51 protein-coding genes, 17 tRNA genes, 2 rRNA genes, 1 pseudogene, 2 riboswitches and 1 other annotated feature (1 of these 74 running past the window's edge) are annotated in these 57,671 nt (G+C 37.8%); of the genes and pseudogenes, 6 read left to right on the top strand and 65 right to left on the bottom strand.

Going from position 1 to position 57,671, the window contains the following annotated elements:
- From A2U94_RS07305 to A2U94_RS07275, 7 genes are all read right to left on the bottom strand, one after another.
- Window positions 1–1,531, bottom strand: the 5' portion of a protein-coding gene (locus A2U94_RS07305; RefSeq protein ID WP_025907827.1) for a phospho-sugar mutase. The gene continues 221 nt to the left of window position 1, outside the view; only the first 1,531 of its 1,752 coding nucleotides appear in the window; it begins with the start codon at window positions 1,529–1,531; its stop codon lies beyond the left edge, outside the window.
- 192 nt (window positions 1,532–1,723) lie between these two features.
- Window positions 1,724–3,403, bottom strand: a complete 1,680-nt coding sequence (locus A2U94_RS07300; RefSeq protein ID WP_061784702.1) for a glycerol-3-phosphate dehydrogenase/oxidase — start codon at window positions 3,401–3,403, stop codon at window positions 1,724–1,726.
- Window positions 3,404–3,629: 226 nt separating this feature from the next.
- A complete protein-coding gene (gene glpK / locus A2U94_RS07295) occupies window positions 3,630–5,120 on the bottom strand; it encodes a glycerol kinase GlpK (protein ID WP_025907829.1) in 1,491 nt (496 codons plus the stop codon).
- Between the two features lie 65 nt (window positions 5,121–5,185).
- Entirely contained in the window at window positions 5,186–6,013 is an 828-nt protein-coding gene (locus A2U94_RS07290) for an MIP/aquaporin family protein (protein ID WP_025907830.1), read from the bottom strand.
- A 217-nt stretch (window positions 6,014–6,230) separates the two neighbouring features.
- A complete protein-coding gene (locus A2U94_RS07285) occupies window positions 6,231–6,785 on the bottom strand; it encodes a glycerol-3-phosphate responsive antiterminator (RefSeq protein WP_025907831.1) in 555 nt (184 codons plus the stop codon).
- A 90-nt stretch (window positions 6,786–6,875) separates the two neighbouring features.
- The gene (locus tag A2U94_RS07280) at window positions 6,876–8,414 is read right to left on the bottom strand and encodes a bifunctional GNAT family N-acetyltransferase/carbon-nitrogen hydrolase family protein (RefSeq protein WP_025907832.1); all 1,539 of its coding nucleotides are present in this window, start codon (window positions 8,412–8,414) and stop codon (window positions 6,876–6,878) included.
- A 125-nt stretch (window positions 8,415–8,539) separates the two neighbouring features.
- Window positions 8,540–8,941, bottom strand: a complete 402-nt coding sequence (locus A2U94_RS07275; RefSeq protein WP_025908490.1) for a DUF5365 family protein — start codon at window positions 8,939–8,941, stop codon at window positions 8,540–8,542.
- A gap of 151 nt (window positions 8,942–9,092) precedes the next feature.
- Here A2U94_RS07275 and A2U94_RS07270 point away from each other — a divergent pair, with 151 nt between their 5' ends.
- Together A2U94_RS07270 and A2U94_RS07265 are read left to right on the top strand one after the other, a co-directional pair.
- A complete protein-coding gene (locus tag A2U94_RS07270) occupies window positions 9,093–9,998 on the top strand; it encodes an RluA family pseudouridine synthase (RefSeq protein WP_062686556.1) in 906 nt (301 codons plus the stop codon).
- A gap of 143 nt (window positions 9,999–10,141) precedes the next feature.
- Window positions 10,142–11,332 (top strand): dicarboxylate/amino acid:cation symporter, encoded by a 1,191-nt coding sequence (locus A2U94_RS07265; protein ID WP_025908488.1) that lies wholly within the window; start codon window positions 10,142–10,144, stop codon window positions 11,330–11,332.
- Window positions 11,333–11,379: 47 nt separating this feature from the next.
- Here A2U94_RS07265 and A2U94_RS22295 read toward each other — a convergent pair whose 3' ends face one another.
- From A2U94_RS22295 to A2U94_RS07210, 11 genes and pseudogenes are all read right to left on the bottom strand, one after another.
- Window positions 11,380–12,348 (bottom strand): methyl-accepting chemotaxis protein, encoded by a 969-nt coding sequence (locus tag A2U94_RS22295; protein WP_502686066.1) that lies wholly within the window; start codon window positions 12,346–12,348, stop codon window positions 11,380–11,382.
- Window positions 12,343–13,380: pseudogene (locus tag A2U94_RS22290) on the bottom strand (cache domain-containing protein); the annotation flags it as partial. The gene A2U94_RS22295 and the pseudogene A2U94_RS22290, both read right to left, overlap by 6 nt.
- Window positions 13,381–13,555: 175 nt before the next feature.
- Complete coding sequence (locus A2U94_RS07255) at window positions 13,556–14,431, bottom strand: cation diffusion facilitator family transporter (protein WP_025908484.1); 876 nt, start codon at window positions 14,429–14,431, stop codon at window positions 13,556–13,558.
- Window positions 14,432–14,825: 394 nt separating this feature from the next.
- Window positions 14,826–15,554 (bottom strand): glycerophosphodiester phosphodiesterase, encoded by a 729-nt coding sequence (locus A2U94_RS07250; RefSeq protein ID WP_061784705.1) that lies wholly within the window; start codon window positions 15,552–15,554, stop codon window positions 14,826–14,828.
- Between the two features lie 68 nt (window positions 15,555–15,622).
- Window positions 15,623–16,963: an ABC transporter substrate-binding protein gene (locus tag A2U94_RS07245; protein ID WP_062686553.1), complete on the bottom strand. Its 1,341-nt coding sequence runs from the start codon at window positions 16,961–16,963 to the stop codon at window positions 15,623–15,625.
- A 13-nt stretch (window positions 16,964–16,976) separates the two neighbouring features.
- Window positions 16,977–17,789, bottom strand: coding sequence for a carbohydrate ABC transporter permease (locus A2U94_RS07240; protein ID WP_061784707.1), 813 nt, complete (start codon window positions 17,787–17,789; stop codon window positions 16,977–16,979).
- Entirely contained in the window at window positions 17,786–18,715 is a 930-nt protein-coding gene (locus tag A2U94_RS07235) for a carbohydrate ABC transporter permease (protein WP_025908480.1), read from the bottom strand. The genes A2U94_RS07240 and A2U94_RS07235 overlap by 4 nt, the downstream gene beginning before the upstream one ends.
- The gene (locus tag A2U94_RS07230) at window positions 18,712–19,833 is read right to left on the bottom strand and encodes an ABC transporter ATP-binding protein (protein ID WP_025908479.1); all 1,122 of its coding nucleotides are present in this window, start codon (window positions 19,831–19,833) and stop codon (window positions 18,712–18,714) included. The genes A2U94_RS07235 and A2U94_RS07230 overlap by 4 nt, the downstream gene beginning before the upstream one ends.
- Window positions 19,834–19,870: 37 nt before the next feature.
- On the bottom strand, window positions 19,871–20,458 hold the full coding sequence (locus A2U94_RS07225; protein ID WP_025908478.1) for a glycerol-3-phosphate responsive antiterminator: 588 nt from the start codon (window positions 20,456–20,458) through the stop codon (window positions 19,871–19,873).
- Between the two features lie 535 nt (window positions 20,459–20,993).
- Window positions 20,994–21,992 carry a biotin synthase BioB gene (gene bioB / locus A2U94_RS07220; protein ID WP_062686551.1) on the bottom strand — a complete coding sequence of 333 codons (999 nt, stop codon included), beginning with the start codon at window positions 21,990–21,992 and terminating at the stop codon, window positions 20,994–20,996.
- A 412-nt stretch (window positions 21,993–22,404) separates the two neighbouring features.
- Window positions 22,405–23,817, bottom strand: a complete 1,413-nt coding sequence (locus tag A2U94_RS07210) for a sigma-54 interaction domain-containing protein (protein WP_025908475.1) — start codon at window positions 23,815–23,817, stop codon at window positions 22,405–22,407.
- Between the two features lie 319 nt (window positions 23,818–24,136).
- On the opposite strand from A2U94_RS07210, the gene A2U94_RS07205 reads away from it, so the two are divergent.
- Window positions 24,137–25,585 carry a GntP family permease gene (locus A2U94_RS07205; RefSeq protein WP_062954497.1) on the top strand — a complete coding sequence of 483 codons (1,449 nt, stop codon included), beginning with the start codon at window positions 24,137–24,139 and terminating at the stop codon, window positions 25,583–25,585.
- Between the two features lie 87 nt (window positions 25,586–25,672).
- On the opposite strand, the gene A2U94_RS07200 is transcribed toward A2U94_RS07205, so the two are convergent.
- The 6 genes from A2U94_RS07200 to brnQ form a co-directional block, all read right to left on the bottom strand.
- Entirely contained in the window at window positions 25,673–26,473 is an 801-nt protein-coding gene (locus A2U94_RS07200) for an EcsC family protein (RefSeq protein WP_025908473.1), read from the bottom strand.
- Window positions 26,474–26,544: 71 nt separating this feature from the next.
- Window positions 26,545–27,135: a DedA family protein gene (locus A2U94_RS07195; protein ID WP_062686546.1), complete on the bottom strand. Its 591-nt coding sequence runs from the start codon at window positions 27,133–27,135 to the stop codon at window positions 26,545–26,547.
- 242 nt (window positions 27,136–27,377) lie between these two features.
- The gene (gene ytvI, locus A2U94_RS07190) at window positions 27,378–28,409 is read right to left on the bottom strand and encodes a sporulation integral membrane protein YtvI (RefSeq protein ID WP_025908472.1); all 1,032 of its coding nucleotides are present in this window, start codon (window positions 28,407–28,409) and stop codon (window positions 27,378–27,380) included.
- A 236-nt stretch (window positions 28,410–28,645) separates the two neighbouring features.
- Entirely contained in the window at window positions 28,646–29,926 is a 1,281-nt protein-coding gene (gene gltT, locus A2U94_RS07185; protein WP_062954495.1) for a glutamate/proton symporter GltT, read from the bottom strand.
- A 96-nt stretch (window positions 29,927–30,022) separates the two neighbouring features.
- Window positions 30,023–30,169: riboswitch (cyclic di-AMP (ydaO/yuaA leader) on the bottom strand.
- A 171-nt stretch (window positions 30,170–30,340) separates the two neighbouring features.
- Complete coding sequence (locus A2U94_RS07180; RefSeq protein WP_025908470.1) at window positions 30,341–31,165, bottom strand: undecaprenyl-diphosphate phosphatase; 825 nt, start codon at window positions 31,163–31,165, stop codon at window positions 30,341–30,343.
- Between the two features lie 148 nt (window positions 31,166–31,313).
- Entirely contained in the window at window positions 31,314–32,654 is a 1,341-nt protein-coding gene (brnQ, locus tag A2U94_RS07175; protein ID WP_025908469.1) for a branched-chain amino acid transport system II carrier protein, read from the bottom strand.
- A 105-nt stretch (window positions 32,655–32,759) separates the two neighbouring features.
- Window positions 32,760–33,002: a binding site (T-box leader), on the bottom strand.
- Between the two features lie 173 nt (window positions 33,003–33,175).
- On the opposite strand from brnQ, the gene A2U94_RS07170 reads away from it, so the two are divergent.
- A complete protein-coding gene (locus tag A2U94_RS07170) occupies window positions 33,176–33,463 on the top strand; it encodes a hypothetical protein (protein ID WP_025908468.1) in 288 nt (95 codons plus the stop codon).
- Between the two features lie 54 nt (window positions 33,464–33,517).
- Window positions 33,518–33,630, top strand: a riboswitch (TPP riboswitch).
- A 117-nt stretch (window positions 33,631–33,747) separates the two neighbouring features.
- Window positions 33,748–35,514, top strand: coding sequence for a phosphomethylpyrimidine synthase ThiC (gene thiC, locus A2U94_RS07165; protein WP_025908467.1), 1,767 nt, complete (start codon window positions 33,748–33,750; stop codon window positions 35,512–35,514).
- 38 nt (window positions 35,515–35,552) lie between these two features.
- Here thiC and A2U94_RS07160 read toward each other — a convergent pair whose 3' ends face one another.
- From A2U94_RS07160 to queG, 11 genes are all read right to left on the bottom strand, one after another.
- Complete coding sequence (locus A2U94_RS07160) at window positions 35,553–35,996, bottom strand: VanZ family protein (protein ID WP_025908466.1); 444 nt, start codon at window positions 35,994–35,996, stop codon at window positions 35,553–35,555.
- A gap of 386 nt (window positions 35,997–36,382) precedes the next feature.
- A complete protein-coding gene (locus A2U94_RS07155) occupies window positions 36,383–36,628 on the bottom strand; it encodes a hypothetical protein (RefSeq protein WP_025908465.1) in 246 nt (81 codons plus the stop codon).
- 23 nt (window positions 36,629–36,651) lie between these two features.
- Window positions 36,652–37,680: a spore germination protein gene (locus tag A2U94_RS07150; protein ID WP_025908464.1), complete on the bottom strand. Its 1,029-nt coding sequence runs from the start codon at window positions 37,678–37,680 to the stop codon at window positions 36,652–36,654.
- A gap of 92 nt (window positions 37,681–37,772) precedes the next feature.
- On the bottom strand, window positions 37,773–38,621 hold the full coding sequence (gene asd / locus A2U94_RS07145; RefSeq protein WP_025908463.1) for an archaetidylserine decarboxylase: 849 nt from the start codon (window positions 38,619–38,621) through the stop codon (window positions 37,773–37,775).
- A gap of 17 nt (window positions 38,622–38,638) precedes the next feature.
- Window positions 38,639–39,196: a TVP38/TMEM64 family protein gene (locus A2U94_RS07140; RefSeq protein ID WP_025908462.1), complete on the bottom strand. Its 558-nt coding sequence runs from the start codon at window positions 39,194–39,196 to the stop codon at window positions 38,639–38,641.
- Between the two features lie 8 nt (window positions 39,197–39,204).
- A complete protein-coding gene (locus tag A2U94_RS07135; protein WP_025908461.1) occupies window positions 39,205–39,648 on the bottom strand; it encodes a MarR family winged helix-turn-helix transcriptional regulator in 444 nt (147 codons plus the stop codon).
- Between the two features lie 120 nt (window positions 39,649–39,768).
- Window positions 39,769–40,947: a sporulation protein YhbH gene (gene yhbH, locus A2U94_RS07130; protein WP_025908460.1), complete on the bottom strand. Its 1,179-nt coding sequence runs from the start codon at window positions 40,945–40,947 to the stop codon at window positions 39,769–39,771.
- A 226-nt stretch (window positions 40,948–41,173) separates the two neighbouring features.
- Complete coding sequence (locus A2U94_RS07125; protein WP_025908459.1) at window positions 41,174–43,069, bottom strand: PrkA family serine protein kinase; 1,896 nt, start codon at window positions 43,067–43,069, stop codon at window positions 41,174–41,176.
- A gap of 334 nt (window positions 43,070–43,403) precedes the next feature.
- Window positions 43,404–43,904: a tRNA (uridine(34)/cytosine(34)/5-carboxymethylaminomethyluridine(34)-2'-O)-methyltransferase TrmL gene (gene trmL, locus A2U94_RS07120; RefSeq protein ID WP_090752733.1), complete on the bottom strand. Its 501-nt coding sequence runs from the start codon at window positions 43,902–43,904 to the stop codon at window positions 43,404–43,406.
- A gap of 58 nt (window positions 43,905–43,962) precedes the next feature.
- Complete coding sequence (locus tag A2U94_RS07115; protein WP_025908457.1) at window positions 43,963–44,853, bottom strand: amidase domain-containing protein; 891 nt, start codon at window positions 44,851–44,853, stop codon at window positions 43,963–43,965.
- A 75-nt stretch (window positions 44,854–44,928) separates the two neighbouring features.
- Window positions 44,929–46,065 (bottom strand): tRNA epoxyqueuosine(34) reductase QueG, encoded by a 1,137-nt coding sequence (queG, locus tag A2U94_RS07110; protein WP_025908456.1) that lies wholly within the window; start codon window positions 46,063–46,065, stop codon window positions 44,929–44,931.
- A gap of 109 nt (window positions 46,066–46,174) precedes the next feature.
- Between queG and A2U94_RS07105 the strand changes: the two genes are divergently transcribed.
- Window positions 46,175–46,840: a B3/B4 domain-containing protein gene (locus A2U94_RS07105; RefSeq protein ID WP_025908455.1), complete on the top strand. Its 666-nt coding sequence runs from the start codon at window positions 46,175–46,177 to the stop codon at window positions 46,838–46,840.
- 122 nt (window positions 46,841–46,962) lie between these two features.
- On the opposite strand, the gene A2U94_RS07100 is transcribed toward A2U94_RS07105, so the two are convergent.
- The 30 genes from A2U94_RS07100 to A2U94_RS06955 all read right to left on the bottom strand — a co-directional run.
- A tRNA-Gly gene (locus tag A2U94_RS07100) sits at window positions 46,963–47,036 on the bottom strand.
- Between the two features lie 152 nt (window positions 47,037–47,188).
- Window positions 47,189–49,117: a fructose-1,6-bisphosphatase gene (locus A2U94_RS07095; RefSeq protein ID WP_025908454.1), complete on the bottom strand. Its 1,929-nt coding sequence runs from the start codon at window positions 49,115–49,117 to the stop codon at window positions 47,189–47,191.
- A gap of 499 nt (window positions 49,118–49,616) precedes the next feature.
- Entirely contained in the window at window positions 49,617–49,943 is a 327-nt protein-coding gene (locus A2U94_RS07090) for an Imm8 family immunity protein (RefSeq protein WP_025911199.1), read from the bottom strand.
- A gap of 14 nt (window positions 49,944–49,957) precedes the next feature.
- Complete coding sequence (locus tag A2U94_RS07085; RefSeq protein ID WP_152545200.1) at window positions 49,958–50,260, bottom strand: hypothetical protein; 303 nt, start codon at window positions 50,258–50,260, stop codon at window positions 49,958–49,960.
- Window positions 50,261–50,533: 273 nt separating this feature from the next.
- Entirely contained in the window at window positions 50,534–50,983 is a 450-nt protein-coding gene (locus A2U94_RS07080; RefSeq protein ID WP_035321231.1) for an SMI1/KNR4 family protein, read from the bottom strand.
- 20 nt (window positions 50,984–51,003) lie between these two features.
- Window positions 51,004–51,852 (bottom strand): HNH endonuclease, encoded by an 849-nt coding sequence (locus tag A2U94_RS07075; protein WP_025911195.1) that lies wholly within the window; start codon window positions 51,850–51,852, stop codon window positions 51,004–51,006.
- Window positions 51,853–52,265: 413 nt separating this feature from the next.
- On the bottom strand, window positions 52,266–52,469 hold the full coding sequence (locus A2U94_RS07070; protein WP_025911192.1) for a hypothetical protein: 204 nt from the start codon (window positions 52,467–52,469) through the stop codon (window positions 52,266–52,268).
- Between the two features lie 13 nt (window positions 52,470–52,482).
- Window positions 52,483–52,857, bottom strand: coding sequence for a UCP019853 family protein (locus A2U94_RS07065; protein WP_025911191.1), 375 nt, complete (start codon window positions 52,855–52,857; stop codon window positions 52,483–52,485).
- 13 nt (window positions 52,858–52,870) lie between these two features.
- The gene (locus A2U94_RS07060) at window positions 52,871–53,107 is read right to left on the bottom strand and encodes a hypothetical protein (protein WP_025911189.1); all 237 of its coding nucleotides are present in this window, start codon (window positions 53,105–53,107) and stop codon (window positions 52,871–52,873) included.
- A 98-nt stretch (window positions 53,108–53,205) separates the two neighbouring features.
- The gene (locus A2U94_RS07055; RefSeq protein ID WP_025911188.1) at window positions 53,206–53,457 is read right to left on the bottom strand and encodes a hypothetical protein; all 252 of its coding nucleotides are present in this window, start codon (window positions 53,455–53,457) and stop codon (window positions 53,206–53,208) included.
- The gene (locus A2U94_RS07050; RefSeq protein ID WP_152545199.1) at window positions 53,441–53,794 is read right to left on the bottom strand and encodes a hypothetical protein; all 354 of its coding nucleotides are present in this window, start codon (window positions 53,792–53,794) and stop codon (window positions 53,441–53,443) included. Before A2U94_RS07050 ends, A2U94_RS07055 begins: the two co-directional genes overlap by 17 nt.
- 187 nt (window positions 53,795–53,981) lie before the next feature.
- Window positions 53,982–54,395, bottom strand: a complete 414-nt coding sequence (locus A2U94_RS07045; protein WP_025911186.1) for a phage integrase N-terminal SAM-like domain-containing protein — start codon at window positions 54,393–54,395, stop codon at window positions 53,982–53,984.
- Between the two features lie 131 nt (window positions 54,396–54,526).
- Window positions 54,527–54,608: transfer RNA gene (locus tag A2U94_RS07040), tRNA-Leu, on the bottom strand.
- A gap of 28 nt (window positions 54,609–54,636) precedes the next feature.
- Window positions 54,637–54,725: transfer RNA gene (locus tag A2U94_RS07035), tRNA-Leu, on the bottom strand.
- Window positions 54,726–54,743: 18 nt separating this feature from the next.
- Window positions 54,744–54,817, bottom strand: a tRNA-Cys gene (locus A2U94_RS07030).
- A gap of 15 nt (window positions 54,818–54,832) precedes the next feature.
- Window positions 54,833–54,907: transfer RNA gene (locus tag A2U94_RS07025), tRNA-Gly, on the bottom strand.
- 8 nt (window positions 54,908–54,915) lie between these two features.
- Window positions 54,916–54,990, bottom strand: a tRNA-Gln gene (locus A2U94_RS07020).
- Window positions 54,991–54,997: 7 nt separating this feature from the next.
- Window positions 54,998–55,073: transfer RNA gene (locus A2U94_RS07015), tRNA-His, on the bottom strand.
- Window positions 55,074–55,082: 9 nt separating this feature from the next.
- Window positions 55,083–55,156 (bottom strand) — tRNA-Trp (locus tag A2U94_RS07010).
- A gap of 6 nt (window positions 55,157–55,162) precedes the next feature.
- Window positions 55,163–55,246: transfer RNA gene (locus tag A2U94_RS07005), tRNA-Tyr, on the bottom strand.
- 9 nt (window positions 55,247–55,255) lie between these two features.
- Window positions 55,256–55,331 (bottom strand) — tRNA-Thr (locus tag A2U94_RS07000).
- 14 nt (window positions 55,332–55,345) lie between these two features.
- Window positions 55,346–55,421 (bottom strand) — tRNA-Phe (locus tag A2U94_RS06995).
- Between the two features lie 9 nt (window positions 55,422–55,430).
- A tRNA-Asp gene (locus A2U94_RS06990) sits at window positions 55,431–55,506 on the bottom strand.
- Window positions 55,507–55,510: 4 nt separating this feature from the next.
- Window positions 55,511–55,587: transfer RNA gene (locus A2U94_RS06985), tRNA-Met, on the bottom strand.
- 16 nt (window positions 55,588–55,603) lie between these two features.
- Window positions 55,604–55,679 (bottom strand) — tRNA-Val (locus tag A2U94_RS06980).
- An 18-nt stretch (window positions 55,680–55,697) separates the two neighbouring features.
- A tRNA-Glu gene (locus tag A2U94_RS06975) sits at window positions 55,698–55,772 on the bottom strand.
- Window positions 55,773–55,786: 14 nt separating this feature from the next.
- Window positions 55,787–55,878, bottom strand: a tRNA-Ser gene (locus tag A2U94_RS06970).
- Between the two features lie 3 nt (window positions 55,879–55,881).
- Window positions 55,882–55,956, bottom strand: a tRNA-Asn gene (locus A2U94_RS06965).
- A gap of 10 nt (window positions 55,957–55,966) precedes the next feature.
- Window positions 55,967–56,082: ribosomal RNA gene (gene rrf, locus A2U94_RS06960) — 5S ribosomal RNA — on the bottom strand.
- Between the two features lie 103 nt (window positions 56,083–56,185).
- A 23S ribosomal RNA gene (locus A2U94_RS06955) occupies window positions 56,186–57,671 on the bottom strand; the annotation flags it as partial.

Here is a 57,671-nt window from a genome sequence, read left to right as displayed (position 1 = left end):
CACTTTCAACAAACTGACGAGTTCCTAGCGTATAGTCTTCAAGAACAGATACTTTAAGACCTGCAATCTCTTTTGGTGGCTCATTTCTAAACGTCGCAAGAATATGTTGAATTTGTTCAGATCCTTCTTTTCCTTTTAACGTTAATGACTTTAATCCTTCTTGATAGAAACCGTATGTTTCAAAAATTTGATGAAGTGCTTCGTAAAGCGTCATACCTTGCTTTTTGTAATACGCGCATACTTCAACTGCTAACACAGCAGCTTGCACCGCATCTTTATCACGTGCAAAGCTACCAATTAAATAACCATAGCTTTCTTCATAACCAAATTGGAATTCGTATTCCCCTGTTTGCTCGTATTGCTTGATTTTTTCTCCAATAAACTTGAACCCTGTTAGCGTGTCGACAACATGTAAGCCAAACGAACGAGCAATCTCAGCTCCTATTTCTGATGTTACGATTGTTTTTAATACAACACCGTTTTTAGGAAGCACACCTTGTTCTTTTTTCTGAGAAAGCAAGTAGTGAAGTAAAATTGCTCCCGTTTGGTTTCCTGTCAGCAATGCATATTCACCGCTTGAATCCTTCACAGCAATTCCTAATCGATCGGCATCTGGATCTGTAGCAATCAATAAATCTGCATCGATTTCTTTTCCTTTGTTCACAGCATATTCAAACGCTGCTTTCTCTTCAGGATTCGGTGATTTTACTGTTGAGAAATTAGGATCTGGTAACTCTTGTTCTGCAATAACAGTTACGTTCGTATAACCGATTGTTTCTAACGCTTTTCGAACCGGTTTATTAGCCGTACCGTGAAGTGGTGTAAAGACCACTTTTAATTCTGGACCTATCTCTTGTGCTAAGCTAGGATTTAATAAGATGGTTTTGAGCTTCTCATTATACGCTTCATCTATGGAAGCACCAACCATTTCAATCAAACCAGCTGACTTCAACTCTCGCTCTTCTTTTACTGACAGCTCAAGTTCGTTTTCAACAGCATTTACGTATCCTACAAGCTCATCTGCTTCTTTTGGAGGCAGCTGACCACCATCTGGACCATATACTTTATAACCGTTGTACTCAGGGGGATTATGACTCGCTGTAATAACAATCCCACCAAAAGCACCTAATTGACGAACTGCAAAAGATAGCTCCGGCGTTGGGCGAAGCTCATCAAATACGTATGTTTTAATCCCTTCAGTTGCAAGCGTTTTAGCAGCTTCCATCGCAAATTCTGGCGATTTATGTCTTGAATCGTAAGCGATAACAACTCCTTGCGTTTTCGCTTCTTCACCTGCAGCAGCAATGTAGTCTGCAAATCCTTTTGATGCTTTACGAATTGTATACAGGTTCATACGGTTAGTACCTGGACCAATTTCGCCACGCATTCCACCTGTACCAAACTCTAAGTTTTTATAGAAACAATCTTCCAGCTGTTTCTCATCCGCTTTAATGTTTGCTAACGCTTCCTTTAACTCTTCATCTAAATGTACATTTTCAATCCAAGATGTGTATACTTGCTTCCAGTTCATGAAAAAAGCCTCCTCATCAATACCTTTATGTATGAAAAGAGAAAAACGACAAATGTCGCCTTTCCCTTTAAAATGACATGTCATACCTTGTCAATATTGTAACGCAATATGATAAAAATTCGATGAAAGAATCGAATTTCCTGCTATTACTTCTTACGCAATTGACAATTTTTGAAATACAGTACTATTGTATCATGAAATATCAGCGATTTGGCTACCTTTTTCATCAACTGGCACAACTGCATCATGTAAATGTTTGTTAAGCTCTTGGCTATACTCAGACGTTTGCTGAGGCGTCCAGCTTAGCTCTTGTGCCATGTATTTAATAACGGCTTCTTTCCACTCACGAACCCAAGCAATATCAAAGAATAACGCGCCTGTACGACGGATGAATAAATCGATTGGCTTTGTCACCATCTCTTCTTCTATTCCATACTGTACTTGTAAAAATACGCTTGTCGGTAAGTTACTTGCCTTCATTTTATCCTTGTAGTCTGTCATGTAGCGATATAATACATCAATGTTAGAACCATAACGCTTAACAAGCTTTGTAGCTGCTTCAGGTGACAACCCCAGCTCTACGCCAACTTTCACTTTTTCCTCGACAAATTTCGGGAAGTTTTTAGAACCACCCACATCTCCTCCAGAAATTGGTAAATATTTTGTTTGACTTGGCTTAAACGTAGCTCCTTCTGCTTTTAACTGCTCTGCAACTGTGTTTACCACAAGCTCTGCCATTTTGCGATACCCAGTTAACTTACCTCCAGCAATCGTAATTAGACCTGAATGTGATGTCCACACTTCATCTTTACGTGAAATCTCAGATGGATCTTTTCCTTCTTCATGAATTAATGGTCGCACACCAGCCCAGCTTGATTCAACGTCATCAACAGTAATGTTTACTGTTGGGAACATGTAATTGATTGCTTCAATTACGTATTCACGATCTTTCACAGTCATTTGTGGATGTCTTGCATCTTCTTTATAAACTGTATCCGTTGTTCCAACGTACGTTTTACCATCACGCGGGATAGCAAACACCATACGCCCATCTGGTGTATCAAAGTAAATAGCTTGTTGCAGTGGAAAACGCTTTTGATCAATTACTAAGTGAATGCCTTTTGTTAACTGTAACTGCTTTCCTTTTTTTGAATTGTCTTTTTCACGTAGAGAATCAACCCAAGGACCAGCTGCGTTAACAATTTTTTTCGCATGAATTTTGTACGATTTTTTCGTGATTTGATCAACAACAACTGCGCCAATAACCGTTCCGTTGTCGTAAATAAATTCCTCTACTTTTGTGTAGTTCACTAAATCTGCACCGCGACTTGCTGCTTCTTTCGCTACTTCAATTGTTAGTCGTGCATCATCTGTCTTGTATTCAACATAATAGCCGCCACCTTTTAAGTCCTGTGACTTTACAAGAGGCTCACGCTTTAATGTTTCTTCAGCACTGAACATTTTACGGCGCTCAGAGCGTTTAACACCTGCTAGATAATCATATACGCGTAGTCCTACAGATGTTGAGTACTTTCCGAACGTACCTCCTGTATGAAACGGTAGTAGCATCCACTCTGGTGTTGTTACGTGCGGACCATTCTCATACACAATTGCACGCTCTTTCCCAACTTCCGCAACCATTTTAACTTCAAACTGTTTTAAATAACGCAGACCACCGTGCACGAGCTTTGTCGAACGACTTGATGTTCCAGATGCAAAGTCTTGCATCTCAACTAATGCTGTTTTCATTCCGCGATTTGCTGCATCTAAAGCAATTCCTGATCCTGTAATACCTCCACCAATAACAAGTAAATCATATTTTTGAGTTGTCATTTCTTCTAATTTATTTACACGCGTTTTGCTTGAAAACATTTGTCATTCCCCTTTTCTTTTTTCATTTTTTTACAGTTATCTAAAAAAAAGAGACCACAAATCGCATATGTATAACATATGGATTCGTGGTCTCTCCGATTCTCCAACCAAATTATTAACTTGTTTTTAGTATAGCATAACCATGATTCATTTTAAAGGTTTTTCCTCTATCTCAGTAGGAATTTTTCAATTTTAAAACGCAAAATAACAATATTTACATTTACTTTTATTTAAACGCCATCGCTGCGTTAACTGCTTTTTTCCAACCTGCATATAAGTCCTCACGACGGCTTTCTTCCATATCAGGTTCAAACGACTTTTCCATATTCCACTGCTGCGCAATCTCTTCGCGATCTTTCCAGTAGCCTACAGCCAGACCTGCAAGATAAGCTGCTCCTAACGCCGTTGTTTCATTAATTTCAGGACGCTCAACCGGCACGTTTAACAAGTCGCTTTGGAACTGCATTAAGAAGTTGTTTTTAACTGCTCCACCGTCTACACGAAGGGTTTTTAATGTAATACCTGAATCAGCTTCCATTGCGCTTAGCACGTCTTTTGTTTGATATGCTAATGCTTCTAGCGTAGCTCGAATAAAATGCTCTTTTTTTGTACCTCGCGTTAAGCCAAACATGGCACCGCGAACATCACTATCCCAATACGGTGTGCCCAGACCTACAAAAGCAGGAACCATGTATACACCATCTGTTGAATCTACGCGATTAGCATATTTTTCTGTTTCTTTTGCATCCTTAAACATGCGCAGCCCATCGCGAAGCCACTGAATGGCAGAACCAGCTACAAAGATACTTCCTTCTAGTGCATACTCAACTTTTCCATCTACGCCCCAAGCTAGCGTTGTTAAAAGCCCATGATCAGACTTAACGGCTTTTTCACCCGTGTTCATTAACATGAAGCACCCAGTTCCATACGTGTTCTTCGCCATTCCTTTTTCATAGCATGCTTGTCCAAATAAAGCTGCTTGCTGGTCCCCTGCTGCTCCTGCAATTGGAATGTGGTGACCAAAGAAATGGTAATCAACCGTATGCCCATACACTTCTGATGATGGCTTGACCTCAGGTAACATTGATTTTGGCACTGATAAGATATCCAATAGCTCATCATCCCATTGTAAATCGTAAATATTAAACATTAGTGTACGAGACGCATTCGAGTAATCGGTTACATGAGCTTTTCCTCCAGATAACTTCCAAATCAGCCATGTATCAATTGTACCGAACAAAAGCTCACCGTTTTCAGCTTTCTCGCGTGCACCTTCAACATTATCTAAAATCCATTTTACTTTTGTACCTGAGAAGTACGCATCAATTAACAAACCTGTTTTTGAACGAAACGTATCGTTGTATCCTTTTTCTTTTAGCTCTTCACAAATGCCTGCTGTTTGACGAGATTGCCATACAATTGCATTATAAACCGGCTTACCTGTTGCTTTTTCCCACACAACTGCTGTTTCACGCTGATTTGTAATTCCAATTGCTTCAATTTGTTTAGGCGTTACCCCTGATTCTGATAAGCAAGAAGCGATAACTGATAAAATAGAGCCCCAAATCTCGTTAGCATTATGCTCTACCCAACCTGGATTAGGAAAGTATTGAGTAAACTCTTTTTGAGCAACGTGAACAATTTCTCCTTTTTTATTAAATAACATTGCACGAGAGCTTGTTGTTCCCTGGTCCAATGATAAAATGTATTTTTCCATATTTTATTTCCCCTTTTCGTATCATTTCTTTTATTTTACTCTGGCTCTGATTAAAACGCATTCATTTATTTAATAGCGCTTTTCTTTACCATTCCTGGTGCATTTTTTTCTTTTGATAAACCATATATTCCTGCAAATACTATTACTACAATTGTTAATACAATCCATAATGCACTGCCTGTTTGGTTTTTAAATGCTGCAAGGTAAAATACTGCTCCTAACGATCCACCTATTACAGGTCCTAACACAGGTACCCAAGCGTAACCCCAGTTTGATGATCCTTTTCCCGCAATCGGTAAAATTGCATGTGCAATACGGGGACCTAAGTCACGCGCAGGGTTAATAGCATAACCAGTTGTACCACCGAGTGATAAACCAATACTTATAATAAGAAAACCTACAATTAATGGGTTTAATCCTTCTGTAAACTCGTTTGCTCCAATTGTTAATAAGCCAACCACTAGAATAAATGTGCCAATTGTTTCACTTAATAAGTTTGAAAATGGATTTGGGATAGCTGGCCCTGTTGCAAAAATACCTAATTTTGTTCCTTGGTCAGCTGTTTCTCTCCAATGCGGTAGATAGTGTAAATATGTTAATGTTGCTCCTAAAATTGCACCAATCATTTGTGCTAGTATATAAAGTGGTACTTCCTTCCACGAAAAATCTCCGACAATGGCTAATCCGATTGTTACAGCTGGATTTAAGTGAGCACCACTAATGTTACCAACTGCGTATACAGCCATTGCAACAGCTAGTCCCCAACCAAACGTAATAACAATCCAACCTGAATTTGCTGCATATGATTTTTTTAAATTAACGCCGGCACAAACTCCAGCACCTAATATAATTAAAATCATCGTGCCAATTACTTCACCTAAAAATGGACTCATATAAAAACCCTCCTTCGGTCTAATAAGAAACCGTTTACAACGATAAGAGAATAAAAAAATCCACCATACTTCCCTCTAAATTCATGTATATAAATTTAAAGAGCTATATCGTGGATCTCCTATTCTCCGTCACATGTATTAACTTGTTTACAAGTTTACTAGCTATTGAAAGCGTTGTCAATACATTTCCGACAAAAAATTCAAACTTCATAACTCTTTATTTAAATGTATTCCACAATTGTTTATTCGAAGTAGTGACTGCAGCTGCACCTGCAGCGATTGCATTCTTTACTTCTTCTTCCGTTCGAATAAGACCACCTGCGAGAACTGGTATCCCGGTTTCTTCCGCTACCTCTTTAAGAAGTGATGGAATAATCCCTGGTAGCAGCTCAATAAAATCTGGCTCGACCTTTTTAATGAGCTCATAGCTTTTCTTAAGGGCTGTACTATCTAGCAAAAAGACGCGCTGAATGGCATAAATACCTCGCTGTTTCGCTTTTAAGATCACGTTGGTACGAGTGGAGATAATGCCAGCTGGCTTCAATTCTTGACATAGAAAGTCAACTGCATATTCATCTTGCTTTAGGCCATGTATTAAATCGAGATGAATAATCATTTTTTTTTGATGACGATGAACTTCTTTCATAATGCCTCGCAGTAATCCCACTTGGTTATCTAACAAAACGCCATACTCATATTCACTTGCTAAAAAACGTTCCAACTGCTTCATATCACGTACAGCAGGCAAAACGGATTGTCCATGAAAACTCATGTTTTCCCCTCACTCTGTTTATTTATTTCTTTATATTATGACAAAAGATGAGCAAAAAAAACACCATGCATTTGCATGGTGTAAAATAATTTACTTTTTATATTTAATATTATAGACGTCATGTCTACGATCTTTTAACTGACGAACTGTTCCTGACTGGCGCTGTCTGCGTAAAATCTCAAGATCAACGTCCCCAATCACAACCATCTCAATATTTGGATTACATTCCCCTACAATACCATCTCTTGCAAACTCAAAATCGGAAGGGGCAAAGATAGCTGATTGCGCGTATTGAATATCCATATTTTCCGTTTCTGGTAAATTCCCTACTGTTCCTGCAATTACGGTGTAGATTTGGTTTTCCACAGCGCGTGCCTGAGAACAATAGCGAACACGTAAGTAACCTTGACGGTCTTCCGTACAGAAAGGTGTAAAGATAATGTTAGCTCCTTTATCCGTTGCGATACGTGCCAGTTCAGGGAACTCAATATCGTAGCAAATTTGGATCGCGATTTTCCCGCAATCTGTATCAAATACTTCGACATCATTTCCTGGACTAATGCCCCACCATTTGCGTTCATTTGGCGTAATATGAACTTTATACTGTTTCTCAATTGTTCCATCTCTGCGGAATAAATACGCAATATTAAAGATATCACCGTCATCTTCTTCAACAAAGTGTGAACCGCCAATAATGTTTACGTTGTATTTTACAGCTAACCCTGTAAAAAGCTCAATATATTCTTCCGTGTACTCTGTAAGGCGCTGAATTGCTTTACTTGGAATTTGCTCATCTAAAAATGACATAAGCTGCGTTGTGAATATTTCTGGGAATACGCAAAAATCTGCTTTTGCATCATACGCAACGTCTGTATAGTACTCCACTTGAGTAGCAAATTCTTCAAACGAATTGATTTGCTTCATCATATACTGCACAACACAAATACGCACTGGGAATGATGTTTTAAAATGACGCTTTGAACGTCGTACATAGTCTACGTTATTCCATTCCATGAGCGTTGCGTATTTATTAGAAGCTAAATCATCTGGCAGGTAGCCAGGATTGATGCGCATCAAAGTAAAACCGTTCATTAATTGAAACGATAAAACAGGGTCATAGATTTTATGATGAATTACCTGTTCTACATATTCACGAGGGGACATTTCTCCTGAATGCTTATGGTAGTTAGGAATGCGCCCCCCAATAATAATACTCTTTAAGTTCAGTTCACGTGCTAAATCTTGGCGCGCTTCATATAGTCGTCGTCCAATTTTCATGCCTCGATAATTTGGATGAACCATCACTTCAATCCCATATAGGTTATAGCCTTCTGGATTATGATTTGTAATATACCCTTCGTCTGTAATATCATCCCATGTATGCTGGTCATCATACTCATCAAAGTTGACGATCAAGCTTGAACATGAACCAATAATTTCACCGTCAAACTCTGCGCAAATTTGACCTTCTGGAAAAATTTCTAGGTGGCTTTCTAACTGTTCACGCTTCCACGGCTCCATCCCTGGGAATGATAGTTTTTGAAGTGCTAAAATTGCATCTATATCAGAGTGTTTAATGTTTCGGATAATCATTTTTTTCTCAAACTTTGACAAATCTATTGTTGACATATTTAACAACCCTCTTTCGCACATAACTGAGAATTTAGTTTCCCTTTTTTTCATTATATTAAACAAAATTAAAAATTCTAACTATTCAACATCCTAAAAAGGAACATCCAGCGGATGCTCCTATTTTAATGATAATATTCAGTTTGCGATGAGGTCTGTGAATAGGATACAAGTAAATTTTCTCGTTCAAATAGTTCAATAGATAAAGGAAAGATAAACCCGAATTTACTGAGTATTCTAACATTTTTACTGAATCGATCACGATCACTCTTTTCAATTGGACGATGTTGAATCGATTCAACTAAAGCAATAACCGTTTGTAAACTACTAATGACTTGCAATGCTTCATCAAGTAATCCATTATATAATGGGTTAGACTCATCATGATGACCAAGTAAATAATGATTATGAATATGCTGTAGCCGTTCATCTGATACATATTGAGGTAATAAATCGTATAGAAGTTGTTCCGTTAATTCTTCTATGTAATGTTCCATCTCAGCTGGAGCTGCACATGCAATTTTCAACGTTGCCCCTCCTTTTATAAAACAAGTTTATATACGTAGGATAACATAAATAAAAACAAAGAAGGTAAGGTAGTTATTTCCTCCTAAAAAAAGGAACTTCCGCACTTGTTGAAATCTACCATAATTCATGAAAGAAAAGGATGAGATAAGCGTGAATGTACAGAGTGAATGGGTAACAATTCCCATTACTAAGCAAGACAATCAGTTAACAATTGAAGAATATTTAAAAGAAAAGTGGCATCTTCCTAAAAAAACGCTGCATTTATTTCGAATGAATAAAAGCATCAAAATAAACGGGGAAACGCTATCGTGGAATTACGTGCTACAAGAAGGAGATAAAGCCGACCTTCATCTTTACAGTCCAGAAGAGCATACGATTAAGCCGTATCCTCTGCAGCTTGAGATTTTGTATGAAGACCCTCATGTGTTAATTATAAATAAACCGCAGGGCCTGGATACGCACCCTTCATCTCCTGAGGATACTAAGACGCTGTTAAATGCCGCTGCTTATTATTTTTCTAAGCAAGGTTTATATACAAAACCCCGACACGTTCATAGGCTTGACCGCGATACGTCAGGAGCTATTCTATTTACAAAACACCGTATTGCTAGTTCTGTATTCGACCAACTGCTTGCGCAGAGAAAAATTAAGCGATCATACGTTGCTCTTGCACATGGACTATTTGCTAGAAAACAAGGAACAATTTCAGAACCAATTGGGAAAGACCGTCATCACTCTACAAGGCGAAGAGTCTCAAAATCCGGGCAAGCTGCAGTTACTCATTTTCAAGTGTTGACACAAAATAAGTCAAAAAACGAAACGCTCGTCTCACTTATGCTTGAAAGTGGACGCACGCATCAAATTCGCGTGCATTTAAGTTTTATTGGCCATCCTTTAATCGGTGACACCTTGTATGGTGGACGCAAACAAAGTGGTCAACAGCAAGCTTTACATGCCTTTAAACTAGCCTTTTGGCACCCGTTTACAGATGAACATATTTGCATAACAGCAAAAACGAATCAAGCTCCGTTAATTCCTTACAACCAGTATTTTTAAAGATAAAACAGCTTTGTTCAACACTAAGCGTGTAGAACAAAGCTGTTTTATCTTTGCCCTGAACAAAATTTCCTCTTAACATTTCGTTACTCTTTCTGTATAATACATTCTTAGAAAACATTTGTACTTCACAGGAGGACATCATGAAAAAAATTGGGCTTTTACCACGGATTATTCTGGCCATTTTTGCCGGTGTTGTAATCGGAAGCTTTATGCCGGGATGGTTTGTTCGTATATTCGCTACGTTTAATGAAATATTTGGAAACTTTTTAGAATTTGCAATTCCTCTCATTATTCTTGCATTCATTGCTCCAGGAATCGGAGAGATTGGAAAGGGAGCAGGAAAGTATCTCGGATTAACAACTGCTCTAGCCTATGGATCCACAGCAATAGCTGGATTATTGGCTTATCTTGTTGCCCATAATTTATATCCGGTTATGTTGAATAACTCCATTCAATCCTCTGCGTTTGAAAACCCTGAGAAAGCATTATTAAAACCTTTCTTAGAGCTTGAAATTCCGGCTCCAATGGAAGTGATGACAGCACTTGTTTTAGCTTTTACTCTGGGGCTAGGCATGGCCGCTATTAAAAATGATTCATTAAAAAAAGTAATGATTGATTTCCGTTCGGTTGTGGAACTACTCATCGGTAAAGTCATTATTCCTTTATTGCCCATTCACATTCTGGGGATTTTCGCTAACATGACACAAGGTGGTCAAGTGCAAACAATTGTGAGCGTTTTTGCAAAGGTATTTTTGATGATTTTAATTCTGCATTTTGCTATTTTACTTATTCAATACAGTGTATCTGGCACGTTGATTAAGAAAAACCCGCTTGCTTTATTAAAAAATATGATGCCAGCTTATTTTACAGCACTTGGTACGCAGTCATCCGCTTCAACAATTCCCGTTACAATGGAACGTGCGAAAAAGAACGGAGTAAGCGATAAAGTAGCTGATTTTTCAATTCCATTACTAGCAACGATTCACTTGTCAGGAAGCACTATTACCATTGTTTCATGTGCAATGGCGGTACTGTACATCAATGGTACAGAAGTGGCGTTTGGGACAGTCTTACCTTTCATTTTAATGTTAGGTGTTACAATGATTGCTGCACCGGGTGTACCAGGTGGTGGCGTTATGGCTTCTTTAGGTTTACTGCAAACAATGCTAGGTTTTGATGCGACGATGGCTTCTCTCATGATTGCACTATACATGGCTCAAGACAGCTTCGGAACAGCGTGTAACGTAACTGGAGACGGAGCGATTTCACAATTAGTTGATCGCTTTACTTCTAAGAAACCCAAAGCTGAATCCATTCAAAAAGCTAGCTGAATTTGACACTAAAAAGCACAGCCTGTGAGGCTGTGCTTTTTAGCTGTTTATTCTGCTTTTGCGCTCTCTTCAATTTTAAATTGATGAATCATTTTCATTAGCCCTTCACTTAGCTCTTGAAGATGTTCAGCTGATTCAGACACGGTGGAAATAGCTCGAATTTGCTCTTCAGTCGATGCAGTAATTTCTTCTGTTCCTGCAGCTGACTGTTGCGCTATGGCAGCAATACTTTGAATCGATGCTACCACACCATCTTTATGGGTATCAATTTCTTGCATATTATTCATTACATCTTGAATGGATGTAACGACCTGTTCAATATTTTGAGCGATATCATGGAACGATTGCTCTGTAGCCGTTACAGCTCCTTCTTGCGCTACTGAAAGCTCTTTTGTGTGATCAAATTCTTGACGAGCCACGGCAACTTCTTTTTGAATACTAGCAATTGTTTGACGAACCTTCTCTGTTGCAGTAGATGACTGTTCAGCCAATTTACGTACTTCTTCCGCCACTACAGCAAACCCTTTTCCATGTTCCCCTGCTCTAGCAGCTTCAATGCTCGCATTTAACGCAAGTAAATTTGTTTGATCTGAAATATCATTAATCGTATGAATAACATATTCAATTTCTTGCATTTTATCCGTCAGTTCATTGATAACAACTTGAACTGATTCAATCGTTTTAGCAGATTGATTCGTTTGTTCACGCAGTGACTGTACTTGATGTAAGCCATGCGTATTTGCTTGAATGGCTTCATTAGTTAGCGTATTAATCTTCGTATTTTTGTCAATTACCTGCTCAATTTGAGCTGATAAACTCATCGTTTTATGGTTGGTTGAATCAGCATCAGAAGCCTGCTGCGTCGCTCCGCTTGCAATTTCATGAATCGCTCTTCCTATCTCTTCACTAGATGCCGTCGCTTCTTCTGATACTGCACTTAAATTTTCCACAGAAACCTTGACTGTTTCCACAGATTCTTGAACGGCTGCAATCAATTGGCGATTGCGCCCTACCATCACGTTGAACAAATTGGTCAGTTGACCAATTTCATCTTTAGATTTGGTTTCAATATGAACCGTTAAATCTCCCTCTGCTACTTTCGCAACTTCTTCTTTTAATCGAACGATTGGCTTTGTCATGCTTTTTGAAATAAAGAAGATTAGTAGGATTGATAATAAGACCCCAACAGCTGCGATAATCATAATGATGTTCAGAATTTGCTTGGCACTGCTGAGCATCTCATCATAAATAAAGGCGTTTCCTATTTTCCATCCCGTGTCTTCGATTGTATCAAAAGCTAAAACACGCTCTTCTCCTTTAAACTCATAGCGAATGAAGTCTTTATCCTTTGCATAAACAGCATCCATAAACTCTTCTTGTCTCAAGTTGTTTCCTGTTTCTGTAGGATGAGCCAATGCGACACCTTGTCGGTCAAATAAAAAGCCGTATCCACCATAATTCACTTCAGCTTCTGTAATCATGCTGTTTAATGCGTTCAGCTCTAAGTTCATTGCTATAACACCCAAGCGTTGATTTGTTTTGGGATCATCAATGGTTTTAGCAATAGTCACGACAGTTTTGCCAGTAGATGCATCTTCATAAGGCTCTGTATAAATAACTTCTCCAGGACTTTCAACGGCTTGTTTATACCAAGGTCTAGCAGTTGGATCATAGTCTGCATCATATTCTAGCGTCGGAACCGTGTACATTCCTTTATTTTCTGTTCCAATATACTGAAGCGCCATATTTGGATATTTTTCACTGACTTGCTGAAATTCCTTTTGAACCGTTTGCCAGCTAAAGTAGCTGTCTTTTTGTGGCTCTTTTTCTTCTTTTAGAAAATTAACCAGTACGTCGTTTTCACTATACTCAGCTACTTTACGACTATACATTTTCAAATAATTACCGATATTTGTTTTGAGCTCTCCCACGAGCGTTTGTGATTGTACCTGCACATCGTGTTCAATTTGCTTTTTCGTAAATTGATAAACAATTCCTGAAACCAGCAATAATAAGATGATGATAATCGATGTGAAGAATAAAATCATTTTGGTGCTTAATTTTTTCATGCTCTCACCCTTCTACATTACATTCATTAATTCACTGTCCTCTTTTATAACGGATACTTGTCTGAAAATGTGAAGAGTTTTAAAATACTTTTTTCTAACAATCAATTTTTCTCAAAAGAAAAAAGAGTGCTTTCCCTAAAGAAAAACACTCTTTTCACGTTAACTTTCTTGATACATCCGGCTCAATATGTACCAGCGTATCTTTAATTTGATACTCGTCGCTCATCATATGTTCTATCTTATCAGCAATTTGATGACTATTAATGACATCTAGATAAGGATCGACCTTCACCGTTACATCTAAAACAACGTGATTCCCTAGCATTCTTGCTTTAACATCGTGAACTTCATTAACTCCGTGAACTTCAGAAATAACTTCTTTATAATGCAACAACTGCTCTTGATCAAACCCGTCTGTAAGGGAATGTGTCACTTCTTTAAAGATTTCTACAGCCGTCTTACAAATGATGAGTCCAACAATGATAGCTGCTACCAAGTCAATCCACGGTAATCCAAACTGAGAGCCGACAATTCCAATAACAGCGCCAATGCTGACTAATGCATCTGATAAATTATCTTTTGCTACGGCTCGAAGCGACTGACTGTTTAGCTTATTAGCAAGCATAATGTTATAACGATAGACAAAGAACATAATAACTGCGGCTGCCAGCCCTACCCATGCAGCTAACAGATTAGGAGCTTCCACTTCTTTTAGAAAGATAGATTGTCCTGCATCAGCAAGAACTTGTAAACCAATAACCATCATAATAAATGACGCGATTAAAGAAGCGATATGCTCTGCACGCGAATGTCCATATGGATGATCATGATCTCGAGGCTTTTGAGAGATTTTCAATCCAACTAATACAGCGATTGAAGCAACAATATCCGTTACGTTATTTAAACCATCCGCTTTTAAAGCGAATGAACTAGTAATGAATGCAATGACTAACTTACAAATTGATAATGTAATATATGAGACAATGCTAACCCATGCACCTTTTTGAGCTTGTTCATAATAATTTTCCACACTGTTCGCAACCTTTCTCAACAAAATGAGCAAAACTAGTGTACCAAACGAGTTTCGTGTGGGTCTATAGAAACATTGTTGACTCTTAACACGTAAATAGATCCTATTAAACTATTTAGTTTTGTGGAAAAGAAGTTGCATTTGTGCAACTTGAAAAGAGGCTAGGCCATAACTAAATGATTCTTTCTCAAATACGAATCATGACGTCTCTATAATAGTTAGATTGTAAGAACAAATTCGTTCCATCATGCTACAGACAATCCTTCTATTCTAATAGTTTTTTAACTTATTTTCGAAACCAACAAAAATATCCGAACTACCAAAAGGATTTACCTCTCAACAGTTTGGATATCTCATCAACTGAAATAATTATGTCCCAGCCTTTCTCATTTACTTATATCCTGCTACTCATTTCCAAATCATCCGTCATAATAACCTCTACACCTTCATTGATAAGCTGAAGAAACAAATGCTTGTCGTTAACCGTATATACGCGAAGCTCTAGTCCAGACGCTTGTGCTCTTTTTCCTTCTGCTGAAAATGCATACTGAGGCTCACAGTGAAGGCCACTTGCCTGAATAGTCAAAGCTTTTTCAACCGCTTTGTTATCGATTCCTTCAAATAGAAATCCTAGTGAAATATGTGGATGTATAGACCTAACTTTCACCAAGCTTTTGTAGTTAAAAGATGAGATAATGACTTGGTTCACAAGCTCATACTCTTCTATAAGCTCTAGCACCTTTTCTTCCAGAGCTTCATACGCTATCACATCATTTTTTAACTCAATATTAAGGGTTAACTGACTCTTTGTACTAACTATCCATTCAAACACATCTCGAAGCGTAGGAATAGCCTCCTGGTGAAACGCCTTATGAAACCAAGTTCCGGCATCAAATAAAATAATTTGCTTTAAGAAAAAGTCTTGAACATAGCCGATACCATTAGTAGTTCGATTTATTTCTTCATCATGAATAACAACGACTTCTCCATCTTTTGTGAGCTGTACGTCTAATTCAATACCACTTACGTTTCTCTGCCTAGCTTCTTCAAATGCTCGCATCGTATTCTCTGGAAATTGGCTGCTAAACCCTCTATGAGCATACACCTTTGTTTTTTTGATCATACCGATTCCCCTTATTATGTAGAATAAAAGCCCGCTTGATTTTTCATAAACGGGCCTTATACCATTTCTTATTTTTGATTCGCTGCTTCAAGAGAACGATTGGTCTCTTCTGCTGCTCGATCTAAAGCTTCTTGTGGTTTAACACCCTGATATAAACTTTCCATCCCCGATACAATTTTCTGACGAGATTCTGGGAAAACAGAAATCAGCGCACCTTGTGTTGCTGGAGACGGCTTTGTCTGGCTCAATTGGTCAACCGTTACTTTTAATTGAGGATATTTCTCCCATTCCTTTTTTACAATATCTTGCTCGTATGCTTTTGGATTAATAGCAAAATACCCTGTTTCTACATGCCATTTTGCCTGAGCTTCAGGTGTTGCAAGATATTTCATAAAATCCCATGTTGCCTTTTGCGTTTCTTCACTGATTCCATTCGACATCCATAAAGAAGCTCCCCCAATAATAACACCTTGGCGATCTTCTTCTTTTGGAACTGGTAAATAGGCTACCCCCACTTCGAACGGCGCATTATCAATCAACGTTTTGACACCTGCTGATGAATCTAAGAACATCGCAACTTTCTTCGATTGGAACGCGGCTCGAATGTCATCCCAATTCTGACCTACATTATAAAAAGTACCGTCGTTATACATATCTGAAATCAGATTAAAAGCGTTTAACCCTTCTTTTCCATTAAATACTGCTTTCTCAGCGTTACCGTTGCGTCCGTTTTCATTATCAACATACAAACCGCCTTGTGCAGCTACTAGCTCTTCAAAAAACCAACCATAATTTAAAATAGAGAACCCGTACTGCGTTGTTTGATTTCCTTTTTTCTTTGTTAATTTTTCTGCTGCTTTTTGTAGCTCATCATAAGTCGTTGGTGCTTTTTCAGGATCTAACCCAGCTTCTTTAAATGCATCTTTGTTATAAACAAGAACAGGCGTTGACGAATTAAAAGGCATTGAATACTGTTCACTATCTACTTGATAGTAGCTTGAAATATTTTGTTCCCACTGAGAGGTATCATAGTTTTCTTCATCAATAAACTTCTGAACAGGCTGAATTTTCCCGCTATCAATCATATATTTTGTTCCTACTTCAAATGTTTGCATAACAGCAGGCGCATCTTTTGTGCCTGCTACCGTGTTGAATTTTGTTAATGACTCTTCATACGTTCCTTGAAACATTGGTTTTACTTCTACTTCATCCTGTGATTTATTGTAATCGTCTACCATCGTATTTAAAACTTTTTCTAAGTCACCACTCATCGCATGCCAAAAGACAACTTCTGTTTTACCATCCTCTGTTTTCTTTGTTTCTTGTACTTCAGAACCACTACTCGAGTTTGAACACGCTGCAACAAGCATTAACATACAAGCACTAAGTATTGCTAACCATTTTTTCATCACTGTCACTCCCTTATTTAATTGCACCTTGTGTAAGACCTTTTTGAAGTCGTTTTTGACCTAAGAATAGAAGTAATAATGTCGGTAAAATCACCACAACAACCGCTGCCATCACCACCCCCCAATCAGTTGAAATCTCTTGTGTTTGCATTTGCTTTAAACCAATTTGTACTGTTCGTGCCTCTTCAGTGTTGGTAACAAGAAGTGGCCACAAGTACATGTTCCAAGTCGTTAAAAAGCTATAGACTCCTAATGTAACTAAGCTCGTCTTTGAAACTGGTAGTACGACCTTCCAAAAAAATCGGAATCGACTAATTCCAGCAACTTGAGAAGCTTCATACAGTTCATGAGGGATTGTCTTAAACTGTTGTCGTAATAAAAACGTTCCAAACGCTAAAGCAAAAAACGGAATCGTTAAGCTAAGATGGCTATTTAACCAACCAAGCTTTTGAACAGTTAAAAAATTTGGAACCATCGTCGCTTCCCACGGTATCATCATCGTGGAGATAAAGAGAAAAAATAATGCTTCTCTCCCTTTAAATGAGATAAACACAAAAGCAAAAGCAGCAAGACTGGAAACAATAATCTGACCAAACATAACTGAAATGGATACGATAAAACTGTTAACTAAATAGTTTAAAAGCGGAACTCGCTCAAAGGCCGCTCTGTAATTATCGAACGTAAAGGAAGTTGGTAAAATCTTTCCTTCTAGTACTTGTGCCCCGGTCATAAAGCTGATGGAAAAAGCGTATAGAATGGGAAATACGATAATGAAAGTCGATATAATTAGCAACGTATACGTGATAAACTTTCTGATTTTGCTCATTGATAGTGAACCTTCCTTTCGCCTAGTTTAAATTGAAGGACGGTTAAAAGCAGAATGCAAAAGAATAAGATAACGGCCTGTGCACTTGCAGATCCAACATTATAATTGATAAAGGCATCTTTATAGATAGAGTACACGATTACGTTTGTTGAATCTGTCGGACCTCCTTTGGTTAAAATGTCGATTTGCCCAAAGGTTTGAAACGCGTTAATAAACGAAACGGTAATGATAAAAAAGAGTGTTGGAGATAGCATTGGAATTGTGATTTTCCTTAGTTGATACCAATAACTTACCCCTGCAATTTGTGCGTTTTCATATAGCTTTTCATCGATATTTTGCAACCCACCAAGCAAAATTAAAAATGTAAAACCAACGTTCATCCAAATGGTTGAAATCGAAACTGCAATAAGCGAAAACTTTGGATCAAGCAGCCATTGAACTCCTTGAACCCCTACCGTATTGAGGACTTTATTTATAATGCCAATGGCCGGATTGTACATAAACATCCAAATAACAGATGATGCCGCTACGCTCATACCCATTGTCGATGAAAACATCGTGCGAAAAAAGCCAATTCCTTTTAACTTTTCATTGGCGATTAAAGCTAAAAATAAAGCGATAATAATCCCAATGGGGACCGTGTATAAAACAAATAAAAAGGTAGCTTTCATACTTTGTAAGAAATTAGGGTTCGATAGTAAATTCACAAAGTTATCCACCCCTATAAACCTTATGGGAACACCTTGACTATCTGTTATAAATAGGCTTAAATACAGCGTGCGAAGCATAGGATAGAAAAGAAACACGCCAAATAAAAGGATAGACGGCAATAAGTAAATTAAGCCTTCTAACAACGATGAACGTTCTCGAGAAGCAGGCTTTTGTTGTATCACCTCAGCATTTGATAGCTTTGGTATAGCACTCATGCTAACTCCTCCTCAACCGTATGTGACGTAATATGCTTTGTATCTTGATGCACGCATTCACCGGTTTCAGAGTGAAATAAAAAGATATCTTTCGGATCAATATAAATCGGAATCTCATCACCGACAGCAATGTTCCATTGACCATTCCATCTTGCAACCCATTGTTCAGTTGAACCAACTGTAAAAGTAATTAGTGTTTCCGTTCCTAAGATTTCTACGTTTACAACCTTTACTAACAGACTTGGCTCTTCCCCTTTTGCCAGCTTCACTTTTTCTGGTCTTACCCCAACGATTAAATCTTTGTATTCCGTCATCAATTCAATAGACATGGGGTATGAAAGTGACTGGCCCTGTTCAAAGACCAGCTGATGTGAATGCACCTGTACCGTTGCTAGATTCATAGGAGGCCCTCCAATAAATGAAGCAACGAACGTATTGTTAGGTGAATTATAAATATCTAAAGGCTTTCCTACCTGTTGGATATGTCCACCGTTTAAAATCATCATGCGGTCTGCCATTGTCATAGCTTCTGTTTGATCATGTGTTACATAAATCATTGTGATACCTAGCTTGCGCTGAAGCTGCCGAATTTCGGACCTCATTTTGGCACGAAGCTTTGCATCTAGATTTGATAATGGTTCATCCATTAAACATATGGGTGCCTGCGTAACAATTGCTCGTGCTAGCGCAACACGCTGACGCTGTCCACCAGAAAGCTGTTTTGGTTTACGATTCAAAAGTTGGTCAAGCCCCAAAAGCTCAGCAGCTTCTTGACAGCGCTTTCTTTGCTCTATTTTAGATATCTTCTTTGTATGCAATCCAAAGGTGATGTTTTGTTCTACGGTTAAATGCGGATATAACGCATAATTTTGAAATACCATTGATAAGTTGCGCTGACTTGGTAACAAGCCATTTGCTTTTTCTTCTCCAATAAACAAATTTCCTTCTGTAATTTCTTCAAGTCCAGCAATCATGCGGAGCATCGTGCTTTTTCCACATCCAGATGGTCCAACCAAGACGAAAAATTCTCCTGCTTCAATGGTGACGTTGATATCGCTAATGACATTTGTTTTTTGATCATATGATTTTTTAAAATTTTGCAGTTGTACTCTCTTCATATCATCACTCCCTTTTTTACTTTACGGACCTAGACAATTATTCATGACTATTTTGTGTCTTCCATAACCAATTTCTACCTGTCGATACTGCTACTGCTCCACTTTGTAATGCTTGATCGATATGTCGTTGATTTTGAATGAGCCCTCCTGTAATGAGTGGACACGAGGTTTTTACTTTTAACTTTTCAATCATTTCGGGTATTAAAGCTGGCATAATTTCAAGAGCATCTGGCTGGATTTCTTCAACCACTTTCAGCCCGTTTGCTACCGCGTCGGTATCCACTAAAAACAAACGCTGAATAGCAATCAAACCTTCTTTTTTCGCAAGCTGGATTAGAGAACTCTTTGTTGTCACAATTCCGGTAGGCTTTACGAACTTTGCAATAAATTTGAGACCCTCTTTGTCATAACTAATTCCCTTTATCTTCTCCAAATGTAAAAACACAAAGCGGTCATGTTCCTTTAATAGCTCTACATACCTTTTAATGACGCTAATGTTACCTGTAAGAAGAAAAGCCGCTTTCACTTCTGATTCTAAAAAGAGCTCTAGACTTTTCGGCGTTTTAACGGATGCAATCATTCGATCTCTATTTAAATAAAATTCGAATTCATTTATTCTATCCATGCGTACAATCACCTCAGATAAAGTAAATAAAAAAGCCATAAAAAAACGGATAGATCTTTCATTCTATTGTTTTTTTCATGGCTTCTCTTATTCATAACCGGTTATCTATTCACTTGTCTTTCACAGTTATTATGTTAGCTTGTCTATATAAAGCCACTGTGAAGAAAGTGTATAGTTTTGTAAAGATGGAATAGATGTTTTGTAAACAAAAAAAAGAGAGTTTGGGACATAACAAAATGATTGCTTCTAAGAGACGAACACTAGCTGTTCCAATCTTTTTGGTTTGTCTGAACACGCTCGTTCCATTGCGCTACGGCCACTCGCTTTCCGCGGGGAGGAACCTGAGCTTCCTCGCTGCGCTGCGGGATCTCCGTTTTCCCTCTCTTTCCCGCAGGAGTCGAGTGTCCTACGCTCCATTCCACCCTGTTTCCAACATTGTTTTCACAACCAAAAAACCTGAACGATTAAAAGTGAGAAACTCTCAATCGTTCAGGTTTATCATTAGCTGAATTACTTATGTCCCAGCCTCTACTTTTTATAGTGCACACTCTTCAATCTCAAACCCTAAGTCTTCAATCAGCTGCCAATCTGACGTTGGCTCTTGTCCTTCTGTTGTTAAATAATCTCCAACAAAAATCGAGTTAGCCGCAAATAGCCCTAATGGTTGTAACGAGCGAAGGTTAATTTCTCGGCCGCCGGAAATACGAATTTCCTTTGTCGGATTTACAAATCTCATCATCGCTAAAATTTTTAAACACTGCATCGGAGTAAGGGATTTTTGATTCTCTAACGGTGTGCCTGGCACTGAAACTAGGAAATTACACGGAATAGAGTCTGCATCTAACCTATTTATCTCAAAAGCTATATCTACTCGCTGCTCCTCCGTCTCACCCATTCCAAAAATAGCACCTGAGCAAGGAGATAATCCGGCTTGTTTTGACTTTTGCACGGTATCAACTCGATCGTCATAACTATGTGTAGAACAAATTTCATCATAATGATCAGCGTGTGTGTTCAAGTTATGGTTGTAGCGATGTACGCCTGCATCTACTAGCCTAGAGGCTTGATCATCATTTAAAAACCCTAAACAGGCGCAAATCTTCAAATCCGTTTCTTCACGAATCTGTTTTACAGCACCAATAACGTGCTCTACTTCTCTATCCGTCGGACGACGTCCTGATGCAACAATACAGTATGTACCCGCTTTACGGCGCTTTGCTTCAAATGCACCTTCAACGATTTTTTCTTGTGTTAACCAAGCATATTTATCAATTGGTGCCTCTGAAATAATAGACTGTGAACAGTAACCACAGTCTTCCGGACACAGTCCCGACTTTGTATTAATAATCATATTTAACTTTACTTTCCGTCCATAGTAATGGTGCCTAATTTGATAAGCGGCATTCATAATGTTTAAAATTTGTTCATCTGGAACAGTTAGTATTTGATGAGCTTCTTCTTTTGTTAGGGTGTATCCTTCTTCAATAACCTGATTAGCTAGTTTTCCCCAATCCTTTATATAGGCTGCTTTCATGGCAATCCCCTCCCTCTAAATATGTTAATCTATATAAAATAAAAGTTAACATTTACCATAGATAAATGTCAACAAAATATATTAATAAGTTAACATTTAGAAGGTTGCTATGACTCTTCCAAAATGTAATCCAATAAGATAATAGCTGAGAGTGTTCATAGCTTAAGTGCTTTAAGTTAATACTAACATGCGGAACTGCAAATAATGTGTTAATTAAATAGAGTGAGGCATTTTCTGCACTTTCATTTTCGTGCCATTGAATAATAGGTGATTGAATTGATTGATTTGGATACAAATACCGCAAATTTTTTATGTGTAAAACCACTTTCTCTCAATGGTAAATAACTAACGAAATAAAAGTACTTTTTTGCTTTAAACAAAACAAGCATGATGATTTATGCGCATCATGCTTTTAATCAATTCCATATCGCTTACATTTATCATAAAAGCTTGTTTTACCAATTTCTAAGAGCTTAGCTGCTTGCTGTTTGTTTCCATTCGTACTTTTTAAAGCTTTTACGATTGCTTCTTTTTCGGCTTGTGCCACCACGTCCTTTAATGATGGGACCTCATCCTTTTCTGTCATCACTAAGCCTTTGCTTTCTTTTTTTATATCTTGATTGCCTCCTTCAAGGTCTTGAAGATATAAAGGTAAATGAGATAAGAGAATAGTTTGACCATCTAAAATATTAACAGCTCTCTCCAATACATTTTCTAATTCACGTATATTGCCAGGCCACGAATGCTTTTGTAACTGCTGTAACACCTCGTTTGATAATTTGAGATTAGGGCGATGAAAGTGCCGCTCTAGTTTTTTTAACAGCACATAAGCAATTTCAGGTAAATCTTCTTTTCGCTCGCGAAGAGGTGGGATATCAACTTTAATAACATTCAAGCGATAATATAAATCTTCTCGAAACTCACCCTTTTCCACCATTTCTTCTAAATTTCGATGGGTAGCGGCAATAATTCGCACATCAATATCGATGGTTTTTTGACCCCCAACTCGTTCTAGCTCTTTCTCTTGTACCACACGCAGCAGCTTGCTTTGCATTTGAAGAGGCATATCACCTACTTCATCTAAAAAGATTGTACCTCTATGAGCTAGCTCAAATTTTCCTTTTTTCCCTCCTCTACGAGCACCTGTAAACGCACCTTCTTCATACCCAAACAGTTCAGATTCTAAAAGTTGCTGAGGAATAGATGCACAGTTGACTCGAACAAGCGGAAAGAAGCACCGCGAACTCGCTTGGTGAATTGCGTGAGCAAATAATTCTTTCCCAGTCCCAGATTCTCCTAATAACAAAACAGCAGATTTACTGTTGGCCACTCTTTCAGCTAACTGTTTAGCCAAGAGAAACCTTTCATTGTCTCCAATAAGATCTTGAAAACTATATTTACTTTCCGATTCGTGCTCAAGTTTTTTCTTATAATAATTTAATTCTTCTAATAGAGGCTGTATTTTTTCAGAATAAGCTAGCCAATCTTTAGCATTCCGAAACATTACCGTTCCCACAGCTCCAACTAATTCATTGTCTACATATAAAGGATATCTATTTGCAATCATCTCATTCCCTTTAATAAAATGAATGCTAGCTACTTCTGCTTGGCCTGTTTGAGTCACAATATGCATTCTTGAGTTTTCAATCACTTCTTGAACAGAGCGTCCAATTGCTTGTTCAACAGTCGTATGTAAAAACTCACAGTAAGCTTTATTTATATAAAGGATTTCACCCTGAACATTTACTACAACGATCCATTCTGTTGCTACATTTAAAATCTCTTCAAACCATTTATCAGGAATTCGATTTTTATTAGCCACCATCGCTCCTCCTATGTACACGCTTCTACTATCTATTATACCAAATTCTCCTTGTACAATTGTTTTCATTCCGGAAAAACGGATTTTTTCCGGATTTGCGGAAGTAAACATCTCTCATATTCCGGTTTTTCGGAAATGAAAATTATACTTCTCTATATTTCTATTCAAATATCCAGACTTTGTTTATTATTGTCTGATTTTTAGAAGTTGGCACAAATCTTGCAAATATATTTCATTAAGTAAACGCTTACATTTTTTTAAAAAATAAAAGGAGGATTATATCGATTTAATAAAATAAAGAACGCTATAGGGGGGATTTGAAATGGAACTAGTTATTATCCTTTTATCACTTAGTCTTTTAATGTTTGTCGCATATCGCGGATTTTCAGTTATTTTATTTGCACCGATCTGTGCACTTTTTGCTGTTGTGCTAACTGAGCCAAGCTATGTATTACCTTTCTTTTCAAATATTTTTATGGAAAAGATGGTAGGATTTATCAAGCTTTATTTTCCCGTTTTCTTACTCGGGGCTATTTTTGGTAAAGTCGTTGAAATGTCAGGGTTGGCTGAAACGATTGCTAAAACAATTGTACAAGTTGTTGGTGCAAAGCGTGCAATTTTAGCTATTGTCATCATGGGAGCGGTTCTAACTTATAGTGGAGTTAGCTTATTTGTTGTTGTTTTTGCTATCTATCCATTTGCAGCGAATCTATTTCGAGAAGCCAATATTCCTAAAAGGCTTATTCCAGGAACGATTGCATTAGGTGCCTTTACGTTTACAATGGATGCTTTACCAGGTACTCCACAGATTCAAAACGTTATTCCAACTACTTTCTTCAAAACTGATATTTATGCTGCACCGATGCTCGGTATTATTGGAGCCATTTTCGTCTTACTTGTAGGGATGAAGTATTTAGAAGCTCGTCGTAAAAAAGCAGAAGCTGCTGGTGAAGGGTACTACGGCTTTGACCACGAAACCGCAGCTGCAGCTGAGAAGCTAGAAAATGATGTAACAACGGGAGAAGAAGAAACAAGTACGAAAAGTGAAAAACCAACCTTGCCTCGTCAAATCTTAGCGTTTGTACCACTCATTTTAGTAGGTGTTATGAATAAAGTATTTACAATGGCTTTGCCTGTTTGGTATCCAAATGGCTTTGATTTTACTGCCATTGGTCTTGACTCCTTTGGAAAAGTTGAGCTTTCATCTGTACTTGCTATTTGGTCAGTTCAAATGGCTCTAGTAGTAGGGATTATTGCGACACTACTGTATGATTGGAAAAAGATAAAAGTAAACTTTCAAGCAGGTCTTAACACCAGTATCAGCGGGGCATTGTTAGCTTCTATGAACACGGGTGCTGAATATGGTTTTGGAGGCGTTATTGCTGCTCTTCCAGGCTTTGGTGTTATTAGTAAAGGAATTTCCGAGACATTTACAAATCCACTTGTTAACGGTGCTGTGACTACAACAACATTGGCTGGTATAACTGGTTCTGCATCAGGCGGTATGGGAATTGCATTAAGCGCTATGTCAGAAAAGTATTTAGCGGCAATTAATCAGTTTAATATACCACCTGAAGTAATGCACCGCGTTATTTCGATGGCATCAGGCGGTATGGATACACTTCCACATAACGGTGCTGTTATTACGCTTCTTGCAGTAACAGGTTTGACTCACCGTCAAGCATATCGAGATATTTTTGCAATTACGATCATTAAAACGCTAGCGGTTTTTGTCATCATTGCACTTTACACTTTCTTCGGTATTGTTTAAGGTAAAAAGCATCCTTCTTAGTAGCAAGGATGCTTTTTTATCGACATATTTCCCTAGAAATAATGTTATTTCGCAGGAAATGTCTTATTATGACTCTTGTAAATTCTTTTCTTGTTCTAATCGTTCTAAGATGCGGCGTTTACGATAAAGCATCGTCCCTATTTCTCCAATGTCTCCAATCGCCTGCTTATTTACATAAGCACCGAAGATCATACCTGCTATAGGAATCATTTGAAAAAGCTTTTTCCATCCCCAGTTATCTCGATAAGTCGTAAATACCTCTCTCCAACCTTGAAGCTGCGATAAGCTTTGTTCTCGCTTTCCTTCTGATAGCTCTTCTAAAATTGCTCGCTTACCTACAATGTCAGAGGATAAGAACTGCATGCACTTTACCATAAACACACGCTCTTCTTGTTTTGTCGGGTCGTATCCATAGGAAACGGCTACTTCTTGTAGCGTTTTTAAAGTTAGCCCTAGTACAAACGGTACATCAATAGCCAGCGTGAAGATACCACCAATTCCAGTCGTAGCACCTTGAATTTTAGCATTTTTTTGACGTGCCTCCACAAAGGCATTTGCTAACTCATCCATTTCTTGAATAGATAACTGCTGAATATCCGTTAATGTTAAATCTTTTTCTTTTAAACGTTTAGATGCTTTTTCTAACGTAGCGGAAGTATTAGCTAAATATTGGCCTCCGTTATCAATGTACTTAGCAACCTCGTCAAGAAGCTTTTCTATTTTTTCGTGGATAAACCTAGGCGTGACTTTATCAAGCGCTGCAAAAGGTAAGCGAAGCAGCTTTTCCCAAAAGAATAGTCCCTTTTGACTTTTTTCCCACTTTTCAATCTTCTTTAATTCTTTAGCCAGCTGTTCAGTCGTTTCCACATGCTTTCCCCTTTCTACATAAAGCGCCCAGACAACTTATTTGCTGGACGCTCTCTTTTCCCTTATGCTTTTTATTTCTTTTTCACATATTTAAACATAAAGAAAATAACAATGATAACTAATAGTCCAATTCCAATCGGCTGCATATATTGAGATACAATAGGTCCAACATCTTCCCATTGTGGGCCTAACTTATAACCCAGATATACGTAAAGGGCAGTAATTGGTAACATCGCTACAAACGTGTAAATGGAAAATTGCCAAACGTTCATTTTTGCCATTCCGCAAGGAAGCGAGATGGCTGTACGTACTCCAGGAATAAAGCGACCAAAAAAGGCTACTCCTGCCCCATATTTATTAAAAAATCGATCTGCTGCATCGATTTCCTTTTCTTTTACTAGAAAATACTTTCCATATTTTAAGACAAGTGGACGCCCACCATAGCGACCAAGAGCATAAAGTGTTAATGGTCCAAACACGCCTCCAACTGTTCCCGCTAAAATAGCTAAATAAAGGTTCATGTCACCTTGATATACCCAATATCCTACGAGTGGTAAGACTAGCTCTGCTGGGACAAATTCAAACGTTAGCGCTAAGATAACGCCGAAATACGAAAGTTGCTTAAGCGCTTCTACTAGTGATAAAACAATTGTTTCTAACAAACGACTTCCTCCTTAGTTAACTTACTGCTCTATAACAAAACGTGATATTTTAAAGCTTCACAAGTCATAATTGTATATTAATCCCCTTTAATTGAAAAGTAAAAAAAGAACGAATGCTGTCAATCTAACGAATTAACGAGTCGTTCTGTAAAAAATCCCAACAAAAAACCTGAACGATTAAAAGTTATGAACTCTCAATCGTTCAGGTATAGTAAGGACTGAACTACTTATGTCTCAGTCTCCTAAATTTTAAAGTTAATTTGGATGACGCCAACTTTTCGAAGCGCATCATATAAGATGACAAGAGCTGGACCTAAAAACAGCCCCACAAACCCTAGCAATTTAAATCCAATATACAGGCTAATTAACGCAGCTAAAGGAGAAATCCCCATGTTTGTTGAAAAAACTTTTGGTTCTACAACTCTTCGAACGACGGTAATCACCCCAAATAAAATAAATAGACCAATTGCCAACGAGTCTTGACCTTGAGTTAAAGCAAATATTCCCCATGGAACTAGAACGGAACCTGTTCCTAGAATTGGTAGAATATCAACGATAACGATTAAAAGACTCAATAAAGCCGTGTACGGAACATTTAATAGCCATAGCCCAACATAAGCCATCACAAATGTTAAAAGACTCAATACAATCTGAGCTTTAATGAAGCCAACACCTGCTTGCATTAATTGCGTAATAACAATCTTTGTTTTATATTTCGTTTCATCTGTTAAAAACGATTTTACTTTTTCTTTTATGTTCGGTAGCTCTAAGCTAATGAATACTAAAGCAACTAAATAAATCAGAAATTCTAGCAGGAAGCCTGGAACGGTTGCAGCAAAGCTAATAATTAACTCAACGGTTCCTTTTAATAGTGTATCCAATGAATTAATGGTGCTTTCGATTGCGTTTTCAATGGATGAAATGACTTCTGTAGGAAGAGCGTTTGAATAATACTTCCACTTAATAATGTTAGGATAAATTGTTGTTTCATAAAGCTCTTTTACAAAAGAAGGCGTAACTTTTGAGAGAGCCACTACTTGCGTTACAATTGTACGAATAATAAAGAAACCAATTAATGTTATGGATACAACATATAATAAAAACGCTACTAATACAGCATAGATTCGACTAAACTTCAAAGAATGCTGCAACTTTTGAATAAGACCTTCTAGAACAATTGCTGTTAATAATGCAAAGACAATTGGTAAGCTATAAGGAATTAAAAAACAAGCTGCAATAATCGATACAATAATTGCTATGCGCTTCTTCCACATATGTAAATGCCTCCCACGCTTTCTTCCTAAATTCACTCACATGCCACATACTAGAGCACGCTCAGCTTGTTTATTTAAAAACATATCTGTTGTTACCTACTATAATTATAGGTTTAATTTCTTTATTAATAAAGAACTAATCAAAAAATTATCAAAAAAGCTACTTACCTGTTCATAAAAATAGAACCGGTAAGTAGCCTTATGCATTAAGCATTGTTACGAGATTAGAAGATACATTAGCTAGCTGCTTTTGCCTCTCTCGACTGTTTCATCACTTCATTAGCTTTTATAGGATTGTACTTGCCTTCAGACTTAGACATAACAATTCCTGCAATTGTGTTACCCATTAAGTTTACAACTGTACGAGCCATATCCATAATTCGGTCCACACCGGCAATGAATGCAAGACCTTCGGCTGGAATTCCAATCGTACCCAACGTTGCTAATAATACAACAAATGATGTTCCTGGAACGGCTGCCATCCCTTTTGAAGTAATCATAAGCACTAGGATTAGCGTTAGCTGTTCGACAATGGTTAAGTCAATTCCATAAACCTGTGCCAAGAAAATAGCGGCAATTGCTTGATACAGCACAGATCCATCTAAGTTAAACGTATAACCAATTGGGATAACAAACGATACAATAGCTTTTGGACATCCCATTTTTTCTAATTTGCCCATAATACGCGGTAATACCGTTTCTGAACTTGATGTGCTATATGCTAACAGCAATTCATCTTTTAAATAACGCATTAATGTAAAGATATTTACACCAGCCCATTTCGCAACCGCTCCTAAAACCACAATTAAGAAGAACAGTAAACCAGCGTGAACTAGAATAACAAGTTTCGCTAGAGACATTAATGATTCTAAACCAAACTTAGAAACAGTTACACCAATGAGAGCAAAGACCCCGATAGGAGCAACTTTCATCATCATGTTAACAACATGGAACATCGCATGAGAAACGCCGTCAAAAAATTGTAAAACAGGCTTTCCACGATCCCCAATAGCTGCTACACCTAATCCAAATAACACGGAGAAAAAGATGATGGCTAACATGTCACCTTCCACTAATGATTGGAAGAAGTTCGTTGGAACAATATGAAGGAACGTTTCTGCAACGGATTTCTCACTTTGTTCTTCACTTGTCTCTACGTACTGGTTAATATCAGTCTTTTGTGCAGATTCAATGTCCACTCCTACACCTGGTTGGAAAGCATTAGCCAATAAAACACCTATAATGATTGCAAACGTTGTGATGACTTCAAAGTAAATGATAGTCTTAGCACCTAATCGGCCTACTTGCTTGCCGTTACCAGCGCCCGCAATACCAACAATTAAGCTTGAGATAACAATTGGAATAACAATCATTTTAATCAGGCGTAAGAATAAGTCGCCCAGAGGCTGTAAATACGTTGCTACTCTTGGATCATTAAACCAAATAACACCAACTAGAATACCTAAAATTAAACCAACAAAAATTTGTGTTGCCATGCCAAACCGCAATTTTTTCATATGTGCTCTCCTCTCTGTTGTAAAGCGATTTTATTTTTTCTGAAAATTAAAAAAAGACCATTCTAAAAGAAAGAATGGTCGACAAAAAGACAATGTTCTTTCTCTCAATAAGCAGACGAGGTTAACTGTCGGATTCGGGTTTGAGAGTACCCTACTTTCACTCAGGAAAGATTCACCCCAAGGCATATGATATACCAAATTTGTGGTTCCCCCGCTCTAATGTAGACTAAGCTTCTTATTAAATTATTTTTCTGAAATATTATACAGAATTAATATTTTATTCAATAAGAATAATTTATCTGTTTTTCGAAAGCTTGTCAATTTATTTTTATGACTCAAAACTTTTTAACTATATAAATGCCAAAATATAAAACAGCCTTGGCTCTAAATGTAACCAAGGCTGTTTTAGCATTCTTAAAAGAATACAAGATAAATAGCAACTGCTAATACAATACGATAAATAGCAAAAGGTACCAATTTTATTCGATTAATTAATTTTAAGAAAAAGCGAATGGAAACAAGCGCTACAATGAAAGCACTAATAAAACCAGCAATGAAAAAAGGCAATGCATCAATTGTGAAATACTGCCAATTTTTGATTAATGATAACCCACTAGCTCCTGCCATGATAGGAACAGCCATAATAAAAGTAAAGTCAGAAGCTGCTCGGTGGCTCATACCCAAAAGTACCCCACCTGAAATCGTAGCACCAGAGCGTGAAAACCCTGGCCATAGAGCGATACATTGAAATAATCCAACACCAATTGCTTGACGATAAGTCATTTGATCTACCGTTTCTGTTTTTGGAATTCTTGAAGCAAAGCGGTCTGCAATAATCATTAAAATTGCTCCTGCAATTAAGCTGACTAACACCGTGTTCAACGAGAACAAATGCTTGTCAATAAAATCTTCAAATAAGAATCCTAATACAGCTGCCGGAAGCAAACCAACGATAACTTGAGAAAGTTTTAATCGATTTGTTACCTGTTCATATTTCTCATTTTTACGATTTAACCCTAATAGATTAATAAAACGATTTCTAAACAAAACAACAACGGCTAGGATCGAGCCTAATTGAATGACAATCTTAAATGTATTAGCAACCTCTGGTGAAAATAGCTCTTTTGAATTCAGCCATAAATCATCTACAATAATCATGTGTCCGGTCGATGATACAGGCGCAAATTCAGTTAGACCTTCTACAATTCCTAAAATAATCGCAACAATAATTTCCCACATTTTTACTCTACCTTTCAAGATTACATAATTTTTTCATCTTCATAGCAAACGTGAATATTCGCTTTTTATCATAATTGTTTGCTGATAAAAACACAATCTTTATTTGAAGAACAAAAAAAGCCCAGTTTGGGCTTTTTTATGGACAATCTTATTTACTATATGATTTAACTTGTTTTGAGTGAACTACTTTACCTTTTAGATTATATAAGCTAAGAAGATAACCGCCCATAGCCCCAGCGATTGCTGGTACTAACCAACCAAATCCTGTGTTATACAATGGCAAAGTCTTTACAAGTTCCCCCCAAGCACCTAAGTTTAACCCTGACTGAAGACAAGCGTCCGTTACGCTTACAATTCCAACGAATAAAATAGATAAAGCATATACACCTTGCTTTCCTTTGATTAAAGAATTCGTTAATGATAGAACAATTAGCATAATAGCAACAGGGTAAATAGCTGTTAAAACTGGAACTGAAATTTTTAGAATCATGGTTAATCCTAAGTTTGCAACAAGTAAACTAAATACGGCAATTGTACTAACCCAAACCTTATATGATACTTTCGGTACTAATTGCTCAAAATACTGACTGCATGAGGTTAATAATCCAACAGAAGTTGTTAAACAAGCTAGCGTAAATACAACTCCTAATAGAACAGCTCCGAACGGTCCAAAAAGCGTAAATACAATGTTCGTTAACGTTATTGCTCCATTTGCTGCATTGGCATGACTAACAGATCCTAAATATGCCAGCATAAGATAAATAATAGCTAGCAACGTTCCTGCAATTACTCCTGCACGAATGGATGATGACATAATACTTTTCGCACTAGTCATTCCTTTTTGCTTCAAAGCCATTGCAATGACAATTCCAAAGTTTAGCGCAGCGATTGTATCCATGGTCGCATAACCATCGGTAAATCCAGTAGCGAATGCTTTTGTGACATAATTACCTGCAGGTTGACCAGCCGGCTCAAAAGGATAAGAAAGGGCACGAATAAAAATAAGTGAAATAAGAACTAATAAAACTGGCGTTAATACTTTTCCAAAGCGGTCAACAAGCTTTGAAGGCTTTAAAGCTAACCAGTAAGCAAGTGCAAAATAACAAAACGTATATCCAAACAGCGCGGCTTTTACATTTACTCCTTCAGGTAAAAAAGGCTGTACGCCCATTTCAAATGCTAAGCTTCCTGCTCGTGGGATTCCTAAAAAAGGTCCAATTGCTAAGTAAATCATGACCGTAAATACAACGGCGAAAACTGGGTGGACTCGGTTTGCTAATGAATGAAGACCATTTGATTTTGCTACAGCAATGACACCCAGGATTGGTAGCCCCACAGCCGATAAAATGAAGCCTGTAACAGCTGGCCACAATTCACTTCCAGCAGACTGTCCTAAAAATGGAGGGAAAATTAAGTTTCCTGCTCCAAAAAATAATGAGAATAGCATTAAACTAATAAACAGTGTATCTTTTCTTGATAAAGCATTCATGTGAGTTCCTCCTAGATTGTTTGTATTTCTGATTTTTCTGTCTAATGTCAATATCACTTTCCACTCGAATCACTCCTTTTTATACACAAAAAAATCCCGTCCCTAAAAAGGGACGAGATATAATTCTCGCGTTACCACCCTCGTTCTGCTAAAAACAGCAGCACTCGCCAACGTACGTGTTCATACGTGTTCCTTCTAACGGTGGACGTCCGAATATACTTACTATAAGGCTTCAGCATATTTTCTCAGAGATGATTTTCAGCTAGGAACTGTACGCTAACTTTCAGCAAACGTTAGCTCTCTGGGGAACAGTTTTCATAACCTACTCGTTCTCTTCAACGAATTTATAAGGTGTTTTAATTGAATAAAAATATTTTAACAAAACTTTTAAGATTTGTATACAAAAATTAAAATATTTTATCAATTATATTTTTTCCCATTAATAGTCAGTCTATAAAATGAAACTTCTAGCTAATTCGTTCGTATATACTACTATATTACTTAATAGGAGGCTCTTATACATGAGCGGAAATGTACGTGTTATGAAATGGCTAACGGCTGGGTATGAAGCATTTTTAGGTATTCCTCTAATTGGTGGTGCATTCATCATAAGCTTTTCATGGGGACCTTTAGTATTTGCTTTTTTCCTGCATGCAATTGCTCTATTTTTATCTCATAAAGAAGGTCGTTCAGCTTACGGAAATATTTTGGGGATGGTGACATCATTTGTCGGCGTAATCCCAGTTGTGGGAATGGTTATGCATATTATTACCGCTATTGTTATTGCATTTGAAGCAGCAAAAAGATAAATAACCGCTTGCATTTTTCCCTAATGATGGTAGAATGAAGTCGTCAATTAAATGATTTTCTACTAGGGGTGTCTGATTACACAGACTGAGAGAAGAGTTATTGTGCTCTTTAACCCTCTGAACCTGATTTGGGTTATACCAACGTAGGGAAGTAGTCTTGAAAGAACGGTGTTTTATGCTGTTTTCTTTTTTGTCTATTCCATCGGGCTCTTACATAGAGCCCGATTTTTTTGTTCGGTATAGCTTATTTTCTCAAAATCTACTAGCATAATGGAGGAATAAGTATGTCTAAAGAACAAGTAATCATTTCAATGCAACAGCCGTTTCCAAACAGTAAAAAAGTATACGTGCAAGGGACTCGAAGTGATATTCAAGTACCGATGCGCGAAATCCACCTTTCCCCCACTGTAAACGACCGCGGTGAAGAGCAAAACACCCCCGTTCGCGTTTACGATACAAGCGGCGTATACACCGATCCAGCCTATAGTGTAGATTTAGAAAAAGGACTGCCACCTTTACGCAAACCATGGATTGCAGAACGAAACGATACTTTTTCCTATGCTGGCCGTACCGTTCAAGCAAGAGATAACGGCTATAAAGAAGGCGATCAACGGAACGAAACGAAAAGCTTTCCCCTTATTAATTATTCACCACAAAAAGCAAAGGATGACAGAAACGTCACCCAAATGCATTATGCAAAAAAAGGAATTATCACGCCTGAAATGGAATTTATCGCAATTCGTGAGCAAATGAGTGCAGAAACGATTCGTGAAGAAGTTGCAGCAGGGCGTGCAATCATTCCCTGCAATATTAACCACCCAGAAGTTGAACCAATGATTATTGGAACAAAGTTTCACGTGAAAATTAATGCAAATATCGGAAACTCTGCTGTTCATTCATCAATTGAAGATGAAGTTGAAAAGATGACGTGGGCTACAAGGTGGGGAGCAGATACAATTATGGATCTTTCAACTGGTAAAGACATTCATAAGACGCGCGAATGGATTATTCGAAATTCACCCGTTCCTGTTGGCACTGTCCCAATCTATCAAGCTTTAGAGAAAGTTAATGGTATAGCAGAAGACCTATCTTGGGAGGTTTATCGTGATACACTCATTGAACAAGCAGAACAAGGGGTTGATTACTTTACAATTCATGCAGGCGTACTGTTGCGCTATATTCCACTAACTGCTACGCGAACAACCGGTATTGTCTCACGGGGTGGTTCCATTTTGGCTCAATGGTGCTTAGCACATCACCAAGAAAACTTTTTGTATACACACTTTGAAGAGATTTGCGAAATTTGTAAGCAATATGATATCTCAATCTCACTGGGAGATGGCCTGCGCCCTGGTTCAATTGCTGATGCGAACGACGAAGCTCAATTTGCAGAGCTTGATACGCTTGGCGAATTAACAACAATTGCATGGAAGCATGATGTTCAAGTAATGATTGAGGGTCCTGGACATGTGCCAATGCATCTGATTAAAGAGAACGTTGACCGACAAATGGAAGTTTGCCACGAAGCACCATTCTATACCCTGGGACCACTAACAACTGATATAGCACCGGGCTATGACCACATTACGTCTGGTATTGGAGCTGCAATGATTGGGTGGTTTGGTACAGCAATGCTTTGTTATGTAACCCCAAAAGAACATTTAGGCCTCCCGAATAAAGAAGATGTTCGCGAAGGTGTAATTACCTATAAAATTGCTGCTCATGCTGCTGATCTTGCAAAAGGTCACCCAGGTGCCCAAATTCGTGATAACGCACTTTCAAAAGCTCGATTTGAGTTTAGATGGCATGACCAATTTAATTTATCGTTAGATCCTGACCGAGCTCGAGAATACCATGATGAAACACTACCAGCAGAAGGTGCTAAAACCGCTCACTTTTGTTCCATGTGTGGACCTAAGTTCTGTTCAATGAGAATTTCTCATGATATTAGACAACTAGCGGATGAAAAACAGCTCGTTGATTTCGCTAAACAAGGCATGAAAGAAAAATCACAGGAATTTATTGAAAAAGGATCTAAACTTTATTCTTAATAAAAAGCACCGAGGTAAGCAACTACTTATCTCGGTGTCTATCGTTTTAAAATAAGTCTTTTAAAGAAAAAGAGCAGCTTAACTAAAATCCATCCGACCAGTGTTCCAATTGAATTTAGCAGAATATCATCAATATCAAAAACTCGCTCTGTTAACTCATATTGTAAAATCTCAACAGTGAAACTGATTAAGAACCCTGTGACAACCACTTGAATAAATCCGTCAAATGATTTCATAAAAAGCGGTATAAACATTCCAATTGGAGCAAACATTACAATATTCCCTATTACGTTCACGAATGCTAGCTCAAGATTTCCACTGGCCCACATGAGCTTAATTGTACTAAATAAGCTTAAGTTCATGGCTTGCCCATATACTTGCTCGTTTTCTTTAATGAGCGTGACGTAAATAAGTGTCACACCATATATAATAAACAAGAAAAGCAATCCTTGTTTTACTTTTTTCTTTGTATTATCCGTCATGTTTTTCCACACCTTCTCTGTCCTTACCGTCTGCTTTTACTTCTATCATATTGTACATGCTATGTATTTATGAAACATTCAGCTTACTTTATCCTATCACGTTACCTCTTTTTCTGGATACCAAACTTTAAAAATAAAAGAGACTGGGACACAATGAAATGATTCCTTCTCAAAGGCGAATCATTACTTTGTTATAATAGCTAGGTTGTAAGCACAAGTTCGTTCCCTTACGCTAGTTTTTTGAATTTGTTTTTGAACCAACAAAAAAATACCCAAGCTATCAAAAGCAGTTAACTTGTGATAGTTGGGGTATATCATTGTTTGAAGCACTTATGTCTCAACCTCTTGTAATTAATTAATGATTCCTCGATGAATCACTTCAACAGTTACATCTGGTTTAATATCGATTTGAGCATAGTCTTTTTTCCATTCATCTTTACCTTATCTGTCATCGTCATATATTTGTTCTTTTTATTTGATAATAATAATGCTTTTGCTTCCTCATCTTTTAACGTTATTCCCGAAAATTTTTCCCCATTAAATAACGCAATTCCCTTTATTTCTACAGACATGTTTTCCTTATTAAATTTTGCATAAAGTAGAGCTAACCCTTTTCCTTCATCAAATAACAATGTACAAATCGTTTGAAGAGTCTCTACTGGTACGAGTGATTGCTTTTCACCGTTAAAATTAAATCAACAGGGATAAGCTCATAGTGAAATGAAATCGTAGCAATATATAATGCTGGTAGACTGATTGCCACAAAAAAACTAAAGATTCTCAACAATCGAAAGAAAGAGCCGTACAAAGAGCGCGTATTATAATCTTCTGGTGATTGATAGAATGTAAAAAAGCAAGAAGGCGCAACAATTGTGGATGAGTTTCCAGCTGTCATAATCGCAATTCTTCCTTCTAATAAATTCCCCATCACGCGGTCCGGTCTTTCTGTATTAAGCGGCTGTGGAAAAGGTGAAAACGGTGAATTTTCAAGAGCTTCTTCAATAATACTCCCGCTTTCCACAGCGTCCACGTCAATTGATTCTAATCGTCGAAATACTTCTTCATAGTATTCTGGATTTGAAATTCCTTTAAGGTATAAAACAGCTACTCTCGTGCGCGAAATTGTACCGACTTCAAGGTATTTAACGATTAAGCTTCCATCTAAAAAACGCTGACGCATTAAGTTTATGTTTTTATCTAGATTTTCAACAAACCCTTCATGAGAACCGCGCACAACTTTTTCATCGATTGCTTGGCTAACTTCCCTAGATGCAGGAAGCGTAGCATCAATTACATATAAAATGGGTGTATCTTCAAGAAATAAAATAGCTCCTCCGCTACAGAGCAACGTAATGATTTCATGCAAATCTTGAGATTCGTTAACGGAACCGATTTGAATAACCTCTTTTGGGTCTCCTTCCTTTTCAAGAAGCATTAATTTAATTACATGTTCGTTTAATTTCACCGAATCCATGAGCGGTATAAAATATATTAAAAGCGCTTTTTTACCATTAAAAGTTAGCCAGCGCTCACCTAAATCACTTGTATAGTCTAAGTACTCTTGAATATACTTTTTATTTTCTTCAATTGTTAGTTTGAGCGGGATGTTGATAGATGCTGGATCTTGCTTTGGTACGCTTGCTTGCTTTTGTTTTTTCTTTTTGGGATAACGTTTAATCAGCATCAAATCCACCTCAATTCTAAATAGTTATACTTTCAGTGTTTCTAAATTTGTAAATATTATGTAATTTAAACATAAAAAAGAAGATTTGGTGTTTATCCCAAATCTCCTGACTTATACGTTCCAATCGGTTCCCCATATTTTAATTTTGTTCCACGTTCCAATGTATTCGTTAGCTTTACCTTATCTCTTTCGAACAAAAGGACTACCGTTGAGCCAAACTCAAATAACCCCACTTCTTCTCCTTTTTCATAAAAGGTATCGTTAACAGATGTCGTATAATATTTTCCATTCTTTACATTAGTCGTATGATTTCCGTAGGGTACCTGGACACTTCCAACAATAAATGCGCCTACTTTAACAAGCGCTATTGTTCCAGCTTGCGTATCCACATATGTGATCAATCGCTCGTTTTTTGTGAATAGCCCAGGAACATGCTCGACTCCGATACGATTAACCGGGAACAAACGTCCTGGTAAATATGTTGCTTTTGTGACCGCTCCTGAAAGCGGCATATGAATGCGGTGATAATCGCTAGGGCTTAAATAAATGGTTAAAAAAGTTCCACCGTCAAACCTTTCAGCTTCTTCTTTCGTACACCCAATCAGCTGCTCTACTCGATAATCAATCCCTTTTGCTTGAATAAGAGTTCCTTCCTTAATATCGCCATATTCTGCTACTTTTCCATCTACTGGACTGGAAAGAGTATATGGATCGGCTACGACTTCTCGGGCTTCTGCTTTTAGCTTTCTCGTGAAAAATGAAGTGAAATTAGGATAAGAGTCTAAAGATTGTTCCATTTCATCTAGATTAATTTTATAAATTTTGCTATATGGCTTGATGATATATCTGCTAATGCTTGAGCGTCCTAACACCCCTACTCCACGTGAAATCGCATTTTGTGGTAATATTTCAATGATTTGCTTTGCTATTTGATTAATCATTTCCTATAACATTCCTTTCATATGGCAGACCGTGTATAAAGTTTTCGAACTACAAGTATGATAAGTACGCAGCCTATGAAAGAAACCAATACCTTCCCAGTGCTTGTCCAATTCATGACTTGGTAAACAGAATAGCCTTCAATAAGAATTGAAGGAAGCTTTCCAATTGAGCTTGCTAAAATAAAAATCCCTAAAGAAGTCTTTCCAATAGCCGCAATAAATGTAACAAGTCCTGAAGGGACAAAAGGTAATAGTCTCAAAGAAAGAATAAGTAGAAATGCTTCTTTTCCCCGTGCATGTAAAAGCTGTTGAATTTTAGGAGAAGACAACTGCTTATGAGCAGTTAACTTTCGAAAACCTTTTCGGTAGAGCCAAAACGAAACAACTGCTCCAACTGATTCTCCAATAAACGAAATAACCATTCCTTCCCAAAAACCAAAAACAACCAAATTAGCAGCTGTTAAAAATACGCTTGGTAAAACACCAGCAATACTAATGAGCACATTCAACAAAATACTTAGTATAAATGCAATACTATCATAGCTTTCGAATAGCTGAACCGTAATTTCTTGGATATCCGCATTCATTTGTCACTGTTCTCTCCTGTTACAACTCGATAAAGCTTGTTAGCAATTTCTTTTAGCTGCTGTGTTTCTTCCATAGATAAATGGGAATAGTAGCGCTCTATAATAAATTGATCAATTCGCTCATATTCATCAAAGTATTCCTGCCCTTTAGGACCAAGCGTTAAAAGGATTTCCCGACGATTTTCAGGATTAAGTTCTCGATGCAAATAACTTTCTTTTTCTAATTTAGTAATAAGCTGACTAACAGAGCTCATTGACAAATTATATTTTTTCGCAATCGTCTGCACGTTTACAGGTTGCATATCATAAACTGACCTCAGCACATTAAATTGCTTTGGCGTAATATCATTAATTAACGAAGAAAAGTACGTCTTCATTAAATAATCGTTTACTTTATTAAATATAGAAATAGCTTTTTTTATATTATCAGCTTGTTCCATTTAGACACTCCTAGTTTATATACTTAAATAGTTTAACTACATAAACTATATAACGGAGACGAATAGCTGTCAACTACAAGAAGCCCCTTCTTGTATAGAAGTGGCTTCTTAAGTGATACCTTATGCATATTTTGTTCCTTCTGGCTCTTTTCTAAAAAAGCTTTTCATCGCATGAAATACATCTGCTTTTTGCTTAAGAATAAAATGGCGGAACTGTTCATCCTGAATATTCTTATATGCAGACATTAAAGTCGAATGACGATTGTATTGATTTACTTCTCCATATCCAAACATATTAGAAACCTTCATTAGTTCGTTTACAAGCTTAACACACCTTGCGTTGTCGGATGTCAAATTGTCGCCATCTGAAAAGTGAAATGGATAAATATTATAACGGCTAGGATCGTACTTTTTATTAATCAATTCAAGTGCTTTACGGTAAGCTGATGAACAAATAGTTCCACCGCTTTCTCCCTTAGAGAAAAAGTCTTCTTCTGAAACAACTTTGGCTTCTGTATGATGGGCAATAAATTCAATTTCGACAGTTTCATACTTTGTTCGTAAAAAGCGAGTCATCCAAAAGAAAAAACTTCTCGCCATATACTTTTCCCAAATCCCCATAGACCCACTTGTATCCATCATCGCAAGCACAACTGCTTTTGATTCAGGTTTTGTTACTTCATTCCACGTCTTAAATTTTAAATCTTCAGGGAAAATTGGGTGAAATGCAGGCTTACCAGTCATTGCATTTCTCTTGTACGCAGACATCATCGTGCGCTTTTTATCAATGTTCCCCATCAAGCCAGTACGTCGAATATCATTAAATTCGATGTGTTCAACAACAATGTTATCAGATTCTTTTCGCTGTAAATTCGGAAGTTCAAGCTGTGCAAACAGTGCTTCTTGTAGCTCCATGAGCGATACTTCTGCTTCAAAGTAATCTTCTCCAGCTTGATCACCTGCACCTTGACCTTTGCCAGCACCTTTTTTTCCATCACCGCCAGATCCATCTCTGGCTACCACATCTCCTACCTTACTTTCCCCATCACCTTGACCAACATGTTTATTCTTATCATAATTGTAGCGAATTCTGTACTCATCTAATGAACGAATTGGAATCTTAACAACGTCTCTCCCATTTGACATGACAATGTTTTCTTCTGTAATTAAATCCGGTAAGTTATTCTTTATCGCTTCTTGGATTTTTTCTTGGTGTCGCTTCTGATCGTCATGACCCTTACGGTGGAGGGACCAGTCTTCCTTGGAAATCGCAAAACTCTTATCAATCTCTTTACCCACGTATTTCCCCTCCTTGTTCAAGCTGCTTTTGAAAGGTTGGTTATTCTATCCTATGTCTCAAAATGGTATACTTGCTAATTAATTTAGCTTCGACTTTTAAAAAGTCCGGCTGTACACTATCATATGAAAAAGCATCTACTGTGAATGAGATAAATGCCTATTTTGCTAATATAAAAGATAAAGAAAACATGGCACATATCAGCGGTGCCATGTTTTTTATCATTCTTTATCGATTCAATAAGCTTCCTACATAGCGTAAAAGTTCGTTCGCTGAAACGGAATTATAGCCATGCTCATCAATTAAGCGAGCAACTACCTCATTTACTTTTTTCAGCTGCTGTTCGTCTGGTGTCTTCGTTGATGTGGTAATTTTCACTACATCTTTTAAGTCCGCAAATAATTTTTTCTGAATAGCTTCACGTAAACGCTCGTGCGAATTATAGTCAAAGCGTTTCCCTTTACGAGCATACGCAGAAATACGGATTAAGATTTCTTCACGGAACGCTTTCTTCGCATTTTCTGAAATGCCAATTTGCTCTTCAATTGAGCGCATTAGCTTTTCATCTGGATTCATTTCTTCCCCTGTTAACGGATCGCGCAGCTTGTTTTTATTGCAATATGCCTCAACGTTATCGAGGTAGTTCTCCATCAGCGTCTTCGCTGATTCTTCATATGAATATACGAATGCTTTTTGAACTTCTTTTTTCGCGATTTCATCATATTCTTTACGTGCTAATGAAATGTAGTTTAGATAGCGCTCACGGTCTTCTGCTGAAATAGATGCATGCTGATCTAACCCCTCTTTTAGTGAACGCAATACATCTAACGCATTAATTGATTTAATATCTTTTCGAATGATAGTTGATGAAATACGGTTAATTACATAACGTGGATCGATTCCACTCATACCTTCATCCGAATGTTCTTTCTTCAACTCTTCCACATCTGCATCGTTGTAACCTTCAACAGATTGGCCATCATATAGCCTCATTTTCTTTAATAGATCAATATCGCCTTTTTTAGGCTCTTTTAATCTTGTTAGCGTTGTAAAGATGGAAGCAATGCGCAGCGTATGTGGTGCGATATGCACATCCGATACGTCGCTTTCTCGAATCATTTTTTCATAGATTTTCTCTTCTTCACTAACCTTTAAGTTATATGGAACCGGCATGACGATAATACGTGAATGCAAGGCTTCATTTTTCTTATTCGAAATAAAGGAGCGATACTCCGTTTCATTTGTATGTGCGACGATTAATTCATCTGCACTAATTAAAGCAAATCGTCCTGCTTTAAAATTCCCTTCTTGGGTAAGAGATAATAAATGCCATAAGAACTTCTCATCACACTTTAACATCTCCTGGAACTCCATCATTCCTCGGTTCGCTTTATTTAGCTCTCCGTCAAATCGATATGCTCGTGGATCTGATTCTGATCCGTATTCAGCAATGGTTGAAAAGTCAATGCTTCCTGTTAAGTCAGCAATGTCCTGAGATTTTGGATCAGATGGACTGAATGTACCAATCCCCGTACGTTTATCTTCAGAGAAGAAGATTCTTTCGACAATAACGTCTTCAATTCTGCCGCCATACTCTTCCTCTAATCTCATTGTATTTAAAGGCGATAAGTTTCCTTCAACTCGAATGCCATACTCTTCATAGAAATCTCGACGCAGATGGTGTGGAATTAAATGAAGTGGATCTTCATGCATTGGGCATCCTTTGATTGCATAGACAGCACCACGATCTGTTAAAGAATACGCTTCTAATCCTCTTTTTAGCATGGTAACAAGCGTTGATTTCCCTCCACTAACTGGTCCCATAAGTAATAAAATACGCTTCCGGACATCTAATCGTTTCGCTGCAGGATGGAAGTATTCTTCAACCAGCCTTTCAAGCGATTCTTCTAGACCAAACATTTGTTCACTGAAGAATTTATATTGCTTTTTCCCATTGACATCTTCAATTCCTGCATCTTTAATCATATTGTAGACCCTTGAATGCGCTGGCTGAGCAATTAAAGGCTCATCTTTAATTAGTTTTAAATATTCTTCAAATGTACCTTCCCATTTAAGTCGATTCTCTGCTTCACGGTATTTTTCAATTTTCTTTAATATATCCATTAAAGGACCTCCCCTACTAGTTCTGGTGCTAGTGAACAAGATTAATACAATCTATGCAGTAAAATGTTTGAACATGCTTTTTAAATTAAGAAATTCAGAATTTTGTCTACATTAAAGATTCACAGCGTGCCCTGAATTAGCTATAATAATTAGGAGGAGCATGACAGAAAAATAAAGGAGGCTCTATCCATGAGGTTACTATTGGTTTTAGGCGTATCACTTGCTTTTTTATCAGCAATTTTTACGGCTGGGTATAATGACAAGCCTGGGGTAAAGCGCAAATAGAATGAACCTACATAGAACAGTCATCCTTGTAAAAAAAAAGAAAATCCCCTTAATCAAGGGGATTTTCTCTTAATAAGTCGCCGTACTCTTGCTGTCGCAGCGCTTCATAAATTAAAATAGCTGCCGTGTTTGATAAGTTTAAAGACCGAACGTTTTTCGTCATTGGTAAACGCAAGCATCTATCCATATTCGCTTCAATGATTTCATCAGGTAATCCACTTGTTTCGCGACCAAACACAAAGAAGTGATCATCTTCTACATTGCTATAGTCAAAGGATGAATGCGGCTTCTTTCCGAATTTAGTGATGAAGTAAAATGCTGCTTCTGGATACTTTTCAAAAATTTCTTCTAACGAATCATGATAGATAACCTCAACATAATCCCAATAATCTAAGCCGGCGCGCTTTAACATTTTATCATCCGTCGAGAAGCCTAATGGACGAACTAAGTGTAAAGTTGTGTTCGTTGCTGCACAAGTTCTCGCAATATTACCAGTGTTAGCTGGAATTTCTGGTTGATATAAAACAACATGTAGTCCCAAAATAGTCACCTCTAAATACAAATCTATTCATCATTATACCATTAACTTTTCAAAACAAAAGGGATATTTATTGATCGGTAATATGGAAAAACGCATACTTCATATTTGGCGTATAAGCTGTCGAATCTTCATAAGCCCAATAGCGCATGCGGCTATTATACGTATTAGCATTAACTAAAGGCATCCCGTCTGCATCTTTTGCCACAACGATTGTCGTGTGGTTCCATCTGCCGTCTCCTTCAAAATCATAGCAAATAACATCACCCATTGTTAACTCTTTAACTGAGCTTTTTTTAATGGCTCGCAGCCCTTGTTTTGAGTTTTGGAGATAACTGTGCATCGAGTGCGCCACCGCCCAGCTATAGCTCCAATTATCTTTACTTAGCCACCAGCCTTTACTTCGATTAGGTTGACCTCTCATAGGGGCTTTTCCTGCTCGTAAACACTGAGAGATGTAATTCGTACAGTTCACCTCAAAGTATTTATAAGCTGGATTAGGCGTATTCCAATATGTTTCTGCATACTGTACCGCTGCTAGACGGTCATAGTACCCATTTCGATCAGCTATTTCTTCCTTATCATCCATACTAAATTCTAAGTCATCTATTTCATCTATATGAATAGGAAGCAATTTATCATGAATTAGCGTATCTTTATAAAACAATGCGCACCGCTCTTCTACCTCTTCTTCTACGTAAAATAAATCATCTTGTTTACATAAAAATCGTTTGTGTATTTGATAAGTAACCTTTGTCTCTTCATTTTCATTTTGAACGTCATGAATAGCTCCTTTAACCGTACACTTCACAACCTCTACTTTTCTCTTTCTCAGTAAAGACTGCTTAAGCTCGTATTCCTGTTCGATAAACGGCTTAAAGTCCTCGCTGATTACTTGATTCACGTAGCTATTTGCTTTGGCTTTCATCAATGTATATAGGACATTTTTCTTTGCTAGCATCTGTTCACCACATTTCTCTGCTTTTACTATACGCTATGATGAACAGCTTACCTTTTAACACAACAATTTCATCTTCTATGACTTTACTAACAGCGCAATTCCCTTTTCAAACTCTTGCTTGGCTTCCTCATCCTGCTCTTTTTCTTTTAATTGTTCCAGTATAGGTAGCACCTCATCGTTTCCAATTTTCCCTAAGGCCCAAGCTGCTGTTCCTCGTATTACAGGACGTACATCTTCTTTCATTACTTTAATTAAATCAGGTATAGCTGTTTCATCCTTAAAATGAGCAAGTGCAATAATTGCATTACGTTGAATTGGTTTTTTTCCACGCCAAGAACCAGATACATGGCCATATTTTTCTTTAAACTCACGATTGCTCATTGTTAATAACGGCTTTAACTTCGGCTTTGCAATCTCAGGATCTGGTTCCATTTCAGGATGAAAGTGAAAGTCTTTACCTTTATTCTCAGGACATACCGTTTGGCACGTATCGCAGCCGTATAAGCGGTTGCCAATTTTATCTCGAAACTCATCTACCAAAAAACCTTTTGTTTGTGTTAAAAATGCAATACAACGCTGAGAATTAAGCTGTCCGCCTGTAACTAATGCACCTGTTGGGCATACTTCAACACATTTATTACAAGTACCGCACTGGTCTTCAATTGGTTGATCCGGTTCAAATGGAATATTCGTGACGATTTCACCTAAATATACGTATGAACCAAACTCCGGCGTAATAATCGCGCAATTCTTTCCACTCCAGCCAATCCCAGCTCGCTCGGCAACGGCTCGATCAGAGAGCTCGCCCGTGTCTACCATAGATTTCACTTCAACACCTTGAACTTTTTCTTTTAAGAACGATTCAAGTTTTTGGAGCCTGTCTCGTAAAATGGTATGATAATCTTGTCCCCAAGAAGCACGACAAAAAATGCCTCTTCGGTCTTCCTTTGTACTTCTTGGTGCATTAGGCATTTTAGAAGGGTATGCAAGAGCAATAGCAATGATTGACTTCGCTTTTGGAACCAAAAGCGTTGGATTCGTACGCTTCTCAATATCTGGTTCTTCAAACCCTGAAGCGTAGCCTAATTCTTGTTGTCTTAATAAACGATCTTTTAACGTCTCAAACGTTGACGCACTAGCAAAACCAATTTTATCAATACCTATTTCTTTACTATAGGCAATCACTTCTTTTTTTAACTGTTGAAAATCCATTTATGCTATTCTCCTTTAAAATTCAATGCGTAGAATTGCTTTTACTATCATTTTCACTGGAACAATTCTACTCTATACATAACTCACTAATGAAAAGGTGGTATTTTATATGAACGTTATCATTTCACCAGAAATTAAAGAAAAAAATAATGATATTAAACTAGGCATTATTCATTATCGAAATATCGAAGTAAGCGAAGCTCCACAAATGTTAAAAGGAAGGTTACGACTCTTTCAAGAATCCATTTATTTTGATTTACAAGATAGAACCATCACTTCTTTTGAAGGAATCAAGGAGTGGAGATGCATATTTAAGGAGTTTGGAACCGATCCAAGCAAATATCGTCCATCCATTGAAGCATTATTTCGTCGAATTCAAAAACAAACGTACTTACCCACAATTAATTCAGCTGTAGACTTAAATAACTTCTTTTCCCTTCAGTACGAAGTTCCTTTAGGCATTTACGATAAAAGCTGTTTAAATGGAGACATTTCGTTACGACTTGGGAATGAAGATGAAAGTTACCTTGCAATTAATGGTCGAGAAGTGTCTCTATACAATAAGCTTGTATTAGCAGATGAACAAGGTCCTTTTGGAAGTCCTTATGTTGACTCCAACCGAGCTCCAGTTTCTGAACAGACATCTGAAGCACTTCAGATAATCTTCTTAAAACCTTCTCTATCTACTGAAAGCTCCTTAAAACTAACTGAATCTCTCAGCACCATGTTTACACAAATTCATGGTGGAGAAGCTTCGTATTCGCTTATCAACTAACCACAAAGACGTTTATCTAATTTAGATAAACGTCTTTTTTATTCACTATAACCCTAAAAATATAAAAAACGCAACACCTTGTTTTTGGTAAACAAGATACTGCGTTGTGATCACAATATGTATGGAGCGGGTGATGGGAATCGAACCCACGACATCAGCTTGGAAGGCTGAGGTTTTACCATTAAACTACACCCGCAAATGAAGTTGTGCTATCTCTTAACAACATTCATTATAGTATCTTTCGACATAAATTGCAACCCTTCTGTTAAATTTATGTGAAAATATTAACGAACTATTAAGTTTTCATAAACAAATAGGCTTTACAAGTTACCTTGCAAAGCCTATTTCTTAGCTATATCGATAATCTTTTAAAGCTTTTAAAACTGAAATTTCTTCTAATATCTGTTCACCTACATTTGTTTCTTTTACCATTTTTCGTTCCAATTCTTTATCAACTAGTCGCTTAACGGATAGTACATCAGCTTCGTCCAATAAGATATCTTTTTTGGAGTTAAAGTGCTTATGAGCAACTAACTGCATGCCATAAGAATTAGACAATAACGTATATCCTGCAATTCCGGTTTGTGATTGATATGCTTTTGAAAACCCGCCATCAATGACAATCATTCTACCGTTTGCTTTAACAGGGTTTTCACCTTCTATCTCTTTAACAGGCGTGTGACCATTAATGATATGACCATGATCTGGATTTAATCCAAAATCAGCTAATATTCGACGGCACATATCCTCTTTTTCACGAAGGTAATAATATGGATTTTTCTTTTCTTTATGCGTTGCTTTATCTTTAATGAAATAGCGCTCAAACGTCGTCATCGCTCGTTTTCCAAATAGAGATGAATATTCGCCCGTCCATAAATACCAGACCATGTCAGTTGCTAAATCATCCGTTTTATCCGGGCCTGCAAAAGCCGAACGCAAATACTGCTCAAACACATCTAACAGTTGACGACCTGAATAAAACTTGCCTTCAATCACCATCTTTTCCATATTTCCTTCTTCATCTAAAGGAATACATCCATGGATGAGTAAGTTCCCATTGTATTTCAAATAGAGATTTCCTTTATTCATAAGAAAGTTCATATGTCTTGCTAGCTTTTCAGAATGTTGAACTGAAAACAATAATTTCTCAATAACCTGCTCCTCTTCTTCTAAGAGCTCTTGTGGATTTTCAGGGTTTACCGTTGCAAAGCATCCATTTTCAATAGGATACGTTTTATCTCCAAGTGTAATTTCATTTGTTTCATAATTAACTTTCTCAAGCAAAAGTCGTTCTGACATATTGAAATACGGACGTCTTTTAATAATTGGCATTTCAAGCTTAAACTGAATCATCGCAATAGCTTGATGAATTTTTGTAATCTGTAAACGTTCATGCTCAGATAGTTGCGAACCTACATTTTCTTTTGGACGGAATGCAGGATTATCATCATAATATTTTTCTGCTAGGTTTAGAAGTGGTCGTAAGTTAATACCATACGCATCTTCAATAATATTTAAGTTATTATAACGTGCACAAATACGAACAATATTAGCTAAGCATACTTTCGAACCTGCAAAAGCTCCAATCCAAAGAACGTCATGGTTTCCCCACTGAATATCGACGGAATGATAGTTAATAAGAGTTTCCATGATCTTATCAGGTTCTGGACCACGATCATAAATATCTCCAACGACATGCAAATGATCGACAACCAACCGCTGAATGGTATAAGCCAGTCCTGATATAAGTTTATCAGCTTGTCCTAATGAAATGATTTGCTGCACAATTTTATGATAGTAATGCTCTTTATTTGTAAATTCATCTGTCTTATATAAAAGCTCTTCAATAATATAAGCAAACTGCTCAGGGAGTGCTTTACGCACCTTTGAACGTGTATACTTCGATGATGCATACAAAACTAAATCAAGCATGCGATTAATCATTGTCGTATACCAATCACGTAGTTCTTGTTTGCGAGTAAAGTTTGCTTTAATAATCTTCAGCTTCTCTTCTGGATAATAAACAAGCGTCGCAAATTCATTAATTTCTTGTTGAGATAATGTATCCTTAAACAGATCTTTAATCTTTTCTTTTACGTTTCCCGACCCATTCCGTAATACGTGTTGAAAGGCCTGATACTCGCCGTGTAAATCACTTACAAAGTGTTCTGTTCCTTTTGGCAAATTTAGAATTGCTTCTAAGTTAATAATTTCCGTTACCACTTTCTCTTCTGTGTCATACTTCTTAGCCAGTAGATCTAAATAATTTACGTTCAAAACTATGTATCCCCTTTCAAACTAACTTATCACCTCAGCGTTTACAGAAGCTTACTGCGTGAGTCTTTCATCTTTAGTACTTATTGTACACCTCTTCACACTCGACTTCTAGAGAGATCAATTACATTTTGTTAACTAATTTACAATTTTTATTTAATTCAAACTTAATCAGTTGCTTTGAAAAGACTAAACACAAAAAAGACCTCAACATCTCTGTTGAAGTCTTAACATTACGTTCTTTTATGTAAAACTAATACCGGTGGTCGGGGTTGAAATGGCGGTCAAAGTATTGATTTAATAAGGTTTTGTAAAATTATGCGTAAAATTTGCGTAAAAAAATATGTGTTCACTTAATTAATTTATTCAATTAACTATAGTTTTTTAGTTAGTAATAAATAAGTAGCCCAATTAGAGTACACAAATACACACATTTAATTATTGAAAAAGTAAGAGAGCCTTCTAACTAAATTACTATCCAATTAGACACTCTTTTTATAATTTAATTATCCATATCCCATCTAAAATATTTAGATAAATTTTTTAAAGCATCATCTAAATCTTCTTCTCTGCTCATTTCTACTAGTCTTTTCACTGTTTGTTCTACTTTATTTTGATCATAATCTTTCATTATTAAATATCCACGACCAATTTCGATATCTTCAATTACGTTGTTGAGTCTTGCAGGACTTATAACTTCAAAAGAAAACATATCTGAAGCTCCCTCAACACCTTCTAAGCCAACGTCTAATTGATAATAAATACAGAAATCTTCGAATGATTCTCCCCAATCTTCATGAATATTAGTAAGGGCTTTAATGACAAGCATTCCTATACAACTCCTTAATCAGTAATGTCTACGTGAACATTCTTTATTTGAACAGTTTTCTTTCCACCTACAGTGGTTACAAAACTATTATCTTGAAAGTTTGCTCTCCACATATTTTCCTTTGGCTTAAATTGTATTCTAAAAGCACGATCTTTTGTACCATAACCAATTACTTTCCCATCTACTATAATCTCTCGAGCACCTGGTCCTACCCAACCCTTTCCAGCATTTATTGCATTTTCTCGAGTAGCACTACCTAATGTCGATAAACCTTTTGGAGATTTTTTTGCTCCATTCAGTATATCGTACGAACTCATGTCTTCCACATAACCTTCGTGCCACCATTTACTTTTAGGTTTAGTATTATCCTATTGATTAAAGAAATAAGCCTTTACTAATTCATCTAGCAATCTAAGATTTTGAATGGTATTTTAGTAGAAATGTCTAACCTTCTTACTAAAGTTGCTAAACTCTTAGATGATTATGTAAATGTTCTTAAAGATACAGATAATCAAATCGCTAGCTAAATCCGCGGTTAATTTATATGAAGTAATAAAAGGAGCCTCAAGCATTAACTTGGGCCCCTTTTATTATTCTTCCTCACTATATAATTTACTTAATAATTGGGTAAACGTATTTGCTACAAAGAACACCCCTTCTTCGGGGTCTTCATACGCCAACTCATGATCCCAATAAACAATAGATGGGTTTGCTTCATTTGTTCGATAGTCAAAACAAAGATAATCACCACCTGGTGTATCAGCGAAAGGATATACTTTATCTATCAATCTATCTTCGATATTCTCACGCACTTGAACCAGATAATCTATCTCTTGTTGATTAAAGCTCAATAGATGGTTAAATGCTGCGCCCTTTACTTTTCCATAATCAAACGCATTTAGAGAGGGATAACCTTCATGGTTTTCTAAAATACAATCTATGTAATCAATTGGAAACTTAATACCAAATTTCTTCTCTACTTCAAGTACATCTTTCAATGTAGCTTCTTGTTCTGAACAAAATAACCACTCTATATCCATTAATTTTCTCCTCCTAATTATTATCGGTATTCTTTACCGCCGCCCCAGATATGCCTTCCGCCTGTATGACCAGTCTTACTATGAATAAACTCATCTACTAATTGCATTTTACCTTCGTCTTGATGATGATGCCAGGTATAACCTTTAGGTTTTATACCTTTTCCAAACATTTGTATTTCTCTTTCTGTGAATTTACTAGCGAGTACTGGATCTTTTTTTGTTTCCTCATATAGTAGTCTAGCAGCTTCCTTAAATTGAGCTGTATCATTTTTCAAATAAAATGATGGATCAATATGAGTTTGAAATTTAAAATCAAAAATTGGAAAACCATCGCTATCGTAAGGAACACCTGTTATTGGATGAACATGATTCTTTTTATGTCCCATACGAAGACTAACTGTCTTTTCTTCCCCAGTATGAAGATTTGTGTATGTATATGGTGCAGCCTGATACAATTGATTTTTAGTATCCGGTGTTTCTACATGTTGGAAATCAGGAATGTTAACTTTTTCAATACCAGCCACTTCATAGTTTAAGTGCTGTTGAGTAAGAGATTGGTAACCTGCTTGTACTTTTGTTTTGGTATGTTTTGTTTTGGTATGTTTTGTTCCATTCACAGTAGCTTTCTTCACAGCAGCTGCTGCTTCTGATTTTGCAGCTTGCTTCAACCCACCCTTGACAACCGCACTAGCACCTTTAGCTCCGTCCCATGCTCCTGTTGTTATCTGCTTCCAGACAGATGGCTTTTTATCTGGTTTCTTGTGCTTGTGATGAGATGATTTGCTCGAATCTGAAGTACTTGTTACAGCCTTAGCACTCCTATACTCTTGGGTGAATATTGGGATCAACAGCAGCATATATACTTTCAATAGCTTGCTTTCCTCTTCCAACTATATATTTCACGTCTTGAAATGCTGCTTGCATTCTTTTTTGTGCAAGAGACAAATTGTTATTCATTAAAGGGGGGGTGCGCTCTCGGTAATATCTTATTCTCAACTTTACTATATTCTTTTTGTACCGTAATACTCCAAGCTAAAACACCATTTTTTACTGTTTCATAAGTATGAGCCATCCAATTTTGAACAACTTTTGGATGTAAAGCATTACGTGTAGAACAATTATATAACTACAATGAATTCTCATCAGTCCCTACAATATATACATGGTGGATTATTATGAAAGTTTGTTGTTTATATCAATTTAGTTTATTCAAATGATGGATTCTAATATTGTATTTATTCTCCAATAACTACTTTAAAAAAACAAAGCCTTGCCTCTTTAATTATAAAGTAGCAGGGGCTTTGTTTCTTCTATAGTCATCCATAAATCTTTCTTCTCCGGAGTCAGTTATATACTTCCAAAACTTCCATCCTTTTGTTGAATTGTTATTTTTACCAGAAAAATCTTCCTTAGCTTTATTAGCAGCAGACACAGAATAAGCTTTACCTTTATATAGGATTTTTTCAGTTTCTATATTGAGTGTCATCCACTAATGTGCATTATAAAAATTCCACACCGATTCGATCTACTTTAATCTCCGCGTATTCACCAATTATCTCTGGATAATCATCAAGGTAACCCTCTTCATCTACCACGCGCAGACCAGCATCAACAAAACCTTCGCGAACAATTCCTCGAATTAGATACCTATATGATTCCTGAATTCTCTCCAACTCTTTGACTCTATTTTCAATTAAACGAATATGTAAATCATTGAAAATTGTAAAACTTATATTTACTGGATAATCTTGACCTTCCTTAATTTCATACGGACAAATATCGATAAATGCTGTAAATACTACACCGTCTATATCTAAAGTAACCTCTTCTTCCAAATGTTCATCTAATTTCTTCACTTTAGCGAAATATTTCATTTAATTAGCTCCTTTACTCTGCAGGGTTAATGACCGGAACATTCTTACCGTTAATAGTTTTCCAAAACTTTTTACCACTTTGAGTATGATATGTAGTGATTTGACCATTATTATTAGTGCCAACAAACTCAAATTTTGCAAATCCTTTTCTACTACTTCCTATATTCTGAATATACCCGGTTCTAATTTCCCCTCTATAGTTGTATTTGACTTTAATCCCATTCTCAATTACAAATCTTGCGCCTTCCAAGTATTCGTCTACATTACTATAAATTCCTTCAAATTCACCATCATGTTTTTCAAAATGCCCCTCTAACTTTTCTCTATCAGCAAAATCTGAAGGTGAATCTATTTTTTAGGGACGGATTTGTCATGAGTGGCTTTCTCCTGTTTAACGTTCTCTACTTTCTTCGCATTTGGTCGTATCGGCTTACCATCTTCATACTTCCATTGTTTTGTTTCAGCATCAGACTGCAAATTTTTATAGGTTTTTTTCGTAACCTTGCCAATTTCTTTTTTAGCTGCTTTTGTAGAGATTTTTTTGGTGAAACCAAGAACTGCTTTTTTACCCAAGCTTTTTGGATTAATATAATATCTCAAGTTTTGTACCTGAAAACATAGAATCAAGCTCTTTTGCTTCACCCACGCGATCATTAGGAACCTTTCGAACTTCTTTATAAATAACATTTCCATTTTTTGCAGGATGTTCGAAAATAATCTGCCCGTTGTCATAAAGATGATACTTTCCATTAATTTTCCCTTCAACTTCATCAAATACATCAATAGACTTAACAGTTTCAACATTATCTAGATTTTTCAGTTTTCCATCTTTAATTGTAATATTTGAAGTATTTACTTTATGAACGGCTTTGGCATCCTTTGTTTTGGAAAGTTGGTCTGTATGTGACACTTTTTTTGCTTTCTCTACACCATCCACTTCTTTTACGTCTTTACTGTTTTTCATAAACTTTACAAACGAAAGTTTTGCATCTTTAAGAGCTTGTTCCATTGTTTTTTGTGGTAAAGACGGTCCAAGTGGGAGAAGCTGTGGGAATAGTTGTGGAACAGGTGCCTTTAGTAACTTTGTATACCCTTTTCTTACAGCGCTTGTCCAAGCAATTGCTCTATTTTTTTACCGATAATAACTCTATTTCCTTATTGTCTAAAGTCTCAATATTTTTTTGCCTATCTCTCAGCAATTTAATATTTTTCATGGGGTTCTTATCAATAAGCTTATTTTTAAACAAAAAATTATAAAATGAACAAAGTGCACGCAATCGAGTATTAATAGTGGTAATCTTAATAGATTGTTTACTCATTAGAATAAAGTCTTCAATATCTTTGTAATTACATTCCACAAGTTCTTTATCGATACGCCTTCTAAACGCTTGAAATTCGTTCTTATAATATTTGACAGTAGCAGGTCTTAAATTTCTTAGATAACAGTCTCTAAAGAACTTTTCAAATGCTTCTTCATCGTTTACTTTCTTTTTAATAATGTTTAACTCTTTTTCATTTAACTCTCCACGTCTACTCATAAAAACCTCCTATACACACGATTCGGTGCACACGATTTTGGTTTATTTTTGTCGTGTTAAGAAAAACACAAAAAAAGACTTCAACGTATTCGTTGAAGTCTTGTCATTATAAGATTCAAGTAAAGCTAAAGTACCAGTGGTCGGGGTCGAACCGACACTCCCGAAGGAACACGATTTTGAGTCGTGCGCGTCTGCCAATTCCGCCACACTGGCAAAATAAAAAAGGCAGAAATAATATAAATGGTGCCGAGGGCCGGACTTGAACCGGCACGGTAGTCACCTACCGCAGGATTTTAAGTCCTGTGTGTCTGCCAATTCCACCACCCCGGCAGGACTTATTGTGAATAATGGAGGCGGCAACCGGATTTGAACCGGTGATAAAGGTTTTGCAGACCTCTGCCTTACCACTTGGCTATGCCGCCACTTTATTCAAAATATGGAGCGGAAGACGAGGTTCGAACTCGCGACCCCCACCTTGGCAAGGTGGTGTTCTACCACTGAACTACTTCCGCATATTGTATGGCTGGGCTAGCTGGATTCGAACCAACGCATGACGGAGTCAAAGTCCGTTGCCTTACCGCTTGGCTATAGCCCAATAAAAATGGGGCGACTGATGGGAATCGAACCCACGAATGTCGGAACCACAATCCGATGCGTTAACCACTTCGCCACAATCGCCGTATTAATTGGCAGGGGTAGTAGGAATCGAACCCACACTGACGGTTTTGGAGACCGTAGTTCTACCTTTAAACTATACCCCTATAAGATGGTGGAGGGGGGCAGATTCGAACTGCCGAACCCGAAGGAGCGGATTTACAGTCCGCCGCGTTTAGCCACTTCGCTACCCCTCCAGAAAAACATGGTGCCGGCAAGAGGACTTGAACCCCCAACCTACTGATTACAAGTCAGTTGCTCTACCAGTTGAGCTACACCGGCGTGTTTTCATAAGATGGTGGCTCGGGACGGAATCGAACCGCCGACACAAGGATTTTCAGTCCTTTGCTCTACCAACTGAGCTACCGAGCCTTCTTATAATGGCGGTCCCGACGGGAATCGAACCCGCGATCTCCTGCGTGACAGGCAGGCATGTTAACCGCTACACCACGGGACCACTTTGGTTGCGGGGACAGGATTTGAACCTGCGACCTTCGGGTTATGAGCCCGACGAGCTACCAGACTGCTCCACCCCGCGATGATAAGAATATAAATGGTGGAGGATGACGGGATCGAACCGCCGACCCCCTGCTTGTAAGGCAGGTGCTCTCCCAGCTGAGCTAATCCTCCAACTATGTATAAGAATTATGGTGACCCGTACGGGATTCGAACCCGTGTTACCGCCGTGAAAGGGCGGTGTCTTAACCACTTGACCAACGGGCCATTTAAGAAATAAATGGCGGAGAGCAAGGGATTTGAACCCTTGAGACAGCGTTAACCGCCTACACGATTTCCAATCGTGCTCCTTCGGCCACTCGGACAGCTCTCCAAATGGCTCCACAGGTAGGACTCGAACCTACGACCGATCGGTTAACAGCCGATTGCTCTACCACTGAGCTACTGTGGAATCTTATAAAGCCTGGCAACGTCCTACTCTCACAGGGACAAAGTCCCAACTACCATCGGCGCTAGAGAACTTAACTTCCGTGTTCGGCATGGGAACGGGTGTGACCTCTCTGCTATCGCCACCAGACATATTATATTATACAACTTCTTTTAAAAAAAGCAAGACTTTTTTATCTTGTTCTCTCAAAACTAGATAACATTTTTCGCTGAATACTTCGTGTACTATCATTTTGGTTAAGTCCTCGATCGATTAGTATCAGTCAGCTACACACGTCGCCGTGCTTCCACCTCTGACCTATCAACCTGATCATCTTTCAGGGATCTTACTAGCTTGCGCTATGGGAAATCTCATCTTGAGGGGGGCTTCATGCTTAGATGCTTTCAGCACTTATCCCGTCCACACATAGCTACCCAGCGATGCCTTTGGCAAGACAACTGGTACACCAGCGGTGTGTCCATCCCGGTCCTCTCGTACTAAGGACAGCTCCTCTCAAATTTCCTACGCCCACGACGGATAGGGACCGAACTGTCTCACGACGTTCTGAACCCAGCTCGCGTACCGCTTTAATGGGCGAACAGCCCAACCCTTGGGACCGACTACAGCCCCAGGATGCGATGAGCCGACATCGAGGTGCCAAACCTCCCCGTCGATGTGGACTCTTGGGGGAGATAAGCCTGTTATCCCCGGGGTAGCTTTTATCCGTTGAGCGATGGCCCTTCCATGCGGAACCACCGGATCACTAAGCCCGACTTTCGTCCCTGCTCGACTTGTAGGTCTCGCAGTCAAGCTCCCTTGTGCCTTTACACTCTACGAATGATTTCCAACCATTCTGAGGGAACCTTTGGGCGCCTCCGTTACTCTTTAGGAGGCGACCGCCCCAGTCAAACTGCCCACCTGACACTGTCTCCCAGCCCGATCAGGGCTGCGGGTTAGAATTTCAATACAACCAGGGTAGTATCCCACCGACGCCTCCACCGAAGCTAGCGCTCCGGCTTCTCAGGCTCCTACCTATCCTGTACAAGCTGTACCAAAATTCAATATCAGGCTACAGTAAAGCTCCACGGGGTCTTTCCGTCCTGTCGCGGGTAACCTGCATCTTCACAGGTACTATAATTTCACCGAGTCTCTCGTTGAGACAGTGCCCAGATCGTTACGCCTTTCGTGCGGGTCGGAACTTACCCGACAAGGAATTTCGCTACCTTAGGACCGTTATAGTTACGGCCGCCGTTTACTGGGGCTTCGATTCAGAGCTTCTCCCAAAGGATAACCCCTCCTCTTAACCTTCCAGCACCGGGCAGGCGTCAGCCCCTATACTTCGCCTTGCGGCTTCGCAGAGACCTGTGTTTTTGCTAAACAGTCGCCTGGGCCTATTCACTGCGGCTCTCTCGGGCTATACACCCTACCAGAGCACCCCTTCTCCCGAAGTTACGGGGTCATTTTGCCGAGTTCCTTAACGAGAGTTCTCTCGATCACCTTAGGATTCTCTCCTCGCCTACCTGTGTCGGTTTGCGGTACGGGCACCTCCCGCCTCGCTAGAGGCTTTTCTTGGCAGTGTGGAATCAAGAACTTCGGTACTATATTTCCCTCGTCATCACAGCTCAGCCTTATGATGAGCGGATTTGCCTACTCATCAGCCTAACTGCTTGAACGCGCATATCCAGCAGCGCGCTTACTCTATCCTCCTGCGTCCCCCCATTACTCAAACGGCGGGGAGG

It is taken from the genome of Bacillus sp. VT 712 (assembly GCF_001614195.1).
Taxonomy (GTDB): Bacteria; Bacillota; Bacilli; order Bacillales; family Bacillaceae_H; genus Priestia; species Priestia flexa.
Note: the sequence above shows the minus strand (reverse complement) of the source record. Positions and strands in the feature narration are given on the sequence as shown.

What these genes read in the sequence shown, in the direction of transcription:
- A2U94_RS07125 (WP_025908459.1), bottom strand. Translation starts at nt 43,069, where the DNA reads ATGGATATATTAAAGAAAATTGAAAAATACCGTGAAGCAGAGAATCGA.
- ytvI (WP_025908472.1), bottom strand. Translation starts at nt 28,409, where the DNA reads ATGTGGAAGAAGCGCATAGCAATTATTGTATCGATTATTGCAGCTTGT.
- A2U94_RS22295 (WP_502686066.1), bottom strand. Translation starts at nt 12,348, where the DNA reads ATGGTAGGGCGCAATCGCCAATTGATTGCAGCCGTTCAAGAATCTGTG.
- asd (WP_025908463.1), bottom strand. Translation starts at nt 38,621, where the DNA reads ATGATTAATCAAATAGCAAAGCAAATCATTGAAATATTACCACAAAAT.
- A2U94_RS07290 (WP_025907830.1), bottom strand. Translation starts at nt 6,013, where the DNA reads ATGAGTCCATTTTTAGGTGAAGTAATTGGCACGATGATTTTAATTATA.
- A2U94_RS07135 (WP_025908461.1), bottom strand. Translation starts at nt 39,648, where the DNA reads ATGGAACAAGCTGATAATATAAAAAAAGCTATTTCTATATTTAATAAA.
- A2U94_RS07070 (WP_025911192.1), bottom strand. Translation starts at nt 52,469, where the DNA reads ATGACACTCAATATAGAAACTGAAAAAATCCTATATAAAGGTAAAGCT.
- A2U94_RS07115 (WP_025908457.1), bottom strand. Translation starts at nt 44,853, where the DNA reads ATGCTAGCAAAGAAAAATGTCCTATATACATTGATGAAAGCCAAAGCA.
- brnQ (WP_025908469.1), bottom strand. Translation starts at nt 32,654, where the DNA reads ATGAATGCTTTATCAAGAAAAGATACACTGTTTATTAGTTTAATGCTA.
- A2U94_RS07080 (WP_035321231.1), bottom strand. Translation starts at nt 50,983, where the DNA reads ATGGATATAGAGTGGTTATTTTGTTCAGAACAAGAAGCTACATTGAAA.
- A2U94_RS07230 (WP_025908479.1), bottom strand. Translation starts at nt 19,833, where the DNA reads ATGAAGAGAGTACAACTGCAAAATTTTAAAAAATCATATGATCAAAAA.
- A2U94_RS07285 (WP_025907831.1), bottom strand. Translation starts at nt 6,785, where the DNA reads ATGAGTTTTCATGGACAATCCGTTTTGCCTGCTGTACGTGATATGAAG.
- glpK (WP_025907829.1), bottom strand. Translation starts at nt 5,120, where the DNA reads ATGGAAAAATACATTTTATCATTGGACCAGGGAACAACAAGCTCTCGT.
- A2U94_RS07150 (WP_025908464.1), bottom strand. Translation starts at nt 37,680, where the DNA reads ATGCTGATTAAACGTTATCCCAAAAAGAAAAAACAAAAGCAAGCAAGC.
- A2U94_RS07045 (WP_025911186.1), bottom strand. Translation starts at nt 54,395, where the DNA reads ATGAGTAGACGTGGAGAGTTAAATGAAAAAGAGTTAAACATTATTAAA.
- A2U94_RS07085 (WP_152545200.1), bottom strand. Translation starts at nt 50,260, where the DNA reads ATGAGTTCGTACGATATACTGAATGGAGCAAAAAAATCTCCAAAAGGT.
- A2U94_RS07235 (WP_025908480.1), bottom strand. Translation starts at nt 18,715, where the DNA reads ATGAGTGCTATACCAAAGCTATCAAATGCTGAGGTGATACAACAAAAG.
- A2U94_RS07210 (WP_025908475.1), bottom strand. Translation starts at nt 23,817, where the DNA reads ATGGTGGCTAATAAAAATCGAATTCCTGATAAATGGTTTGAAGAGATT.
- thiC (WP_025908467.1), top strand. Translation starts at nt 33,748, where the DNA reads ATGTCTAAAGAACAAGTAATCATTTCAATGCAACAGCCGTTTCCAAAC.
- A2U94_RS07090 (WP_025911199.1), bottom strand. Translation starts at nt 49,943, where the DNA reads ATGCTTGTCATTAAAGCCCTTACTAATATTCATGAAGATTGGGGAGAA.
- bioB (WP_062686551.1), bottom strand. Translation starts at nt 21,992, where the DNA reads ATGAAAGCAGCCTATATAAAGGATTGGGGAAAACTAGCTAATCAGGTT.
- A2U94_RS07300 (WP_061784702.1), bottom strand. Translation starts at nt 3,403, where the DNA reads ATGTTTTCAAGCAAAACGCGTGTAAATAAATTAGAAGAAATGACAACT.
- A2U94_RS07205 (WP_062954497.1), top strand. Translation starts at nt 24,137, where the DNA reads ATGGAACTAGTTATTATCCTTTTATCACTTAGTCTTTTAATGTTTGTC.
- A2U94_RS07065 (WP_025911191.1), bottom strand. Translation starts at nt 52,857, where the DNA reads ATGAAATATTTCGCTAAAGTGAAGAAATTAGATGAACATTTGGAAGAA.
- A2U94_RS07265 (WP_025908488.1), top strand. Translation starts at nt 10,142, where the DNA reads ATGAAAAAAATTGGGCTTTTACCACGGATTATTCTGGCCATTTTTGCC.
- gltT (WP_062954495.1), bottom strand. Translation starts at nt 29,926, where the DNA reads ATGAAAAAATTGCGGTTTGGCATGGCAACACAAATTTTTGTTGGTTTA.
- A2U94_RS07225 (WP_025908478.1), bottom strand. Translation starts at nt 20,458, where the DNA reads ATGGATAGAATAAATGAATTCGAATTTTATTTAAATAGAGATCGAATG.
- A2U94_RS07170 (WP_025908468.1), top strand. Translation starts at nt 33,176, where the DNA reads ATGAGCGGAAATGTACGTGTTATGAAATGGCTAACGGCTGGGTATGAA.
- A2U94_RS07180 (WP_025908470.1), bottom strand. Translation starts at nt 31,165, where the DNA reads ATGTGGGAAATTATTGTTGCGATTATTTTAGGAATTGTAGAAGGTCTA.
- A2U94_RS07245 (WP_062686553.1), bottom strand. Translation starts at nt 16,963, where the DNA reads ATGAAAAAATGGTTAGCAATACTTAGTGCTTGTATGTTAATGCTTGTT.
- A2U94_RS07250 (WP_061784705.1), bottom strand. Translation starts at nt 15,554, where the DNA reads ATGATCAAAAAAACAAAGGTGTATGCTCATAGAGGGTTTAGCAGCCAA.
- A2U94_RS07280 (WP_025907832.1), bottom strand. Translation starts at nt 8,414, where the DNA reads ATGTCAACAATAGATTTGTCAAAGTTTGAGAAAAAAATGATTATCCGA.
- A2U94_RS07105 (WP_025908455.1), top strand. Translation starts at nt 46,175, where the DNA reads ATGAACGTTATCATTTCACCAGAAATTAAAGAAAAAAATAATGATATT.
- A2U94_RS07240 (WP_061784707.1), bottom strand. Translation starts at nt 17,789, where the DNA reads ATGAGCAAAATCAGAAAGTTTATCACGTATACGTTGCTAATTATATCG.
- queG (WP_025908456.1), bottom strand. Translation starts at nt 46,065, where the DNA reads ATGGATTTTCAACAGTTAAAAAAAGAAGTGATTGCCTATAGTAAAGAA.
- A2U94_RS07160 (WP_025908466.1), bottom strand. Translation starts at nt 35,996, where the DNA reads ATGACGGATAATACAAAGAAAAAAGTAAAACAAGGATTGCTTTTCTTG.